45 protein-coding genes are annotated in these 47,503 nt (G+C 46.0%); 26 read left to right on the top strand and 19 right to left on the bottom strand.

The window, feature by feature from the left end; translation table 11 throughout:
* Window positions 1-439 precede the first annotated feature (439 nt).
* The 5 genes from QUA45_RS14420 to QUA45_RS14400 all read right to left on the bottom strand — a co-directional run bounded on the left by QUA45_RS14420 (window position 440) and on the right by QUA45_RS14400 (window position 6,040).
* Entirely contained in the window at window positions 440-1,849 is a 1,410-nt protein-coding gene (locus QUA45_RS14420; RefSeq protein WP_333098573.1) for a cation:proton antiporter, read from the bottom strand.
* A 126-nt stretch (window positions 1,850-1,975) separates the two neighbouring features.
* Window positions 1,976-2,749, bottom strand: a complete 774-nt coding sequence (hisA, locus tag QUA45_RS14415) for a 1-(5-phosphoribosyl)-5-[(5-phosphoribosylamino)methylideneamino]imidazole-4-carboxamide isomerase (RefSeq protein ID WP_333098575.1) — start codon at window positions 2,747-2,749, stop codon at window positions 1,976-1,978.
* 131 nt (window positions 2,750-2,880) lie between these two features.
* Window positions 2,881-3,558, bottom strand: a complete 678-nt coding sequence (locus tag QUA45_RS14410; RefSeq protein ID WP_333221221.1) for a TIGR02117 family protein — start codon at window positions 3,556-3,558, stop codon at window positions 2,881-2,883.
* Between the two features lie 14 nt (window positions 3,559-3,572).
* Window positions 3,573-4,775 (bottom strand): glycoside hydrolase family 10 protein, encoded by a 1,203-nt coding sequence (locus tag QUA45_RS14405; RefSeq protein WP_333221219.1) that lies wholly within the window; start codon window positions 4,773-4,775, stop codon window positions 3,573-3,575.
* A gap of 131 nt (window positions 4,776-4,906) precedes the next feature.
* Window positions 4,907-6,040 carry a serpin family protein gene (locus QUA45_RS14400; protein ID WP_333221217.1) on the bottom strand — a complete coding sequence of 378 codons (1,134 nt, stop codon included), beginning with the start codon at window positions 6,038-6,040 and terminating at the stop codon, window positions 4,907-4,909.
* 531 nt (window positions 6,041-6,571) lie between these two features.
* Here QUA45_RS14400 and QUA45_RS14395 point away from each other — a divergent pair.
* The 3 genes from QUA45_RS14395 (at window position 6,572) to QUA45_RS14385 (ending at window position 8,508) form a co-directional block, all read left to right on the top strand.
* Window positions 6,572-7,357 (top strand): cysteine hydrolase family protein, encoded by a 786-nt coding sequence (locus QUA45_RS14395; RefSeq protein ID WP_445305316.1) that lies wholly within the window; start codon window positions 6,572-6,574, stop codon window positions 7,355-7,357.
* Between the two features lie 261 nt (window positions 7,358-7,618).
* Complete coding sequence (locus QUA45_RS14390; RefSeq protein ID WP_333147193.1) at window positions 7,619-8,056, top strand: cupin domain-containing protein; 438 nt, start codon at window positions 7,619-7,621, stop codon at window positions 8,054-8,056.
* A gap of 104 nt (window positions 8,057-8,160) precedes the next feature.
* The gene (locus tag QUA45_RS14385; RefSeq protein WP_333098588.1) at window positions 8,161-8,508 is read left to right on the top strand and encodes a DUF952 domain-containing protein; all 348 of its coding nucleotides are present in this window, start codon (window positions 8,161-8,163) and stop codon (window positions 8,506-8,508) included.
* A gap of 131 nt (window positions 8,509-8,639) precedes the next feature.
* Here QUA45_RS14385 and QUA45_RS14380 read toward each other — a convergent pair whose 3' ends face one another.
* Entirely contained in the window at window positions 8,640-9,887 is a 1,248-nt protein-coding gene (locus QUA45_RS14380; RefSeq protein WP_333221215.1) for a CCA tRNA nucleotidyltransferase, read from the bottom strand.
* A gap of 108 nt (window positions 9,888-9,995) precedes the next feature.
* Here QUA45_RS14380 and QUA45_RS14375 point away from each other — a divergent pair, with 108 nt between their 5' ends.
* The 3 genes from QUA45_RS14375 to tsaB all read left to right on the top strand — a co-directional run bounded on the left by QUA45_RS14375 (window position 9,996) and on the right by tsaB (window position 12,831).
* On the top strand, window positions 9,996-10,244 hold the full coding sequence (locus QUA45_RS14375) for a Ycf34 family protein (protein ID WP_333098591.1): 249 nt from the start codon (window positions 9,996-9,998) through the stop codon (window positions 10,242-10,244).
* Window positions 10,245-10,456: 212 nt separating this feature from the next.
* Window positions 10,457-12,169 (top strand): serine/threonine-protein kinase, encoded by a 1,713-nt coding sequence (locus QUA45_RS14370; protein ID WP_333221213.1) that lies wholly within the window; start codon window positions 10,457-10,459, stop codon window positions 12,167-12,169.
* 2 nt (window positions 12,170-12,171) lie between these two features.
* Window positions 12,172-12,831 (top strand): tRNA (adenosine(37)-N6)-threonylcarbamoyltransferase complex dimerization subunit type 1 TsaB, encoded by a 660-nt coding sequence (gene tsaB / locus QUA45_RS14365; RefSeq protein ID WP_333221211.1) that lies wholly within the window; start codon window positions 12,172-12,174, stop codon window positions 12,829-12,831.
* 150 nt (window positions 12,832-12,981) lie between these two features.
* Here tsaB and QUA45_RS14360 read toward each other — a convergent pair whose 3' ends face one another.
* A complete protein-coding gene (locus QUA45_RS14360) occupies window positions 12,982-13,311 on the bottom strand; it encodes a hypothetical protein (protein WP_333221209.1) in 330 nt (109 codons plus the stop codon).
* A gap of 84 nt (window positions 13,312-13,395) precedes the next feature.
* On the opposite strand from QUA45_RS14360, the gene QUA45_RS14355 reads away from it, so the two are divergent.
* Entirely contained in the window at window positions 13,396-16,455 is a 3,060-nt protein-coding gene (locus QUA45_RS14355; protein WP_445305318.1) for a CHAT domain-containing protein, read from the top strand.
* A gap of 272 nt (window positions 16,456-16,727) precedes the next feature.
* Here the strand turns inward: QUA45_RS14355 and QUA45_RS14350 are convergent, their stop codons facing one another.
* Both QUA45_RS14350 and QUA45_RS14345 read right to left on the bottom strand, forming a co-directional pair.
* On the bottom strand, window positions 16,728-17,549 hold the full coding sequence (locus QUA45_RS14350) for an SDR family NAD(P)-dependent oxidoreductase (protein ID WP_333098608.1): 822 nt from the start codon (window positions 17,547-17,549) through the stop codon (window positions 16,728-16,730).
* A gap of 713 nt (window positions 17,550-18,262) precedes the next feature.
* Window positions 18,263-19,696 carry a carotenoid oxygenase family protein gene (locus QUA45_RS14345; protein ID WP_333098610.1) on the bottom strand — a complete coding sequence of 478 codons (1,434 nt, stop codon included), beginning with the start codon at window positions 19,694-19,696 and terminating at the stop codon, window positions 18,263-18,265.
* A 194-nt stretch (window positions 19,697-19,890) separates the two neighbouring features.
* Between QUA45_RS14345 and QUA45_RS14340 the strand changes: the two genes are divergently transcribed.
* The 7 genes from QUA45_RS14340 (at window position 19,891) to QUA45_RS14310 (ending at window position 27,561) form a co-directional block, all read left to right on the top strand.
* Complete coding sequence (locus tag QUA45_RS14340) at window positions 19,891-20,928, top strand: LD-carboxypeptidase (protein WP_333098612.1); 1,038 nt, start codon at window positions 19,891-19,893, stop codon at window positions 20,926-20,928.
* 103 nt (window positions 20,929-21,031) lie between these two features.
* A complete protein-coding gene (locus QUA45_RS14335; protein ID WP_333098613.1) occupies window positions 21,032-21,787 on the top strand; it encodes a class I SAM-dependent methyltransferase in 756 nt (251 codons plus the stop codon).
* 221 nt (window positions 21,788-22,008) lie between these two features.
* Complete coding sequence (locus QUA45_RS14330) at window positions 22,009-23,010, top strand: cytochrome c oxidase subunit II (RefSeq protein WP_333098616.1); 1,002 nt, start codon at window positions 22,009-22,011, stop codon at window positions 23,008-23,010.
* A gap of 78 nt (window positions 23,011-23,088) precedes the next feature.
* On the top strand, window positions 23,089-24,894 hold the full coding sequence (gene ctaD, locus QUA45_RS14325; RefSeq protein WP_333098617.1) for a cytochrome c oxidase subunit I: 1,806 nt from the start codon (window positions 23,089-23,091) through the stop codon (window positions 24,892-24,894).
* 194 nt (window positions 24,895-25,088) lie between these two features.
* The gene (locus QUA45_RS14320) at window positions 25,089-25,712 is read left to right on the top strand and encodes a heme-copper oxidase subunit III (RefSeq protein WP_333098619.1); all 624 of its coding nucleotides are present in this window, start codon (window positions 25,089-25,091) and stop codon (window positions 25,710-25,712) included.
* A 163-nt stretch (window positions 25,713-25,875) separates the two neighbouring features.
* Window positions 25,876-26,163 (top strand): hypothetical protein, encoded by a 288-nt coding sequence (locus tag QUA45_RS14315; RefSeq protein WP_333098620.1) that lies wholly within the window; start codon window positions 25,876-25,878, stop codon window positions 26,161-26,163.
* A 165-nt stretch (window positions 26,164-26,328) separates the two neighbouring features.
* On the top strand, window positions 26,329-27,561 hold the full coding sequence (locus QUA45_RS14310) for a hypothetical protein (protein ID WP_333098622.1): 1,233 nt from the start codon (window positions 26,329-26,331) through the stop codon (window positions 27,559-27,561).
* Between the two features lie 14 nt (window positions 27,562-27,575).
* On the opposite strand, the gene QUA45_RS14305 is transcribed toward QUA45_RS14310, so the two are convergent.
* The 4 genes from QUA45_RS14305 to QUA45_RS14290 all read right to left on the bottom strand — a co-directional run bounded on the left by QUA45_RS14305 (window position 27,576) and on the right by QUA45_RS14290 (window position 30,435).
* The gene (locus QUA45_RS14305) at window positions 27,576-27,869 is read right to left on the bottom strand and encodes a (2Fe-2S) ferredoxin domain-containing protein (protein WP_445305239.1); all 294 of its coding nucleotides are present in this window, start codon (window positions 27,867-27,869) and stop codon (window positions 27,576-27,578) included.
* 110 nt (window positions 27,870-27,979) lie between these two features.
* Window positions 27,980-28,954 (bottom strand): cysteine synthase A, encoded by a 975-nt coding sequence (locus tag QUA45_RS14300; RefSeq protein ID WP_333098626.1) that lies wholly within the window; start codon window positions 28,952-28,954, stop codon window positions 27,980-27,982.
* A gap of 65 nt (window positions 28,955-29,019) precedes the next feature.
* Window positions 29,020-29,601, bottom strand: coding sequence for a Uma2 family endonuclease (locus QUA45_RS14295; RefSeq protein ID WP_333221205.1), 582 nt, complete (start codon window positions 29,599-29,601; stop codon window positions 29,020-29,022).
* 195 nt (window positions 29,602-29,796) lie between these two features.
* Window positions 29,797-30,435, bottom strand: coding sequence for a peroxiredoxin (locus QUA45_RS14290; RefSeq protein WP_006632618.1), 639 nt, complete (start codon window positions 30,433-30,435; stop codon window positions 29,797-29,799).
* A 160-nt stretch (window positions 30,436-30,595) separates the two neighbouring features.
* Between QUA45_RS14290 and QUA45_RS14285 the strand changes: the two genes are divergently transcribed.
* From QUA45_RS14285 to QUA45_RS14270, 4 genes are all read left to right on the top strand, one after another.
* The gene (locus QUA45_RS14285) at window positions 30,596-30,871 is read left to right on the top strand and encodes a hypothetical protein (RefSeq protein WP_333215297.1); all 276 of its coding nucleotides are present in this window, start codon (window positions 30,596-30,598) and stop codon (window positions 30,869-30,871) included.
* Between the two features lie 95 nt (window positions 30,872-30,966).
* Complete coding sequence (locus QUA45_RS14280) at window positions 30,967-31,329, top strand: cupin domain-containing protein (protein WP_333098633.1); 363 nt, start codon at window positions 30,967-30,969, stop codon at window positions 31,327-31,329.
* 549 nt (window positions 31,330-31,878) lie between these two features.
* Window positions 31,879-32,760 carry a ChaN family lipoprotein gene (locus tag QUA45_RS14275; protein WP_333221203.1) on the top strand — a complete coding sequence of 294 codons (882 nt, stop codon included), beginning with the start codon at window positions 31,879-31,881 and terminating at the stop codon, window positions 32,758-32,760.
* 38 nt (window positions 32,761-32,798) lie between these two features.
* Window positions 32,799-33,380 (top strand): NAD(P)H-dependent oxidoreductase, encoded by a 582-nt coding sequence (locus tag QUA45_RS14270; RefSeq protein ID WP_333221202.1) that lies wholly within the window; start codon window positions 32,799-32,801, stop codon window positions 33,378-33,380.
* 462 nt (window positions 33,381-33,842) lie between these two features.
* Here QUA45_RS14270 and QUA45_RS14265 read toward each other — a convergent pair whose 3' ends face one another.
* The 3 genes from QUA45_RS14265 to QUA45_RS14255 all read right to left on the bottom strand — a co-directional run bounded on the left by QUA45_RS14265 (window position 33,843) and on the right by QUA45_RS14255 (window position 36,409).
* Window positions 33,843-34,007, bottom strand: a complete 165-nt coding sequence (locus tag QUA45_RS14265; protein WP_333098638.1) for a hypothetical protein — start codon at window positions 34,005-34,007, stop codon at window positions 33,843-33,845.
* Window positions 34,008-34,072: 65 nt separating this feature from the next.
* Window positions 34,073-34,903, bottom strand: a complete 831-nt coding sequence (locus tag QUA45_RS14260) for an inositol monophosphatase family protein (protein WP_333098641.1) — start codon at window positions 34,901-34,903, stop codon at window positions 34,073-34,075.
* Between the two features lie 72 nt (window positions 34,904-34,975).
* Window positions 34,976-36,409: a BCD family MFS transporter gene (locus tag QUA45_RS14255; RefSeq protein ID WP_333221200.1), complete on the bottom strand. Its 1,434-nt coding sequence runs from the start codon at window positions 36,407-36,409 to the stop codon at window positions 34,976-34,978.
* Window positions 36,410-36,551: 142 nt separating this feature from the next.
* Between QUA45_RS14255 and QUA45_RS14250 the strand changes: the two genes are divergently transcribed.
* From QUA45_RS14250 to QUA45_RS14220, 7 genes are all read left to right on the top strand, one after another.
* A complete protein-coding gene (locus tag QUA45_RS14250) occupies window positions 36,552-37,496 on the top strand; it encodes an aldo/keto reductase (protein WP_333221223.1) in 945 nt (314 codons plus the stop codon).
* Window positions 37,497-37,532: 36 nt separating this feature from the next.
* Window positions 37,533-37,955, top strand: coding sequence for a hypothetical protein (locus QUA45_RS14245; protein WP_333221198.1), 423 nt, complete (start codon window positions 37,533-37,535; stop codon window positions 37,953-37,955).
* A 139-nt stretch (window positions 37,956-38,094) separates the two neighbouring features.
* Window positions 38,095-38,613 (top strand): isoprenylcysteine carboxylmethyltransferase family protein, encoded by a 519-nt coding sequence (locus QUA45_RS14240; RefSeq protein WP_333221196.1) that lies wholly within the window; start codon window positions 38,095-38,097, stop codon window positions 38,611-38,613.
* Window positions 38,614-38,662: 49 nt separating this feature from the next.
* Window positions 38,663-40,099 (top strand): hypothetical protein, encoded by a 1,437-nt coding sequence (locus QUA45_RS14235; protein ID WP_333221194.1) that lies wholly within the window; start codon window positions 38,663-38,665, stop codon window positions 40,097-40,099.
* Window positions 40,100-40,495: 396 nt separating this feature from the next.
* Window positions 40,496-42,082, top strand: a complete 1,587-nt coding sequence (locus tag QUA45_RS14230) for a chloride channel protein (protein ID WP_333098648.1) — start codon at window positions 40,496-40,498, stop codon at window positions 42,080-42,082.
* Window positions 42,083-42,233: 151 nt separating this feature from the next.
* Window positions 42,234-42,713: a J domain-containing protein gene (locus QUA45_RS14225; RefSeq protein WP_333098650.1), complete on the top strand. Its 480-nt coding sequence runs from the start codon at window positions 42,234-42,236 to the stop codon at window positions 42,711-42,713.
* A 69-nt stretch (window positions 42,714-42,782) separates the two neighbouring features.
* Window positions 42,783-43,055, top strand: coding sequence for a DUF3143 domain-containing protein (locus tag QUA45_RS14220; protein ID WP_333039717.1), 273 nt, complete (start codon window positions 42,783-42,785; stop codon window positions 43,053-43,055).
* 112 nt (window positions 43,056-43,167) lie between these two features.
* Here QUA45_RS14220 and QUA45_RS14215 read toward each other — a convergent pair whose 3' ends face one another.
* The 3 genes from QUA45_RS14215 to lysA all read right to left on the bottom strand — a co-directional run bounded on the left by QUA45_RS14215 (window position 43,168) and on the right by lysA (window position 46,477).
* Window positions 43,168-43,914, bottom strand: a complete 747-nt coding sequence (locus QUA45_RS14215) for an isoprenyl transferase (RefSeq protein ID WP_333098652.1) — start codon at window positions 43,912-43,914, stop codon at window positions 43,168-43,170.
* Window positions 43,915-43,934: 20 nt separating this feature from the next.
* Window positions 43,935-44,828 (bottom strand): diadenylate cyclase CdaA, encoded by an 894-nt coding sequence (gene cdaA / locus QUA45_RS14210; protein WP_333098654.1) that lies wholly within the window; start codon window positions 44,826-44,828, stop codon window positions 43,935-43,937.
* Between the two features lie 230 nt (window positions 44,829-45,058).
* On the bottom strand, window positions 45,059-46,477 hold the full coding sequence (lysA, locus tag QUA45_RS14205) for a diaminopimelate decarboxylase (RefSeq protein ID WP_333221193.1): 1,419 nt from the start codon (window positions 46,475-46,477) through the stop codon (window positions 45,059-45,061).
* A gap of 185 nt (window positions 46,478-46,662) precedes the next feature.
* On the opposite strand from lysA, the gene rimI reads away from it, so the two are divergent.
* On the top strand, window positions 46,663-47,277 hold the full coding sequence (gene rimI / locus QUA45_RS14200) for a ribosomal protein S18-alanine N-acetyltransferase (protein WP_445305317.1): 615 nt from the start codon (window positions 46,663-46,665) through the stop codon (window positions 47,275-47,277).
* The last annotated feature ends 226 nt before the right edge of the window (window positions 47,278-47,503 follow it).

The raw sequence follows: 47,503 nt of genomic DNA, 5'->3' as shown, positions 1-47,503 counted from the left end.
GACCCCATCTTTTTTTACCATAAATCGGTCTAACCTGCTTCAGCTAGGGGTTTTGACGGGGTTGTCACCCCGTCAGGTAAATAACTGCTATCAAATTCCTTTATAAGCTGTTGGGCCTTTAAATTGTATCTCAAAAAAAATCAAAGTTTTGTGGGGTGGGCGTCCCGCCCGCCCTAAATATACAATTTAAATGCGCGACAGCTTAGCGTTTCTGATAAGAGACACCTATGAAGCTAGCTACAAATCACACTGGGATAGTTTCTCGAACAGCTTTCGAGAGGGTTTGATCGACGGCATTGTGGGTTTTGAGAGTGCTGTTAGATCGTTCCGGTGCAACGGGAATTGATATGAGTAGCAATGGAGACGATCGCCGGAAAATGTTTCAATACCAGCCGTTCGCCCCCAAGCACCTCAAAATAGACTTAATATTATCCGCTAATCAAACGATTTTCTCGCTAGAAAGTTCCCCGCTAGCAGGAGGCACTACCGTATCGCCAAAAGCAATCCGCAGAAAAGGCGGAGCCAAAAAAGTCGTCAGAATCACCATGATAATAATCGACACTTCTAACGGTTTATCCAAAACCCCACTCGCGGAACCGATGCCGGCAAACACTAACCCGACTTCGCCCCGAGGAATCATCCCCACTCCGATCGCCAATCGATTGATTCCAGGCTGACCAAACACCACCCAACCTGTTACGATCTTGCCCAAAATAGCAACCACAATCAAAAATACCGCAATCAAAAGTCCCGCCCGATTATCCGGCACTGTTGGGTTCAAAACCCCCAAATCCGCCCGTGCCCCCACGGTTACAAAAAAGATGGGCACAAATAAATCGGCGATGGGTTTCACCAATTCATCCAACTCCAGGCGGGCATCGCTTTCATCCAAAACCAAGCCCGCAGCAAAGGCACCCAAAATCGCTTCCAGATGAATTGCATTGCCCAGAAAAGCCATGAAGTAAGCAAAAATAAATGCCGGGATGATAATACTGCCGCGAGTTTTGAGTTGACCCACCACCGCCGAGAAGGTTTTGTCGAAGATGCCCCCCAACAAAATCGAACCTAGCAGAAAAACAGTTGCACTGACAATCAAATAGATGACATTAACAACATCAATCTCACCGGTTTTGGCTAAACTGGCGACAACAGCCAGGACAATAATTCCTAGCACATCATCAATCACCGCCGCACCGACAATAATTTGACCTTCTTTAGAGTTCAATTGTCCTAAATCAGACAACACTTTGGAGGTAATTCCAATGCTGGTTGCCGTCAAAGCTGCCCCCGCAAAAATTGCTGGAATTGCCGCCGTGTGGAAAATCATCATCAAGCCCGCAGTACCTGCGGCAAAGGGAACTGCCACACCTACGCAGGCGACAACGGTAGCTTGAATTCCGACTTGCTTGAGTTGTTTGAGATCCGACTCTAAGCCAATTTCAAACAGCAGAATAATCACGCCTAATTCAGCCAGCACTGAAATGACTTCACTCTGCGATTCAAAGACACTGGTGAGGGCGGCAGGAGACAGATGATTAATCGATTGCAGAACTGTCATAATCCCTGAGTCTGAGGCTGACAGCCCGCTTCCGGGAAAAACGATCAAGTGTAAAGCAGATATCCCAATAATCACCCCTGCTACAAGTTCACCCAAAACCGGCGGAAAATCAAACTTTAGAGCCACTTCGGCGCCGATTTTACTGGCGAGATAAATCACTACTAAACTGAGCAAAACTCCGCTGAGGACGATCGGCGAATTTTCTGCCTCGACTGTTGCTAACAAAGGTATGGGAGCAACTATGGATGCAATCCCAGAACTTAAAGCTGTAATTGTATGGTTCCAAAACATGGGTACGATGATGGTAAGAAAGACGATTCTACGCTGACTGTTAACTGTTAACTGTTGACTGTTGACTGTGAGCCGGAAAATTGATAAGTGTTACCTATTGGGTAGGCAGTTAACTCGACATGACTATCAAGCAAAGCTTGAAGAACCCAAATCAGGGGGTACATCCTGCCACCGCCCTTGTCCGACTGCTTGAATTGCTTCTTTTAGCAAGATATCGCCGGTATAAATTGCCCTACCGACGATCGCACTTTTGACACCAATGGGTTCCAAAGCCAGCAAACTTAACAAATCGGCGATCGAACTAACGCCACCGGAAGCAATCACGGGAATCGAAATAGCGTTAGCAATTTCGCGCAAAGATTCCAAATTCGGCCCTTCCATAGTACCGTCGCGGTGAATGTCGGTGTAAATAATTTCAGCAGCCCCTAACTCTGCCATTTGCTGCGCTAATTCTGTAGCTAAAACTTCCGAAGTTTCTAGCCAGCCTCTAGTCGCAACTTTACCATTTCTGGCATCTATTCCCACCAGAATTCTGCCGGGAAATTCGGCGCACAATTCGCCTACTAATTGCGGTTGTTCGACGGCGACAGTGCCGAGAATCACCCGCCGAACGCCTAAATTGAGGATAGCAGCAACAGAAGTGCGATCGCGCATTCCCCCGCCTACTTGACAGGGAACGTCTACGGATCGGACGATCGCTTCTATGGCTGCTTGGTTGACTGGATGACCTGCTTTAGCGCCGTCGAGGTCTACTAAATGCAGCATGGTTGCGCCTTCATTTACCCACTGTCTGGCGACTTCGACGGGGTTGTCATTAAAAGTCTGAGACTTCGCGTAGTCTCCCTGATACAATCTGACGCATTTTCCATCCAATAAGTCGATCGCGGGAATTACATTCATAATTTTTCCTCAAATTGGTAATTATACCAGTTAAAAAAAAGAATGCAACTTTATGCAATCTACCAACTCATACACAATCATTCATTCCGACTTCTCAAATCTAAAATCTCAAATGGTATTACCCATTACCTTTATTTTTTACATTCGCAACCGCTATTCAAATGAAATATAATCGCCGAAGACAGCGTTGACCATAAAGGAGTATTGACCTCGGCTTTTTGCAAACCTTCGGCCGTCCAGTCGTTGCAAGTTCTCAAAAGTGAGTAACTGCCTTTTGCTTCATAAAAACTGTCGCTGTTGTCGTAGCCGTAGCTAATTTTCATTTTCTTACCTGCTGCGTCTAATTGGAATGTATCTTTAAGAAAATTTATTATTTTAATATAATTCGCTCCACTAATTTTTACACATTTGGTTTCAATATTTTGTGGAGTAACCCGATAACCTTGAACGTGTACAGTAGACGGAGTAGGGAGAAATAGGGCTTTTAAAGCTGTAACTGGGTTGATACTTCCTGATGTGGGAGTTTCCAGCATAAAAGCTCTATCTCCCCAGCCAAAAGATAGATATTTATAATCAGAAGTGGCATCCCGCCCTATTTCTGTTAGCGGTAAAAATTGATTCCAGTCAAAATATTCATTTTTAACTGGAACAATGATTTCGGTGTGAATGCCTTGATTGGAAATGTATAGAGAGATTGTGCAATCTGCTTGCGAGTAATTGCCCCACTTTCTAGGAGTGAGATAGCCAATTGTTAGGAAAGCAGTAAAAGATAAAATGACAATTCCTAAGCGCTGTATGTTTTTTCTCATTTTAACCGTAGGTTTCAAATTCTGGCTTCGGATGGCGGGCGCTGCATCTTTGTGGGGAAGAATTCTTGCAAAGCAGAATTGCGCTGTTCGGGGGTTTCCCTAGCCCAATTCGACAAACTTTCGTAGAAAAAGAACGACACGCCAGCGAAATCTCTTTTTCGCACTTCTTGCACTTGTTCTTGAATTTGTTTTAGGGGAACAGAATTATTTTTAAGACCAGTCAAAATGCCGATCGCAGTTGGAATGTTAAATTTAGCCAATTTAACTTCTTCCCGTTCCAGTTCGGCACTAAAACGCTTGATATCGCTGCGATAAACCTGCAACACAATTTCTTGGATGTAGCCGCGTCTTTCCCAGGTAAACCAGTCCTGCAAGTGGGCGGGTAAAGAAAAGTGAAAAGGGTTCGGAGATAAGCTGACAATACATTTTTCTTTGCGGGATTTGATGGCGCGGGAAACTCGCCCCATGAAGTCGTTAATTTTGTCCGCGCGCCAGCGCACCCAGAAGGTTTCGCGGGGGTCGTCCGAGGGAGGGCTTTTGATTTGTTCTTGATACATTAACACTGTTCGTGGGTCGTAGCCAAATTCTACTGGCAAGCCGAAATGGTCGTCAAATTGAATGCCATCTATATTATAGTTATCGACAATTTCTATGATTAAATCTAAGATAAATTGCTGAACTTCTGGATGAAATGGATTCAGCCAAACTCGATCGTGTTTGCCTTCTTTCCAAATAGTTGAACCGTCGCGTCGCTGCGCCAGCCAATCGGGGTGAAGTGTGGCTAATTCCGATTCGGCGGGAGCCATGAAACCAAACTCAAACCAGGGGATTACTGCTATACCTTTTTGATGGGATTGTGCTATAATTTCTTTGAGGATGTCTCGGTCTTCCAATCCGGGCGATGGGTCGATCAACTGTCCGAATACTCGTTCGGCTGCCGCACTCGGATAAAGCGTATAGCCTCCTTGCCAAACTGTGGGGTAAATGGTATTGAAATTGAGTTGATCCAGTCGATTTACAGCGTCAATGATGTTGTTGCGGGAGAACATAACGTCGCTGTCAATGTTAGTCAGCCAGACGCCGCGCAATTCGGTTGTTGGAGCTTGGGGGCGGGTTTGAGCTAACAGACGCGGGGATAATATGGCGGAGGAGGTAAGGGCGATCGCAAAAACAACTATTAAAGCCAGTATCCGCTGCCATTTGTGCAATTTAATCATCAATTTGTCGCAAATATGATTATTTTTAGACTGATATTTTACCGTATAATTAGCTTGTTAGGGTGCGTCAGCGAGGGTTATTTTATTAAAAGTCACTCGAACATTTCGTGACGCACCTACTATTTTTGATATTATTGGGGGTCAAGGATGGTACCCATAAATAATATTGTTCGTGTAGTATCGTCTTGAATGGCACAAAAGAATGGACGGTTTACATTCATTTCAAAAGGCAAACTTCTGATTAACTCGACGGAAGTCACTGCGGCTGCTACTGTACCTTCTTCGTTCACTTCGACAAAGGTTTTGTGTTTTACTGAATCTACTGCTACGTTGACATCAGTCATCAGAGAAAACTCGTCTTTTGAGGGCTCAAAAATTCCTGCCATTCCCAAAGCTATGAGTGTGCTTTTGAGTTCAACTTTATACTCTATTGTGAAGCGGGGTATTTCAATTATACAATTTCTTTCTCTAAATTCTTGCATCCATTTATTCCAGTTTTCGGCTGTTAATTGCTGCGAGAAAGTTGCCAAATTGGTATTGGAGTTTGGCAAGAAAATATACATACTCAGAGCGCCTTTTTTGCCGTAAGGTAAACTGACTGCTTGAAAAGTGTCTGTTGCGTAGCACCGATAAAAGCCGCTCTGGGACATCATTAGATGCTGTTTGGAACTGCTGTCTGTTAAATAAAAAGTTTTGTTGGCAGTTTGAGATTTATCAAAAGGCGTTTGCCAGTTGCCTTTGAAATAGATGGCGTCAATCAAAAACAAGACTGGATCGAGGCTAATTTCCTCGACTATTTGATCAATTTTTCCTTGAGTTTTTTGGCTTACCCACTTGTTAATGATGCTAGGAGCTTGCGGACTCGTAAAATCTATTTCGGTAAGATTAGCGTTGTAGTATTCTTGATTTATTTGCAGAAATTCTGGTTTTAAGGAGAAGCCTTGTTTCGCCCAAAGCGAGTTGGCTATTAATACTTGGACATTGGGGTCATTTTTTTGCAAACTGTTTTGCAAATTTTGATTGGCTGCGTTGATTTCTTGGGGAGTCATTCCCGTAAATTCGAGAACTTTTGTCATTTCTTGTTTGGTTTCTCCGCTGACTCCGTTGTATGTCATTGACAGTGCGAGGGCGACAGAAGTAGGGGAAATAAAGATATTTTGATTCGGCTGTTGTTTGCTTAGGGTGTTGAACAAGTTAAAACCAAATTTGGTATTAGCTGCAACAAGTCTGGCGTCTACATTTATCTGGTTGTTAGGGGGTGTCATGGCTACAATTTATGAGTGATTGGGATTTGCGAGGTTGATTGCGTTAATTTTTAGTGGCGGCACTAATACTGCGAAAATTGCTAATGTAATGATGGCGGCAGTAGCCAGCCTGGTTTTCTAAGACATAACTGTTATCTCTAGTTGTGGAGTTATCTTACTTTACTATTATGACTTACCTGTGTTAATTAATTTACTTTGACTGCTTTTATTGTGACCTACATTTTTTGTTTGAGGCTGTAGGCGATAATTTAACTGACGTTTAAGGGTGGTGATTGTCCCCTAAAATAGGGTATATAATGGTACTTGAGATTGTAGCCAAGGAGGGCATCATCTTTTATGAAAAGAGCTTTGTAAATTTATATTGATTTTTTTGTATGATTCCCAGGCGCTAAGATTTGCGATCGCCCAACGAGAATAAAGTTAATAAATTCTAAATTTAATCAAAAAGTTACCCCGGATACTTAATCATAACAAAGATTTAAGATATGACAAGTTAGTAACAATCAAATAGTTATAAGATTGAAATTGTTTTTGAGTCACAATCATATGAATCCTGATTCTCTCCGCACTTTGGGCGTACCGCCGAATGCTTGGAAAGTTGATGCCAAAATTGCCGATATCACCCGCTCGCAACTTGACCCACAAATTGTTACTTTAGAAACAGAAACTAAAACCCTGCGTTTGGACTTAGCCAAAGCTGCAATGTTGGTGATAGATATGCAAAACGATTTCTGTCATCCCGACGGTTGGCTGGCGCATATTGGCGTAGATGTAACCCCCGCCCGAACTCCAATTAATCCTTTAATAAATTTGCTGCCCAAATTGCGATCGCACGCAATGCCAATTATTTGGATAAACTGGGGAAACCGCCCCGATTTGCTCAATATTAGTGCAGCTTCCCGTCACGTTTACAATCCCACAGGCGACGGCGTAGGTTTGGGAGATCCGCTGCCAAAAAACAACGCACCTGTACTGATGGCAGGGAGTTGGGCAGCGCAGGTTGTCGATGAATTAAAACCCAAACCGGAGGATATTTGCGTTGATAAATATCGGATGAGCGGCTTTTGGGATACTCCTTTAGATAGTATCTTGCGGAACCTCGGCAGAACTACACTTTTCTTCGGAGGAGTAAACGCCGATCAGTGCGTGATGGCTACCCTGCAAGATGCTAATTTCCTCGGTTACGACTGTATTTTAGTCAAAGATTGTACAGCTACGACATCGCCAGATTATTGCTGGCAAGCGACTCTTTATAACGTTAAGCAATGTTTTGGTTTTGTGTCTGATTCTCAGGCTATGTTAGAAACAATTAAATAGCAGTCCTTAGTTCTTAGTCAGCAGTCATTAGTCACTAAGAATAAATTTTTGAGGCTAAGCTCGCAACTACTGCACTTACGGCTCAGCAACAAAGAAACCGGGTTTTTGCGGTTTTTGTCGCCTGTAACACATCTTCTCAGTAAAAACCCGGTTTCTCGCCACCCATGCGTAAGTCCTAAACTAATGACTCTGGATCGCTCGCTAATCATATCAGAAACATAAAAACCGACAACTCACAATAAAAAAATGACAAACCAGTGTATGATTCCAGTGGTAAAGTCTCCGCAAGACTACCAAGCATTTCGCATCAGTCCGGGCGATACTAATAGATTAGCTATCGTCTTCGATCCGGTAACAGCTAATGTTTCATTAACTGTTTGTGTGGAGATTTTCGATGCGGGCGGCAAAACTCCTCCCAACCGCCATCAATTCGCAGTAGAAATGTTTTTTGTACTCAAAGGAAGAGGGCAAGCAACCTGCGACGGCAAAACAGTTAGTATTCAACCGGGAGATAGTTTGTTAGTGCCTCCAACGGGCACTCACGTAATTGAGAATACGGGCAGCGAACGTTTGTACGCTTTGTGCATCATGGTGCCGAATGAGGATTTTGTAGAACTAATTCGCAGCGGCACACCAGTCGAACTCGATGACGAAGATATGAGAGTTCTAGGGCGATCTGATGTACTCGTATCGTGCTAGTTTTGTAGTAGGGACTTTAGTCCTTTAATCTCGTTCATAGGTAGAGCGTTGGAACATATATGTAGATGCTCTACCTAGTTTCTCTTTTCCAGGTAAAATAATTTATGAGCGTTGTTTTTCACATTACTCAAAGCCAACAATGGGAAGAAGCAAAACAGCTTAAATCCTATCGCGGTGATACCCTAGACTCAGAAGGATTTATCCACTGTTCGACTCTGCCGCAAGTTGTTAAATCTGCCAATAAGTTCTTTGTTGGTAAAAAAGGATTGCTGCTGCTGTTGATTGACTCGGAAAAAGTAGAATCTGAAATTAAATATGAATTGGCTGCGGGTGAAAATTACCCGCACATTTACGGGCCGCTGAATGTTGATGCTGTGTTGAAAGTTGTTGAATTTGAACCGGGTGCCGATGGCAAGTTTGAATTGCCGGAAGAATTAAGAAATATTGTTTAATATTCTGATTTTTGGCCATTGTCAACTAACTTTTTAGGGCGTGGCTCAAAGCCCACCCCACGGGAAAGTTAAATTTTGTCGAACGGGCATCTTGCCCGTTCTAATTTCTGCAATATATCAATTTAAACTTACTAATTAACTAACTCTTTCGCCAATTTCAGCGCATCTTCGGGAGTCGCAATTCTCCCTTCTACCCGCGCTAATTGAATCTCCATCAACAATTGACCGATGCGCGGACTTCTGGGCAATTTCAAATATTCCATTAAATCATTGCCGCTAACTAACTGTGTGGGATGAGCAACAATATCATCAGCATCCAGATAGCGATTAATTAACAGTGAAATATTCTCAACCGCCACTCCCGCCGCCACGGCTAAAACCGCTAAAACTGGAAATACTATTCCCACATCCCGAAACAAAAAATACTGTTCTCGCAAAGACATTTCGGCAATAGGTTTGGCTTGCACTTGTGGCAAGTATTTCAAAAGCTCGATCGCACTTTTAATCTCCGCATTGCTGTACTTCAGCCGCTGCAACTGGGTTTCAGCAATTATCGGGTCGGAATCTGCCAAAATAGCCAGCTTCGCGACAGCCAACAAAGGCGTTTTAATTGTATCTCGAATCTGACGCCCGAATTCCTTGCCTAATTCCGGGTAAATTGCCGCTACTTTGTCAGCAGATGCGTCAATTTTTGTCAAAATATCAAAACGGTCGATCGCACTTTCAAACCAAATCGAAAATAAACCGTCTTCGCAACCGCGACAAATCCAAGGAACACCATCAGGATTGCTCAACAAATAACCCAATTCCGTCCGCACCCGTTCCACCGCTACCCGACTCAACAGCGGTGCTAATTCCCGAATAGCCGATTGAGTTTCAGGTTCGATCGCAAAACCCAACTGCGCCGCTTGGCGGTAAGCTCTTAATAACCTCAGCGGATCGTCCTCCAAATTTGACCGCGAAACCATCCGCAGCAAACCCAAGCGCAAATCAGTTTGACCGTCCAAAGGATCGATGATTTCTCCGGTAAAAGGATTGCAGGCGATCGCATTTATCCGAAAATCCCGGCGCAGCAAATCCCCCTCCAGACTCCCCCCTTCCGCCTGCGCCAAATCCACCGTACCGCCCGCAAACACCACCCGCGCAATTTGGCGTTCCGCATCCAACAAGACAAATCCACCTTTCGTGCGATCGGCAATTTTTCGAGCTGTTTTCACCGCCCGTGTTAGCATAACGAAATCCAAATCAAAATAGTGCGATCGCCTCCCCAGCAACGCATCCCGCACTGCACCGCCCACCAGATAAGCAGGCGGTGTCAGCAGTTTCAAATCAAACGGCCAAGTATCAGGAGATAATGAAGAGGGCAAATTAATCGGCATCGCAACAAAAATCTACTTTCCTTACAAACAATTAAACTCTTGCTACGCTAGATTAACAGAAAGCTCAAATTTCACCAATCTTTTTGAAATGCACAGAGGATATCAAGAATGTGTATTTGTATTAACTGCCACTATGTAGACCGCTGCTTCACCTACCACGCCGTAGAAGAACAGCACGAACAGCTTCACCTCACCGAAACACCCGATTTCGACCCCGTAGAACCGACAATCAACGTCAACATCCGCCCCCGCCAAGATGAAGTAGAAATGGAATGGGATGTAGTTGGCTGTCAGAGTTTCAAGCAAGAGACCGGCAAATGGGCAAAATTGCGACCAGGCGAACTCGTCCCGACTTAAGGCAGAAGTAAGAGGAAAGAAGGAAGAAGGAAGAAGGAAAAAATAAAACGCTCTCATTTTCTTGTTTCTTCTTTTTACCCAATTTTCCATTTTCAATATTCAATTTCCAATTTTCAATTACCGATGCCAGATTCCCTATGCCCTATGCCCAATTACCCATTCCCCATTCCCAATTAAAAATCTAAAATCTAAAATCTAAAATCTAAAATCCAATGTGCTATTGCTTAAACCCAACTTGTCAGAATCCGCACAACCCAGGGGATGCAGAATTGTGCCAAAGTTGCGGCTCAAAATTGTTGTTAACTATTGACGCAGAAACGCCATCAGCATCTCGCTACCGAACCATAAAGCCGATCGGGCAAGGAGGCTTCGGCCGAACATTTCTAGCAGTTGATGAAACCAAACCCCTGATTTTTTCGCAGTGCGTAATCAAGCAATTTTTGCAGCAAAATACCGCCGCCGAAAAAGCCGCTCAACTATTTCACCAAGAAGCAGCCCAGCTACAAACCTTGGGAAAACATCCCCAGATTCCCGAATTAATCGCGCATTTTGAACAAGACGGGAGACAGTATTTAGTACAAGAATTTATCGACGGTAAAAACCTAGCCAGAGAATTAGAACAAAAAGGAGCATTCACCGAAACTCAAATTCGGCAAATCCTCAACGATTTATTGCCCGTGCTCCACTTCGTCCACAAATCCAAAGTTATTCACCGCGATATCAAACCAGAAAATATCATTCGCCGCCGACTATCTCCAACTCCTTTACCCGCCTTAGAAAATTCCTATCAACCCTCTCCTTTCCAAAAAGATATTGTTTTAGTAGACTTTGGTGCAGCTAAGAAAGTAACAGCAAACGGCTTGCAGCCAACTGGTACAATCATCGGCAGTGCTGCTTATACAGCCCCAGAACAATTGATGGGGAAAGCAGTTTTTGCCAGCGATATCTACAGTTTGGGCGTTACTTGCATTCACTTGCTGACTGAAATTCCTCCCTTCGATTTGTTTGACAGTACAGAGGATTCTTGGGCTTGGCGGAATTATTTGAAAACCGCTGTTAGCGATGATTTCGGCCGCATTCTCGACACCATGCTTCAAAGTGCCACCAATCGGCGCTACAGTTCAGCATCAGCAGTCATCCGGCACTTGAACCCCAAACCGGTGTATTTAGACGCACAGCCGGTGCTAGACGCGCCGGAAGCGCCCGCAGAACGGGTGCTTACACCCGCGCCCGGTGTGTCGCTTTTTACTCGCCAAGAGCAAGCCGAAATTCAGCAAGCTTTGCAAGAGGATCTCGCCCCGTACAATGTTACAATCCAAGTCAGTCAAGCCAAGCAACAGCTCAATATCGTCATCAACAGAACCGAAGACAACCCCGTTTACTATCCGCACTTATCTCAAATAATTGCCACCAGACTCACCGATTTGGAGTTAAATAAAGTCGCAGCCGTGAAGCTGTTGGGAAGAGTCAACAATTCTCGCCGCCCGGAGTGGAAGCAAATATTGCAAATCGATCCCAAGATTCAATTGAGAAACAAACTCGTGCGGCTGCAACACAATCAATTAGTCAAGAAAATCGCCCCTGTTGCTACCCAAGAATTTTGGCTGCCGAAGTTGAAAACTCAGGATTTTTGGATAGATGCGCTAATGTTTGCTTTAGTTTGGTTTATCTTTGGCTCTCAAATAGTCATTTTTAATTCTTGGTTTGCGCTAATAGTTTCTTCTGGTTTTATGGCGGTGAAGCATCAAGTTTCCCAACACAAAGAATTTGCAAATAAAAATTTATTTGCAAGTTTAGTAGTGCTGTTTCTGATGACAGGGGGCATGGGGAATTCCAGGATTTTAAACACGGGAATATTTGGCATTCTTTTGGGTTGCTTAGTTGTGGCTTTGCCTCTGTTTTTTGTTAAGGAAAATTATCAGTAATCGTGAATAGCAATCCCCAAGACGGAACATCTGTTAAGAAATACGGCTTAGCCCTGAACACAGCTAGTCGCGAACTCGGTTTAGCCATCAGCAATTTTGCCGGGGATTCTCGCTGCCAAACTTGGAATTTGGATCGCGATTTAGCCACTCATTTGCATCAGTATTTAGTCGAGTTTATTGGGCCGCAAACTTGGGCGGATTTGGCTTTTATTGCGGTGGCGAAGGGGCCCGGAGGTTTCACGGGGACTCGGATGGGTATGGTGACGGCGCGGACTTTGGCTCAACAGTTGGATATTCCGGTTTTTGCGATTTCAACTTTGGCGGCTGTCGCTTGCAGCAGCAGTAAAAAATCTATCTCAAATCAGGATATGGCGCTGCAAATGCCTGCACAGCGGGGTCAATTGTTTGGGGCGGTTTATTCAGTTAACAAAGATTCTGGTTTAACTGAGTTGTTTCCTGATACGGTGATGACTCCTGAAGCTTGGCAGGAAAAGTTGGATAATTGGGGAAATTCTTATCAGTTAATTGAAGTTGGTAGCGAGTTTGGTTGGTCGGTTTCTAGTGTGTTGGAATTGGCTTATTTGGAGTGGAAACAAGGAAGTCGCCCTGATTGGTCGGATGCTTTGCCTTATTACGGGCAACATCCGGTTAAGGGAAACTGAATATTGGGAATAGGGTATTGGGAATAGGGCATTGGGCATTATTTCGTTTCTGTTAAATCAACTTGTAGAGTGCGTTTTTTTTCTGACCATGCCCTATTCCCAATGCCCGTAAATGATTTATAAGCAATTAAGCAGACTTGATATTGTTGTTTATTTAAGGGCGATACAAACTTCGAGGCAAAAAGTTAATGTTAGCGGGTCTGGGCTTTCGGTTCGCAATCGATCGATCTCAGCTCGATCGCAGCCGCGAGATTCCATGAAATCGAGCATCCAGTTCGTTATTGTAGCGAGATCGATGTATTTTGCTCCGAGACAAACAGGGCAAATTTCTGGGCTGAGGGTACCGGTGCCGCCGCATTCGGGGCAATCCCAGTGGCTGGTTAGGGGATCGGGGGTAGTTGGGATGTTGTTCATGCTGGGAAAAAGTACGCGCGGCGTAGCGATCCTGCAGGGAATCGCACTACTCGTTAACTCTAGCAAAAATGCCGATCGCCCTTACTTCTTCCTGTGTTTACACTAAGCGAGCTAGTGAGTAAAATTGACAAAAATACAAAAAGGGTGGCTATGTTCGATCGCACTCAATTGTTTGTGGCTGGTATGTCGATCGCACTTTCGGTTCAGCTAAGTCAGCCAGTTGCAGCAGCCGTGCCCGTTGGTAAAGTCGTACAAACAGCACAAACTAACAGTAACGAAGCTGCTGAAAAAGCTTTCAAAGAGGGACTGCAACTGTACCAGCAAGGAACGGCCCAAGCAAAAAGAAGTGCGATCGTCAAGTTGGAAGAAGCCTTAAAGCTGTATCGAGAAGTGGGCGACAATGGAAAGCAAGCGTTTAGCCTCACTGCTCTTGCCAAAATCTACTCAGACTTGGGAGAAAAACAGAAAGCTCTAGAATATTACAGCCAGTCGCTTCCCCTCTTTCGGGCAACCGGCGATCGCCGTGGAGGAGCTCACACCCTCACCAACATCGGCGGTGTCTACTCAGATTTGGGAGAACAACAGAAAGCGCTAGAGTATTACAGCCAGTCGCTTCCCCTCTTTCGGGCAATCGGCGATCGCCGTAGGGAAGCTGGCACCCTCCACAACATCGGCGGTGTCTACTCAGATTTGGGAGAAAAACAAAAAGCGCTAGAGTATTACAGCCAGTCGCTTCCCCTGAGACGGGCAACAGGCGATCGCCGTGGAGAAGCTCTTACCCTCAACAACATCGGCGGTGTCTACTCAGATTTGGGAGAACAACAGAAAGCGCTAGAGTATTACAGCCAGTCGCTTCCTCTGAGTCAGGCAACAGGCAATCGCGATGGGGAAGCTCTCACCCTCAACAACATCGGCAATGTCTACTCAGAATTGGGAGAACAACAGAAAGCGCTAGAGTATTACAGCCAGTCGCTTCCTCTGAGTCAGGCAACAGGCGATCGCCGTGGGGAAGCTGTCACCCTCCACAACATCGGCGGTGTCTACTCAGAATTGGGAGAACAACAGAAAGCGCTAGAGTATTACAGCCAGTCGCTTCCCCTGAGACGGGCAACAGGCGATCGCCGTGGGGAAGCTGGCACCCTCCACAACATCGGCTTAGTCTACGATGAATTGGGAGAAAAACAGAAAGCCCTAGAGTATTACAGCCAGTCGCTTCCCCTGAGACGGGCAACAGGCGATCGCAGCGGGGAAGCTACCACCCTTAACAACATCGGCAATGTCTACTCAGATTTAGGAGAAAAACAGAAAGCGTTAGAGTATTTGGGCCAGTCGCTTCCCCTGAGTCGGGCAACAGGCGATCGCAGCGGGGAAGCTACCACCCTCAGCAGCATCGGCTTAGTCTACTCAGATTTGGGAGAAACACAGAAAGCGCTAGAGTATTACAGCCAGTCGCTTCCCCTGAGTCGGGCAACAGGCGATCGCCGTGGGGAAGCTACCACCCTCTATGGTCTTGCCTATGTCAAACGGGATCTCGGCAATCTTACCGAAGCCCTCAAAAATATTGAATCTTCTCTCAAAATAATCGAAAACCTCCGCACTAAAATAGCCAGTCCTGAACTCCGCACCTCATATTTTGCCACAGTACAAAACTACTACGAATTCTACATCGATTTGTTAATGCAACTGCACAAAACTAATCCTAAATCCGGCTATGATACAAAAGCCTTAGAAGCCAGCGAACGTTCGAGGGCTCGCAGCCTCCTAGAACTTCTCCAAGAAAGTAACGCCAACATTCGTGAAGGTATTTCCCCCGATTTACTGCAACAAGAAAAGAGCCTGCAACAGCAACTTGATGCCGTTGAAAAGCAGAGCATCGAAGCCCTCAGTCACCCCAATCCCAACGCCACTAAAATCGATGAAATCGACAAACAGCGACTCTCACTTTTGCAAGAATATCAGCAAATTCAAACCCAAATTCGTAGCGCCAGCCCCCGCTACGCTGCCCTCACCCAACCCCAACCTTTAACGCTGCCAGAAATTCAGAAACAGATTCTCGATGAAAACACTATTTTATTGCAGTATTCCCTCGGCCTAAACCGCAGTTATTTGTGGGTTGTGACATCAACCGCACTAACTAGCTATGAATTACCAAAACGCGCTGACATTGAAACGGCAGCAGTGGCTTTCCGCACCGCTGTCACTAGCCCAACCCAGAGAAATATTCCCCAAAAAGTTGCCCAAGCAAGTGCAAATCTCGGTCAAATAATTTTACAGCCCGCCGCATCCCAATTAGGCAATAAACGCTTATTAATTGTTCCCGACGGCGTGCTGCACTATACCCCTTTCCCGGCGTTAACTATTTCCCAAACCCGGGGACAAAATACCAATGTTTCCTTAATTGCCGAACATGAAATTATTACCCTGCCTTCCGCCTCAACTCTCGCCATTCTCAGGCAAAATTATGGAGATAGAAAACCGCCGGGCCAAACTTTAGCAATTTTAGCCGATCCTGTTTTCAGTCCAGATGATGAAAGAATTAAAGGAAAAATCACCCAAGAAACGACTGAAAAGTTAGAAGCAAATAACCTCGGTTTAAATCGCTCGCTTCGTTCTTCCGAGATAGAATGGCCGCCAAAACGCCTACCATTTACCCGCCAAGAAGCCCAAACAATATCCAGCTTATTCCCCTCAGCTTTTAGCCGTCAAATATTTGATTTTGATGCCAGTCGCACTACTGCTACCGATGGAAATTTAGTCAATTATCAAATCATTCACTTAGCCACCCACGGCCTTGCCAATAGCAAAAATCCCGAACTGTCAGGAATTGTGATGTCGATGGTAGATGACAAAGGCAATCTGGTCAATGGTTTCTTGCGCCTCACGGATATTTTCAACTTGAAACTGGCGGCAAATTTAGTGGTTTTAAGTGCTTGTAAGACGGGAATGGGACAGAATGTTAAAGGCGAAGGAATGGTGGGATTAACGAGGGGTTTTATGTATGCAGGGGCGCAGCGGGTGGCAGTGAGTTTGTGGAGTGTAGATGATGAAGGAACTGCTGTGTTAATGCAAAAGTTTTATCAAAAAATGCAGCAACAAAAGTTAGCGCCGGCGGCAGCTTTGAGGGCGGCGCAGATTGAAATGATGCAGCAGGAAAAATGGAAATCTCCCTATTATTGGGCTGCTTTTACTCTTCAGGGCGAGTGGAAATGATATACACCACTTTTGCTGGTAAGTAAGTACATAACCCTTCTAGGGACAGGGCAATGCCCATTGGTGTCAAGTTAACGTTCAATTGGTAGTCCGATAGTCCGATAGTCCGACAGTCCGACAAGGAATGAATTCCCTGGCGGACTAACGGGTGGGCGGGCTAACAACTTAAGTTGACACCAATGGACCGAAGAGCCCGGAACGGGCATCTTGCCCGTTCCACAAAGAATGAGTTTTCTTGTGGGGTGGGCCGGAAAGCCCGCCCAGAGAAGGGTTTATCGCCCGCTAGCTAAAGCCTCCCGCAATTTGCGGCCCCGCGATTTATCCCGAAGTTCTGGAGTCGCCATCCGCAACACAAAATCCAGCAACCAAGGCGCAATTCGGTGACACCAAACTGCTAGATGACTTTGCCATCCTACCAAGATTTCCGGCGCATCTTTGTGCAATCCCGCGACAAGTGCTAGGGCAACTTTTTCGGGAGTTGTGGGCACTACCCAGCGAAATTGTTCCAAGTCTCGCACCATGTCGGTATCTGTTAGAGATGGCAGCAAAGCTGTGACTCGAACATTGTACTGAGTTAACTCGCTCCGCAAAGCTTGGGTGAATCCCAAAATCGCAAATTTGGTAGCAGAATAAGTCGCCATTGTCGGAGCGGCAATTTTGCCCATTAAGCTGGAAACATTGACGATGGTTCCCTCTTTTTGAGTCGCCATTCGCCGAGCTATCAAGCGGGTAATTGTGTAGGTTCCGAGCAAATTTAAGGCGATTTCTTCCTCGATTAACGGCAGCGGGGAACGCAAGAATGATGCTTGGTGCGCGACGCCTGCACAGTTGACTAGCAGGTGAATCGGGCCGCAATCTCGCCAAGCTTGGGCGATCGCAATATTCACCGCTACTGACTGAGTTAAATCCAAAGCTAACGGCACTACTTCTGTGCCCAAAACATCGATTTCCTCTGCCAGTTCAATTAATTGCTTGCGGTTGCGCGCCACAATCAACAAACGTTTGACTCCTTGTCTCGCTAATTCCAGGGCGATCGATCGCCCAATTCCGCGCGAAGCTCCTGTAACAAGAGCTGTTTTTCCTTGAAGTTGCATAAATTAAACCTTTTGGTTGATGCTCACCGCGGCACGGAGTTATGAGTTGTGAGTTGTGAATTATCAGTTATGAGTTGAATGTTTTGGCGGTAACAACTCATAATTCATAATTGTTGAAAAGGCTATCTTGTTTCGATAGACCTCATTTATTCGTGGGGTTAACTCAAAACTGAAAACTTTTGAATCGCTAACGTGCGCGTGAGTTGAACTAAACTTTTTTGGCTTGCCAGGAATCAGTCAAATATCTGGTCATTTAACCTCATGCAAGCAGACAAACCTGAGATGGGCAAGCCTAGTCGGGAAGCATGGACAAGCGGGCTTGATTACCGCTTTTTCTTCAGTCCGCAGAGGCGGAATTTGCCTGTGTAGCCGTGAATTTATTCGCCGGGAATTTGTTTTCTTCAGTCCGCAGAGGCGGACTTTGCCTGTGTAGCCGCGAATTTATTCGCCGGGAATATTCGCCGGGATTAGTTATTCGCCAGGGCTTAATTACCCCTTTTTTTTGTCCGCAGAGGCAGACGATATCCTGTGCAATCGCGACTTAAAATCGCCGGGGATTCGTGCGAATTGGCACAGGATAATTGAGCAATGCAGATTATCAATTCCACACCTCCTAGATATGAGAATTTCCTATCTACACACACCTTAACAACTAGAAGTTAAAGCGGCAACAATTTTTAATAAATCTTCCGCAACACTTCTTTACACAATTCTCATACGGCAGATTTCCAAGTGCCGTGAAAGCCCAAAGGTACGACACCGGGCAATTCTAGCTTGCAAACAGGTTCGCGGGAAAGTCCGTCGCTGTCAAATATCCAGACTTCGCTGCTGTCAGAATTGCCGTCATAAATAACTGTTACTATCCAACCTTTCTCCGACGAAATATCTGGAACGTAGATGGGCTCTGCGGGATAGCGATTTTCGCCCAAGTCGGCAATTGTGAGATTGCGGGTTTGCGTGTCCAAACGGGCGATCGCGCCGTAACGTTCCGGTACAATATCAACATCAGGGCGATACATTGCCAGATAAATATATCGCGAGTCTTGCCCTATTTCTGAAGCAGGTACCGTGGGAAACTCGCACGGTTGATCCAGCAATTCTTCGGCTGCTGTCACTTGGCCAGTTTGAGGATTTAGACACACCCGCCACAGAGTCCCCTCCGCATCGGTGCGAGTTTCGCCCGTCGCTACTTCTTTCAGCCGCTGATTAGTTTGAAAGTCAGCGAAGCGCACAAAATCTACAGCCACCGAACCATCTTCCTTCACAAAACCGTTAGCAAAATGCCACTGGAACCAAGGTTCTGTTTCGCCGCGACTAACTAAAGAGAGAGTTTCTGAGTCAAAAACTAATATCTGAGTACCTAACTCCGGTTTCCACTTAAAGGACTCGCTATAACTGCTAATTCCCGTTAACAATGGCAAAAAATTGACTTGCACCGGCGGGATAAAAAATATCAGATACTTTTCCGCAAAAACAAAATCGTGGAGCGCGTAAATTCCATCTAAAGCAACTGTTGATTGTTGCACGATTTTCCCAGTAAAATCGCTTTTATACAGATTCAACTTTGTAGTCGCACCGTTGGTAATTCCAAAGTTGAAAATATTGCCGGTAATCGGGTCGCGCTTGCAGTGAGCAGAATAAACAAATTTACTATCTAAAGTGCCTAAATCGTCCGTTCCCTGAGTTTCCAGGGTTTGCAAATCGAGGCGGTGAGGCGGGCCACCTTCCCACAATGCCAAAAGGCGATCGGGCAAAGCTAAAACAGAAGTATTGGCCGAATTTTTAACAGTTTTAGTCCACCGCAACCAAACAGGGCCCGGTGCTGTCATGCCATAATTACTGTAGAGAAATTTATCAGCTTTTTCTTCAGCTAGATATCCCGCTGTTTGCACGTAGCGATAAACAGCCGTAGCACCGACATCGGTAAAATGTACTGCCAAAATTGCACCGTCGCCATCAAACCAGTGTCCCGCAGCAACACCGCCACGTTCCAAACGTCCGGGCCCGTTGCGGTAGAGACTGCCGCGCAATCCTGCGGGAATTTTACCGCTTTTAACGGATAACTGAGTCAGCGGAAATTCCGCAGCCGGACGGGCTAAAGCTTGAGCCCAGGATTTTTTAGGTGAGATTTTAGTGTCTGTTTTCATTTGAAACTGGCAATTTTCAACTGATATTGCAGAAATTTTCCTTTACAATTATAGCAAAAATCATCTATAACAGTGCTCGCGTGATCCATTCATCAAGGAATGAACAATTCTTCAATCCCCCAATCTAAAATCTAAAATCTAAAATCTAAAATCTCAACCTGTACCTCACTTAATCGAACAAGGGTATAACACCTATGACTCTCCGCCGCCGTGCTCTGCTGACAACTTTTGGGCTGACTGCTATTGGTACTCAGCTTGTGCCGTTAGCAAAGCCCTCGAAGAGGATCGCCCAAATCAACCTATCTCCCAAAAGTGCGATCGTGAAGCCGCGCCGCCTGCAAGTTGGCGATACTATAGCTTTAATCAATCCTGCCGCTTTCAACTATAAAAAAGAAATAGAGGATTTTTTTAAAGTTATCGAAAAGCTGGGATTAAAAGTTAAACTTGGAGAGCATTTTTACGATCGCTACGGCTATTTAGCGGGCAAGGATGCCGATCGCGCCGCCGATGTCAACGCAGCCTTTGCCGATGACTCAGTGCGAGCTATTTTTACCGGGATGGGCGGCTGGGGCTGCGGTCGGATCTTGTCGCTCCTGGATTACAATATGATCGGCAACAACCCCAAAATTATCATGGGATTTAGCGATATTACTGCGCTGTTGTTGGCGATTTATGCTAAAACTAATATAGTTACTTTTCACGGCCCTTTAGGTGCATCAAGTTGGAGTCCCTTTACAGTGGATTACGTCAAAAAAGTTTTGTTTGACGGAGGTTCTGTGACGATGCAAAACTCCCAAAGCGTGCAAGTTCAAACAATCGGGCGGGGCACAGCTAGGGGCACACTAATCGGCGGCAATTTATCAGTAATAGCAGCAATGGTGGGTTCTGCATATTTACCGCAGTGGGAAAACAGTATTTTGTTTGTTGAGGAAGTTGGCGAAGAAGTTTATCGCATCGATAGAATGTTGACGCAGCTTAAATTAGCGGGCATTCTCGATAAAATATCAGGTTTTATTTTCGGACAGTGTACCAAGTGCGAAGCTGAAAAACCCCAAGAGTCCCTAACCTTACCTCAAGTATTGTCCGACCACATTCGCCCTTTGAAGATTCCGGCGTGGTACGGTTCAATGGTGGGACACATCCGGGAACAGTTCACTTTGCCGATCGGTCAAGAAGTCGAAATCGACGCTGACTCTGGTACAATTAAATTGTTAGAATCCGCTGTCAGCTAAATCTTAAACTATTCTGGATATTACCGAGGCAGAGCCTCCGGATCTGGGTTCCCAGGCAGAGCCAGGGAACGAGAAATAAATTTAACACAAAATCTGAAATATCGTGAAAAAAACCGCACAATTAATTAAACCCTTAACAGTAATAATTTTGACAATTTTTTGCCTGTTGCCGCTCAATGCCTGTGCAGCAAGTAAAACCGCAGATGGCGACGCCATTTACCAGCAGCGAACAGTGCACAATCCCGACGGAATCGGCAAATTTTACATGGGTAGAGAAATTGCCCAAGTCATGGGATATCAAGGCGCTGGTTGGCTGGAAAGACCGTCTCGCGGCATGGAAGAAAAATCAGCTCGATTAGTGAACAATCTCGATTTAAAACCAACCGATATTGTCGCCGACATTGGAGCGGGAACGGGATATTTTAGCTTTCGCATCGCTCCCTTAGTTCCAGAAGGAAAGGTTTTGGCAGTTGACGTGCAGCCGGAAATGATTAATTTTATTAAATTGAATAAACAAGAAAAAAATATTGCTAACGTTGAGCCAGTTTTGGGAAGTATAGACAATCCTAATTTGCCGGAAAACAGCGTTGATTTAGTTGTGATGGTCGATGCTTATCACGAATTTGCATATCCCAGAGAAATGATGCAAGGAATTGTGAAAGCACTCAAACCGGGAGGCCGCACGGTATCGATCGAGTATCGAGGCGAAAACCCGATGATTCCCATTAAAGGTTTGCACAAAATGACGCAGAAGCAGGTGAAAAAAGAAATGGCAGCCGTCGGTTTAGTATGGAAAGAGACAAAAGATATGTTGCCCCAGCAGCATTTGATGGTGTTTGAGAAACCATCTCAAATTTAGCAGCCAAACAGAGCGATTGTGTACCATTTTTACTCATTTTTGTCAAGGTACAAAAGACGTATTTTTGAGGCTCGCGATCGCTCGGTCAAACATACTAAGCCTTAAGTAACCCTTAAGATAGACATTTTACTAAAAATACCATTTACAATTAAAAATTGATAACCCAGAGGCGCTTCTTTCATTTTTCAAGCGAAGAAGTGTCGCTATTAAGAAGTACCAGCGTGAACATTCCAAGTTCCATCCTCACCATGCTCGCCGGCATCGTAGTGACTCTGATCAGTCTCTGGTACGGGCAGAATCACGGTTTGATGCCGATCGCCGCCTCTGACGAAGCATCCGACATAGACGCACTTTTCAATACAATGATGACCATTTCCACTGGATTATTTATCATGGTCCAGGGAGTGCTAATCTTTGCTGCAATTAAATATCGCCGCCGTCAAGGAGACAACACAGACGGGCCGCCTTGGCATGACAACTTTCCCTTAGAAATTCTTTGGACAGCCGTGCCGGCGGTGATTATTTTAGGAATCGGAGTCTACAGTTTTGAGATTTACAACTCAATGGGAGGCCTCGATCCGATGGGTAATCACGACCACGGCACCATGCAAGCGCACTCTAAAATGCGGGGAAGTGCGATCGCAGCCACACTCTCAGATACACCCCAAAACGCCCCTCAAATTCCGTCTCAAAAACTTGTTGCTTTAGGCGTAGGCGCTTCCCCAGAAAATGAAGACAAACCAGCAGACTTAGTTGTAAATGTCACAGGTTTGCAGTACGCCTGGATTTTTAGCTATCCAGAAAGCGGCGTTAGTTCTGGCGAACTGCATATGCCACTCAACCGCGACGTACAGCTAAATATCTCAGCTCAAGACGTGCTGCACGCATTTTGGCTGCCAGAATTTCGCCTCAAACAAGATGCAATTCCCGGGCGGCCGAGCGAACTGAGATTTACACCAACTAAAACCGGCGAATACCGGGTTGTTTGTGCTGAATTGTGCGGCAGTTATCACGGAGCGATGAAAGCTGTAGCAGTCGTTCACACGCCAGAAGAATTCGACACTTGGCTGCAAAGCCAGCAAGTTGCTAGCAGTCAAAACTTAGAGCAAGCAGTTGCAGTCAATCCTGGGGAATTGTCAGACGGTGAATTTTTGGCTCCCTACGTCAGGGAAATAAAAATTAATTCCGAAACCCTAGAACAACTTCACCCAACTCATCACTAAAAATAGTCATTAGTTCCTGGCACTGAATCTTTGATCCTGAGCTAATAACTAATGACTAATAACTAATGACTAATAACTATGACACAAGCACAGTTCCAAGAAAGTGCCAACACTGAGGCTCGCGGAACAGCGCCCGCCGATAGACATTGGCGCGACTACTTCACTTTTAATACCGACCACAAAGTCATCGGTATTCAATACCTGGTAACAACATTTATTTTCTATCTAATCGGCGGCGTGATGGCAACTTTGGTGCGAACAGAACTCGCTACCCCCGACGCCGATTTTGTCACCCCCGAACTCTACAACAGTTTATTTACTGTTCACGCCACGGTGATGATATTCCTGTGGATTGTACCCGCCGGAGCCGGATTTGCTAACTTTTTAATCCCCTTAATGATAGGGGCACAAGACATGGCATTTCCCAGGCTGAATGCCGTTGCCTTTTGGCTGATTCCCGTAGGCGGCGTGTTGCTGTTGAGCAGTTTTTTGGTGGGAGCTCCGCAGGCGGGTTGGACTTCCTATCCGCCTTTGAGCTTAGTTACTGCTCAAGCGGGGGAAGAAATTTGGATTCTCAGCGTTTTGATTCTGGGAACTTCTTCGATTTTGGGGGCGGTTAATTTTGCCGTTACCATCTTTACCATGCGCGTTCCGAGCATGAGTCTCAATGAAATGCCTTTGTTTTGCTGGGCGATGATTGCGACTTCAGCTCTGACTTTGATTGCTACTCCAGTGTTAGCCGCAGCTTTGATTTTGCTGTCGTTTGACTTGTTAGCAGGAACGGCATTTTTTAACCCCACAGGCAACGGCGATCCCATCGTCTACCAGCATTTATTCTGGTTTTATTCGCACCCGGCAGTTTACATTATGATTATGCCCTTTTTCGGGGTGATTTCAGAAGTTTTGCCGGTGCATTCCCGCAAGCCAATTTTTGGTTATTTGGCGATCGCATATTCCAGTCTCGCGATCAGCTTTTTGGGCTTGATCGTGTGGGCGCACCATATGTTTACCAGCGGCACTCCCGGCTGGCTGCGGATGTTTTTTATGATCACGACTATGATCATCGCCGTACCAACTGGGATTAAAATATTTAGCTGGTTGGCAACTATTTGGGGAGGAAAACTCCGGCTTGTCAGCGCCATGCTATTTGGGATGGGTTTTATCTCAACATTTGTGCTCGGCGGCATCACCGGGATCATGGTGGCTTCCGTACCTTTCGACATTCACGTTCACGACACTTATTTTGTCGTCGCTCACCTGCACTACGTGCTATTTGGCGGCTCAGTGTTTGGAATTTACGCTGCTTTTTACCACTGGTTCCCCAAAATGACGGGGCGGATGATTAATGAATTTTGGGGTAGAGTTCACTTTGTTTTAACCTATGTTGGCTTTACTGTAACTTTCTTGCCGATGCACGCTTTGGGGATGCAAGGAATGCCTCGGCGGGTGGCAATGTACGACCCAAAATTTACCACAATTAATGTCATTTGTACTGTAGGTGCTTATATGCTGGCAGTGTCTACAATCCCGTTTATCATTAATGTGATTTGGAGCTGGAGGTACGGCCCGAAAGCAGGTGACAATCCTTGGCAAGCTTTGAGTTTGGAATGGATGACGACTTCGCCGCCCCCCATCGAAAATTTTGAAGGAGTGCCGGTATTGGCAACGGGGCCCTACGATTACGGCATGGAAAAAATTCAGCATACTGGGGAACGTCTCAGGCTCAAGCTGAGGGAAAATGCCACCCGCAACGCCCAGAAAACAGGTATTCCTATTGCGGAGGCTCAAGCTTCAACTTTCTTGGGCCGTACTGCAACTTTGGTCGCTCCTGAATCAGAGGTAAATGCTGATTCTCCTGCTGATGAAAGTCAAGATGGCGAATAGTTATTAGTCATCAGTCATCATTTATTAGTCAAAAGTCATTAGTCATTAGTTATTAGTTATTGTGCGTTGCAATATCAGAACTTGGGACAAATGACTTTTGATAGTAACAGCACACCAGCGATGTAGGGATAAAAAATTTCCCCTCTTGCTTCTTCCCTCTTCCTTCAACATCCATTACCAACTAGCAATTTATTATGCAAATTCCAGCGATCGATCCGACAAAAACAGCCCTAAATTACCATCACGAGGGCGAAGTAGAAGCACACGGTGTCGAGCATCCCGACCACCGAATGTTAGGTGTAATTGTGTTCCTGTGCGCTGAAGGCATGATATTTTTCGGTATGTTTGCCGCGTATTTGATTTATCGGGCGATGGCGCCCGTGTGGCCTCCTGAAGGTACCCCGGAGCGAGAGTTATTGCTGCCGGGAATCAATACGATAATTCTGATTGCTAGCAGTTTTGTGATTCACAATGCGGATACTGCAATCAAAAAGAATGATGCCGCCGGAATGCGGAATTGGTTGCTCGTAACTATTGCTATGGGCGCAGTTTTCTTGTTCGGTCAAGTTTACGAATACACTCATTTAGAGTTTGGCTTGACGACGAATTTGTATGCCAGTTGCTTTTACGTTTTGACTGCTTTTCACGGCTTGCACGTTACCTTGGGAGTGCTGTTGATGGTGGCGGTGGTGTGGCGATCGCGCGCGCAAGGCCATTATTCTAGCGAGCACCACTTTGGAATCGAAGCGACTGAGATTTACTGGCACTTTGTGGATGTGATTTGGATTGTTTTGTTTCTGTTACTGTATATTTTGTGATCCCAGAGGCTTTTCGACCTCTGCCACAAGAGATTTGTAAGACCCCCAATTGGGGGTTTTTTTATTGTTTGGAGAGTGCGATCGAGCTTCATTCACATGAATCAAAGCCGATCGCGCTAAACTAAAAGTAGCAATTCTCTTATCCAGCAGCATTGAGAAAATTATGCAGTGCGAATTGTGCGATCGACAAATGGAAGCATTAACCGCCCATCACCTCACCCCCAAACAAAACACCAAGCGGAAAAACGAAGCTCCCAGCCCGACAATCGACATTTGCTCAGCCTGTCACCGCCAGATTCACTCTCTATTTGACAACAAACACCTCGCCCAAGAGCTCAATACCCTGGAAAAGCTCAAAAATAACCCAGAACTCCAGAAATTTGTCTCTTGGATTAAGAAACAAAAAACCGACAAACGCATTCAAGTACGCGGCAAAAAAGCTCGATCGTAGGGCGAGAAATTAGGTATATAGTCCTGGACGCAGTTACTATCTGAAGCCCAGTTTCTTGATTAATTTTTCCTTCCCTAAGCCAAAATTTTCCATAGAAACCCGGTTTGTTTGCGTAAATCCTAGTATAGTGATTTACTTATTGGTAACAAGCTGCCAACAATTATTATGAACCTCACCTCCCTCGAACTCGCAAAAGACCGAGCGCGCATCTTCAAAAACTACCTCCAAATGGAAATAGATGCCCAAGCTAACATAAACAAACTAGCTTTTTTAGACAGGGGCATTGAAAAATCCCCTTACCAACAAGAAATTAAAAACTATCCCGATTATCTCAAACAGAAACCAGACGGCTTAAAAGTAATTAGCTCTATTCCCGGCCCCAATAATCCCCTCAAACCTACCCCGTTTCCCAGCCTGGGAGAACTACCTCAAATTAACTCTCAAGCTTTAAATTTTTTGCACGCAGATATTAAGGAAGCCTGCGTTTGTATTGGTACTTTTGTAGACGGCAAAATTCAGGCACAGTGGCTGGGAAAAAACGCGCTTACCAATGCTGAGCAGTGGAGTGCCACTAAAATTATCGCACTCCTTAATATCGTCAGTCAAATAAATAGCAAATATCCCGACTGCGACATTGACAACTGCGTTGTTAGAGATGGCAACGGGCTAAGACACGATTTTTACTTTTATGATGTAGCAAAAGACATGATTAGCTATGCCTCAAATATAGCAAGTTCAAACTCCTTAGCCGCGATGTTCAAACGCTTCGATACTCGCATAGGACTAGAGCAATGGCTGAAGAGCGCTACTGGCAATAACGACCTAATTTTTCGCGGCGATTACGGAGAAAATCCTTATGTCAACAACCCAAAAATCTTCGATCTCACCAAAAAACAAGTGCTGCTAAGTGCCGCAGTAAACAGCACCAAACAAAAAAATTCCGTATCTGCTTATGACTTGACCAGGCTGATTTCTATGTTAGGATGGCACTTCCACATCGAACAGCGATCGCGCCTGAAAGGATCTCAGTGGAACAGCCTAGAAAGCATTGTCAGAGCAATGGGACATGACAGCGCTCGATATGTGGACGTAGCAATTAAAACTTTGGGGATGGATAGCCTGATCACTTCTCCAGTAATTATCTCAAAATTGGGTTACGGACTGAGCTCGATCAGGGGAACCCTAGAAACAGTTTATGTGGCTTTAGTGCGGTTTGTTGACGAACGGCCGAAGGCGGCGGGAAAGCCGGCAAAACTCAGAACTTTAGCCATGACTTTGCGGGCAGAAAAACCTGTAGGCGGTTCCAGCAGTGTCGATCGCTTGGCGATCGAACTCGACGCCAGATTTTGCGCCGAAGTCACGGAAATTCTCCGCCGATTGTTTGCGGAAGAATTTTAAAGGCGGGCGATCGACTAATGAGAGAGTCGGTGAAACTTGCGGTAAAGCATCCTGTTCACCGGCTTTCCCTCCCGCAAATGTTGCTCAGTTATTGCCGCAACTTCCTCCTGACAAACACCGCTGTACCAAACCTCTTCTGGCAGCACCAACACCATCGGCCCGTTGCCACACTGTCCCAAACAACTGCTAGCAACAACTTCAACTTCTGAGGGCGACAATTTCTGAAATGCTGCCAGTATCTTTGCTGAATTTTGCTTGCGACAAGTGCGGTTTTGGCAAACAAGAACTCGCCTAGAAGATTCAATCATTTTCATATTTTTTACTTGACATTCTGGTACATATATGCTATTTTTTATCATGGGAATAAGTGTGGCCATATATGCCCAAATTTTAAGGTGCGCCGCAACGCACCCTACGATTAATCTGGTGACAACCCTTTAGAAGCCAACCATTGTCGATCGAACAAACGCGACTGATACCGAGCCCCACCGTCGCAGAGTACCGTAACAATCGTATGTCCTGGCCCCATTTGCTTCGCCAAAGCCAAAGCCGCCCCTACATTAATCCCTACAGAACCGCCCATAAACAGCCCTTCTTTCCTCAGCAGTTGGTAAATCACCCGAACAGCTTCAGTATCGTCAATTTGAATGGCATCGTCTACCGGGGCATTCTCCATATTTCCAGTCACGCGAGTGGTGCCAATTCCCTCAGTAATCGAACTGCCTTCAGTCTTAATTTCCCCAGTTTTGAAATAACTGTAAAGCCCGCTGCCCATCGGGTCTGCCAAGACAATTCTCACAGCAGGATTTTTTTCTTTCAAAAACATTCCTACGCCAGCAAAAGTTCCCCCAGTACCCGTTGCGGCTACCCAAGCATCAATTTTCCCGTTTGTTTGTTCCCAAATTTCCGGGCCCGTTGTCTCGTAATGAGCTCGGCGATTGGCTAAATTGTCAAACTGATTTGCCCAGACAGCATTCTCCATTTCCGCAGCCAATCTTCCCGACAATTTGACATAATTATTCGGGTCTTTGTAAGGAACAGCGGGGACAGTCCGAACTTCAGCGCCCAAGGTTTTCAAAGCATCGATTTTTTCTTGAGATTGGTTATCGGGAATCACAATCAAACATTTGTAACCTTTAGCGTTGCAAATGTGCGCCAAACCGATGCCAGTATTGCCGGCAGTGCCTTCAACAACGGTGCCGCCCGGTTTCAGCAAGCCTTTTTCTTCTGCGTCTTTGATGATGTATAAAGCAGCCCTATCTTTAACGGAACCGCCGGGATTTAGAAACTCTGCTTTGCCGAGAATTTCGCAGCCAGTTTCATCGCTGAAGCTGTTTAAACGAATTAGTGGTGTGTTGCCGATTGTGCCTACAAAGCCATTTTTAATATCCATATTTTTTGCGTGTGTGTATCCTATGATTAATTTTTACAATAAGTTGATATTTATTGCTACCACTTTTACCAAATCTTGCTCATATTAAGTATGAATCCGGGCAAAACGGGGTCGCCGCTGACTGTCGCGGGATTCTCCAAACATTCCTCTGGCAAAGCAGGACGGTAAATATAAACTCTGCGATTTTTGCGGTCAATTAACCAGCCTAACTGCACTCCGGGTTCTCTCATATATTCTTGCATTTTGTCTTGCAATGGCTTGAGATTGTCAGAAGCAGACCTCAGTTCTACTACAAAATCCGGGCAAATCGGGGCAAACTTTTGCTTTTGTTCTGGTGACAAAGCATTCCACCGTTCCAGTTTAATCCACGAGGCATCTGGAGACTTGTCACCCATTGAAAGCTTAAATCCCGTACTGGAGTCAAAACAGATACCAGTTCCATCTTGCCCGGCCCAAATATACAACTCTCCAAACACGCTACCGCTGCGATTTCCCGTCTCCGAACCAGTAGGGGGCATAATTAGCAATTCTCCCGATTTGTTGCGTTCAATGCGTAATTCACTATTGATTTGACAGAACTCGAAAAACTCGTCGTCTGTCATTTGCAATTTGGGCGGTACTCGCAACACAATTGTTGATGAGAGCATTTTGCCTTTCCTCAAATCTAAAGTATTTACAAAAGATTGCACAATCTCTTTATTTGTAGTGAAGACTTTAGTCCTCAAAAATCCGGATTAAGGACTCAAGTCCTAACTACAAGCTGGTTTGACGCGCGAATTATAGAGGTAAGGTGTGCACTGCACACCTTACATAATTAGGTTCTGCCTCCAGGAATGTTAAACCTATTTATTCGGCTGAGGAGTCATCCGCAAATAAGGCTTAATCGGCGTATAACCTTTAGGAAATTTCTCTTCCAACTCTTTCGGGTCGGTAATCGAAGGTACGATTACGCAATCGTCGCCGTCTTTCCAATCAACTGGAGTCGCAACGCTGTATTTGTCCGTAAGTTGCAAGGAATCAATTACTCGCAAAATTTCATTAAAATTCCGACCAGTGCTAGCAGGATAAGTAATGCTCAAACGCAATTTCTTTTCCGGGTCAATAACAAAAACTGTGCGGATTGTTAAGTTGTTTAGCGAGTTAGGATGGATCATGTCGTAAATGTCGGAGACTTTACGATCGCCATCTGCTAAAATCGGATAATTGAGGGTGACATTCTGAGTTTCCTCAATATCTTTAATCCAGCCCATGTGAGAATCCACATCATCGACGCTGAGGGCAATGGTTTTGACGCCCCGCTTTTCAAATTCAGACTTGAGACGGGCCACTGCACCGAGTTCTGTGGTGCAAACTGGAGTATAGTCTTTCGGGTGAGAAAACAACACGACCCAGCTATCCCCAGCCCAGTCGTAGAAATTGATTTCCCCTTCAGACGAAGCTTGGGTAAAGTTGGGAACTGTATCGCCTAATCGCAGAGTCATAACTGATTTCCTCTAATTTTATTTAAGGACTGTTCCTTATCATGCCATAATTGCCCGGTTTCTCGATCGAGCTGTAAAGGATTCTAAACTTTTTGGTCGATCGATCGGCAATTCCACTACTCTAATGTATGTGTGGCTTCTAACGCTAAATTTTCTTGCTATGCTTTACTTTTTGCTTAAGGCAATACAGCCTATTTTAGTCCCGCTGTGTTTTGTGTCCGCCTGGGGCTTAGTTTTTTTGCTATGTTTGAGTGTCGGGCGTACAGTCACCGACTCCCTGCGTCGAGCTCAGCGGATGCACCAAATCCCTTGTGCTAACTGCGTATTTTTCACCGGCGACTACCACCTCAAGTGTCCCGTTCAGCCTACTATAGCTTTATCTGAAGATGCGATCGACTGTCCTGATTATCGATCGCATTCGGGAATTTACGGTTAAAAAATCCGGCCGCCGCTTTACATATTTCTTAACATCTCTTGCTCTTTCAATTAAAATTAAGTTGTGGTAAAGAGATTTTTAGGAGTGTGGAAAGAATGCTCATTCAAAAGCTAAATGCCTGCGACGAGTTTATTGCTGGCGACGGTACTCAACTGCGAGAATTGCTGCATCCAGACAAACAATCTGTAGATTTGCGTTACAGTTTAGCCCACGCCACTTTGCCACCGGGACAAACTTCTGCGCTGCACTCCCTGACGACTTCTGAAGTTTACTACATCCTCAGCGGCGTTGGAGAAATGCACATCGACGACGAAAATCAATTCGTGGAAGCCGGAGATGCAGTTTATATTCCCCCAAACGCCAAGCAGTTTATTTACAACTGCGGCACAGAGCCGCTAATATTTATTTGTATCGTCGATCCGGCGTGGCGAAAGGAAGACGAGACAATTTTCCAGTAATTTTCTAGTGTTTATCCTTTTAGGCTCGTTACCCGGCTCTGCCCGGTAACGCCTATCTAAAAGCTCTGCCTCTACTGAAAAAAACATCACAAACGGAAAATCTCTTTTAACAACAACAGCACCCAGCCATATGTACCGAGTGATTTCCTCTTTTTTCAACTTCGATGTGGAGTTGCAATAATCCTCTGATTCAGTTGCATTGCTCCCCTCTAATTAGTTGAGGAAGTGTCAGCTTTGTTGGTGGGTGCTGCTATTGGTTGTTAATGAGACAGATGTGAGATTAAACAGCGTTTTTACTCCTTAGATTCTATTGTGAACTTCGCTGTGGTATCTAGAGGTTGTATCTGTCAGAGAAGCTTTTTGTTCGCTTCATATTATTAATTTAGCACCTTCTTCTAGAACCGCAAGTACCTGCAACTAAACTTTACATTTTTAGAAGTAAGGGCGGATAATTATGAAGTTAAATTAAGCATTGAGCTTTCTAACTGCTCAGCTAAAATAGTAGAGTTGGGCTGTGCTTGCTGCTGCGAGAAACGGCATAATATTTGTATGAAAACAACCAAACTCATCAAACTGTGCGCCTTATCGGTCGGTATCTTCCTGCTGTGCAGCAGTGTAGTGACAGCGCAAACGACGGCGAACCCTCAACCTGGGCAAACTTACACTAACCAGGAGATTCTGCAACAGTTGGTGAAGGCGAAAGTCGTGTATCTGGGAGAAACCCACGATAGCGCAGAAGACCACCAAGCTCAACTAAAGATTATCCGAGAAATGCAGCGGCAAAATCGGAAAATTGCGATCGCGATGGAAATGTTTCAGCGTCCATTTCAAAGTGCGATCGACAACTACTTAGCAGGTAAACTGACCCAAGAGCAATTAGTCGAGCAAACAGAGTACGATCGCAGATGGCGCTTTCCCTGGGAATCTTACGCCCCCATTTTGCGGTTTGCCAAAGAAAATCAACTACCCGTCCTCGCCTTAAATACACCCTCCGAAGTAACGAGAAAAGTTGCCAGTCAAGGTTTAGAAAGCCTCACAGCAGAGGAAAAAAAGCACATTCCGCCAATATCCGAAATTCGCACCGACAACACCGAATATCGGCAACTGCTGCTAGAAGTTTACCAGCAACACCAAAAGGCAGAACAGGGAAATAGTACGGCTTTTGAAAGATTTTTGCAAGCCCAAGTTTTGTGGGACGAAACTATGGCGGAAAAAATAGCTGAATTTGTCAAAGCAAACCCTGACTATCAAGTTGTGGTGTTGGCGGGTAAAGGACACATTATTTACGGTTACGGCATTCCCAGTCGCGTCGAGAGGCGTTTGGGGGTCGGGAATGTAAAAATGCGATCGGTTTTATTAAATTCCAGTGACAATCCTGCTTTATCGGCAGATAAACCCATTGCTGACTTTGTTTGGAATCACTCGAAATAGTACAATTATACGCGCAAGCAATAATCAGGAAAAAATCAATGACAAACAGACCAAAAATTCTCGCATTTGCCGGAAGTACCCGCGAAGCATCCTATAACAAACTGCTGGTAAAAGTTGCGGCGGCTGGGGCTACGGCGGCGGGTGCAGAAGTTACTTATGTAGATTTGCGCGATTTGCCGATGCCGCTATTTGACGAAGATTTGGAAGCAAAAGAGGGAATGCCAGAAAATGCCCGCAAATTGAAGGAATTGATGGTAGGGCATGACGGGTTTTTGATAGCTTCCCCTGAATATAACAGTTCAATTACGCCTGTGTTGAAAAATGCGATCGATTGGGTATCGCGCCCAGCACCGGGTGAACCGGGATTGGTGGCATTTACTGGCAAAGTAGCGGTAATTATGAGTGCTTCCCCAGGCGGAATTGGAGGTTTGCGGGGATTAGTGCATTTGCGAGCGATCCTGGGGAATATTAACGTATTGGTGCTCCCGGATCAGAAAGCAATTCCCCAAGCTTTTGAAGCATTTAATGCTGACGGTACGATGAAAGATCCCAAACAGCAGGACGCTGTTGAAAATCTCGGTGCTAAGTTGTCTAATGTGCTGTCGAAATTAATCGCCTGAAGCAATAAATTCATTTTGTAGTAGGGACACAGAAATATTGTGTCCCTAATCCTAGTATCTGTTATTCCGCTGGCTGCATCAAGTGCGATCGCGTCGCAAAATTGCTACGCTCATAGTTAATTGGCTGTTATTCTCACCCCCAAATTAACATGACATTCACCACATACCCAAAATCAGCACCTCCTAAAACCAGCAGCCCGGCTTGAGAATTGCACTTAGAAAATCATCACTCTCGTGAATCCCTGAAATTGTAATATCGAGATTAGTTCGATCGCAAACCGCATAATTTTCTGAGTTTCTTCCCAGGTTTATTCTTGTATATTCCCACAGGTTAACTCTTCGGCATAGCCAATATGCCACTCATCTACTTTTTCCAACACCGCAGAAAATCTCTTTACCCTTGTGCCTCTACTTGAAAACGGGTATAATTTTATTTCCTAGAGATAATACGTAGTGGAAAACTTACCACAAATTGTACCATAACCGCATCACCCGATCGACGTAAAACAAAACCACCCGATCGCAGATTGGCAGAAATAGACAAGAGTAGGCATACTTGAACCATCGGTCATCGGTCGGTATATTTCTTCCAAACAGCACGGCAGGCGTGGGAGACTCCTCCGTCACGCCTGCCCTGCAGTTTTATTTAATAATTGTTCGATTTCCTACGGCATAGCTTCACTTCACCTAAATTACCCCATTTTTTTCTTCTTCCAAGCCTCCACAAACGGCACAAACACCGACACCAACTCCTGCCTGTTCACCACCAAAGTCGGATAAGAAACTCTCCCGTAATTCTTCCCCACTTCCAGCGGAAAAATCCCCTGGGATTCCAGCGGTAGCCAAACGGCACCCGCCGCCTTCACAATTACCCAACTCCCCGCAATATCCCAAATTTTCGGAGTCGCTTCCACCCCTCCCAACACCGCACCCGAAGCCACAGTCAAAAAATTGTAACTAGCCATACCCAACATCCGAACTTTACTCGGAAGATGAGGCCCCATTCCCACACTCCGCGAACACAAATTAAAAAAATGATTCCCGCTCATTTTATCCGCACTCGGCCGAATTTGCTGCCCGTTTAAAAAAGCACCTTGAGTCATATTGTCAAACACGCCGCCCGCCAAATCAGGTGCATAAAAACCGTGAAAAGACTGATTAATTGGCGGCAAATGCACGCAGCCAAAAACCGGAGTTCCGCGATACAACAAACCCAAAGAAATACCCCAAATCGGAATTCCCCTAGCAAAATTAGTTGTACCATCCAAAGGATCGACAACCCAACACCATTCTGTATCGGGAAAAACTTGTTCTCCTTCCTCGCTCAAAATGCCGTGACTGGGGAAAGCAGATGCGATCGCACTTCTAATTTCTGCATCAGCCCACTTATCGGATTTCGTCACCAAACTCCCGTCATCCTTTTCATCCGCTTGCGCGGAACCGAAATCTTGCAGCAACTGCTGTCCGACTCTCTCGACAGTAACCCGTGCAAAACTTAAAATAGAATCCCAAAAATTAGTCATTAGTTATTCGTTATTCGTTATTGATTATTGGAACTAACAACTGTCACAAGCCACCGACTAACTGACAAAGCCTTAGTCTAATTCATTTTCAAGAATAGTAGCGATCGCACTTTTAGCATTATCCTGAAACTCCTCAACATCCACCCTACCCAACAACCAAACAGCCAGAATCATACCCACTGCAGGCACAGCAAACACCAACCCATAAGCCAACATCGGCACCCCAAACAAACTCCTGCCCAAATCCAAAATAGCACCGCCGCTAACGGTTGCCATACCCCGCGCCATCGCCTGCGACAAACCCCAAGCGCCAATAAAAGTGCCAGCAGTTTCTGCAGCAGTCAAATCCAACATCAAACTCAGCGCCCCCGTCGTCGTAATACCCGAAGCTAAACCAAACAACATTAAAGCCGACTTAAACACAATTGGATTTCCTGTAAATCCAGATAAAATAATTAAACCAAAACAAGCAGCCACCGACAAACAGCCCAACCTAATCGTATTTTGCTTGCCGAGGCGCGGTACAATAAAAAAACCAGTTGTACTCAAACCGATCAGAGTACCAGTACCGTAAATAGCATTCAAGCGAGTAGTTTCCCAAATCGGCATCTTAAAAATTTCCCCGCCGTAAGGTTCCAATACTGCATCCTGCATAAACAAGCAAATTGTCATAATCAGCAGGAAAGTAAAAAACAAACCGGTTTGGCGACTAGCAGTCAAAATCCGCAGCGCACTTCCCAAAGTAATTTTATCTTCTCGATTCACTGCGGACGATCGCACCCCGTACCGCGAATACTTTTTCTCAACTCCAAAAGTCGCAATTCCCACCAACAGCAAAACAACCGCCGGCACTTTCACAAACAAACCATTAATCGAAGCCTGCAACACTTCCCGCGACACATCCCCATCAATTTGCTTCAGCAAACCGCTGCTAACAATCGCCCCGATAATAATACCAACCATCAGCATCGACCACACCACACCCACCAACTTCGATCGATCTTCCTCATCCGAAACATCCACCAACAAAGCAGCAAAAGGAGTCGAACTCGAACAAATAGCAATACCGTAAAGCGCAAAAATCAAACCCAACAAACCCACCCAACCGTAAGTAGCAGTCGTCCACCCCACAGTCTCCAAACTGCCGCCCAGACCCCACATCACCTGCACCGCCAAAAAAGCGGAAATCACAAACAAAACGCTTCCTACCCACACATAACCCGTGCGGTGATGGCCAAACAAAGGCTTAGCATCAGACATTTGCCCGAACCATACCCTAGCCGGCGCCACAAACTGGTGCATCGCTAGCGTACCCGCCACCACAGTAGCCGGAATCGCCAACTCCTTAATCATCACGCGATTGAGTACCCCCAGCGTCAAAATCGACATCATACCCAATCCCATCTGAAACAAACCCAACCGGAACATAGTCAGCAGGTTAACTCTCTTGATGGCACGAGTCGCGGAATCTGTTAATCTTGAATCTGGCAAACGGTCGATCGACATAGCTATTCAAATAAACACAGCATTTGCATTTATAGTAACTGACATACTCGCCACCAGCCGCGTTTCCTCCCCCGGCTAGAAGCTCGATCGCGACTATTTATAGAAAAATAATAGACAATAAAGAATTGTGGATTTACCAACCGTGACAACCATTACCCTAGGACAAAATGGCCCAGCCGTCATTCCCCTGTGCGTCGGAACTTGGGCTTGGGGCGACAAACTATTTTGGAACTACGGCAGCAACTACGGCGCCGCCGAAGTCGAAGCAGCATTCAAAACATCCCTAGACAGCGGAGTCAACTTTTTCGACACAGCCGAAGTCTACGGTAACGGCTTGTCAGAAGAATTGCTGGGGCAGTTTCTCAAAAAAACCACCCAACCCGTGCAAATAGCCACCAAATTCGGCCCCGTACCTTGGCGGATTACAGGAAAATCAGTTTCCGACGCTTTGAGTGCCAGCTTAAAACGCTTGCAAGTAGAACAAATAGCCCTCTACCAAGTGCACTGGCCCTTCACTTTTTTACTGAGTCAAGAAACCCTGATGAACGCCTTAGCGGATGAAGTAAAACAAGGCAGAATTCAAGCAGTAGGAGTCAGCAACTATTCAGTAGAACAGATGCGGCAAGCCCACAAAATACTAGCAGCAAGAGGCGTTCCCCTAGCAACAAATCAAGTCCGCTACTCCTTGCTGTCGCGGCAAGTAGAAAAACAAGGAATTGTGAGTGCAGCCCGCGAATTGGGAGTCACAATTTTAGCGTACAGCCCCTTAGCCCAAGGATTGCTTACCGGCAAATACACAGCCCAAGAACAACCTACAGGAGCCCGCAAAATGGACTCCCGCTTCAGTAAAAGCGGCATCGAAAAAATTGAATTAGTCATGTCCACGCTGCGGAAAATGGGCAAAAAGCGCGATCGCACCCCCGCCCAAGTAGCCCTCAACTGGTTAATAGCTCAAAACGGAGTTATCCCAATTCCCGGCGCCAAAACAGCAAAACAAGCCGCAGAAAATGCAGGCGCATTAGGTTGGAATTTGAGCCAAGATGAAGTTAATCAACTAGAACTAATGACTCGTCCCTGGCGAGAATAAAGCAGCCAACCGAGTTTTTTGGGGAAATATTGTTCAATGTTTGAAACCTCAAAAAACTCGGTTGCTTTTGGCGCGCGCTCGTTTACTTGGAATCAACCTGTAAAATATGGAGCATTGATGATGTTAGATATGAAGTTAATTCAATCTTGTCTTGATCAGTTAGATATTGCTTGTATTCAATATGAAAAGAGAAAAATAAAATGCTATCAGGAAAACTGCGAGCCATATGAAGATGACAGAGACTGGCCACCGATTACTGCAAATGTTATTATTTGGCTTGATGGGCAAAAGCCGGGTTCACCCGGTCGTTATGCTGATTTTACTGCTTCTAACTATTATATTATGCATTGGCAATTGTATCTACTAAATGAGGAGGGTATAAGAGAGTTGCGAGATTCCACTGATTATGATATCCAAGAGATACATGGGTCAGATTGGGAAAATCGCTACGACGATTGATGTTACTTGCTTGAATTGAATCAAAAATTATTACAGAACTTCACACCTACATCGATCGAACAGCTTCAGATTCTTTTTACCATATGTGCAATAACTTAATGATAACTATCAACTGTCAACTTTCAACTATTTCTTCGTTATGAAAATATTAACTGACTGGGGTTTCACGCGCGAAGGCTGGCGCAACAACAGCCGCGGCGAATATTTAGTTTTGCTGCAAGGAGCATTGCTCGCAGGATTTGCAATTTTACCAGTTTATCAACTGCCAGGATTCAAAATTCAATCAACTCAACTACTTTTTTATCTTAGCTGGACTCTAGCAAGTATTCTCAGCTTAAGCGGATTAATTTTCATAATCAAAGCACTAATAGACTTAGGAAAAAACCTCACACCATTGCCCTATCCCAGAGAAGACGGAAAATTAGTCCAAACAGGCGTTTACGGAATAGTGCGACATCCATTATACAGCGGCTTAATTTTAGCCGCACTAGGCTGGACAATTTTTCAACTCAGTATATCCCACTTAATAGCCAGCTCCATATTAATCATATTTTTCGACATCAAAGCCAACCGAGAAGAAACCTGGTTAACCGAAAAATATCCAGCCTATTCAGAATACAGCCAGCAAGTCAAAAAACTAATTCCCGGAATCTATTAACAGATTCCCTCTGCATCTGCGTTAATCTGCTTCTATCTGCGGTTAAAAAATGAAATATAACAAAAAAATACAAATTATACTGCTAGCATTAACACTATTTTTATGCTTGTCACAGCAATTAACAGCGTGCAGCTTTCTCAAAAAACCCTTTCAACTTCCCGCCTCAGCCAAACAAGAACCCTGGCCCATTCAAACAGGCCTCCGAACAGCCATCCTCCGCGACAATATACCAACAGTCAACCGCGTAGTTTTAGTACCCGACGAAGCCACCTTCTTAGCAGCAATCCAAAAATGGAATCTCAAAGGAAACTGGCCTATTCTCATCGAAGACAAAAAATATACGCCCATGTTTGTGCAGCGCTTTCAACCCGAAGAAATAGTGCGTTTGCCCAGCATCAAACAGCAACTGCCAAAAAATCAAAAACTCCAACAATTAATGCTGAACGCCTCAGCAGCAGCTTGGAATGCCACCGATACTCAAACCTTAAAGGCACAATGGACTCAACTCGGCTGGGAACCCCCAGGAGTAGTAATCACATCAGAAAACGACCCGGCACGCTCAGCAGCAGTTGCCTTAGCAGCCGCTCACGGTCAACCTTTAGTATTTCTAGAAGGCAACTTCGGAAAACCCAACGATACCCTCAACAACACACAGTGGAAAAATCTGCAACTAGCAGTTACAAAAGCTGTCGAATCAACCGGATATTTTTACTCTCAACTCGCAGACCCGATCGACACAATAACCATTGTACGCCAACTAGCAGTCAAATATCAATCTCCTGAAAAACCCGACGAACAACTAGCCGTTACCGACGGTTTGGGACGGCACCCCAACGGCGAACGCTGGGCGGCTGTCGGCTGGATTTACGGCTCCGAGGTACGATCGATCTATCAAGCGATGTGTGCCATATTTCTCGATACCGAAACCGCCATGCTTTATGACAGTTATCCCAAGGAAGGAAATTGGGGGAAATATGAAATGGAGGCAGCAGCTAGCGGACTAAAAACTATAGGTTTGAATGTCGAAGTAGTGCAGAAACCAGAATCTAGCCTGGAAAAGTGGCGGAGTTTAGCCTCAAAACCGTGGACATTTGACTTAATATTAATGAATTCCAAAGGCTACCCAAAATCATTCCAAGTCGGCAACGGCGACGCTTCAGTTGAGGACATACCAAAACTCCAATTTCCCGCAGCAATCCACATGATCCACAGTTGGTCAGCAGCCGCCCCAGATGACAACAACACGGTTGCCGGAAGGTGGTTAGAAAATGGTGCTTACGTATATATTGGCAGCGTCAATGAACCTTTTTTATCTGCATTTATTCCACCTAAATTAATGGTCGATCGCCTGAAGCGAGGCTCACCCCTTTTAATCGCAGCACGCCAGCTAGAATCCCAACCTTGGAAAGTGGCCACCATAGGCGATCCGCTAATGTCGATCGCCAAACCCAGACCAAGAATCCCGCCCACTAAACAACCGATGTGATATTATGCGCGATCGAGGAATTTAAAATTGGAGATTTGAGATTTGTGATTGTAAGGTAAAACCTCAAATCGCCAATTCTTTAATTTGAAAGTTGTTTTGCAGGGAGTTATATGATATGACCCGTTCACTGATGCGATCGCCCTAAACGCCAACACGCTAAATATAGTTAATGAGCATTATCGCCAGAGTATATCTAAGTTTGAATGTAACTTAGCATACAATCACGCCAAATCCGCCGCTCCTCAGAATCAGTCATTCCATCCAAGCGGCCCGCCCAAAAAATTTACCCTAAAATACGCCTTAATTAAGTTGTCAATTCCCCTAAAATCACTCAAAATGAAAATAAGAAATAAATTGTAATATTATATAACTTCTCACCGAAGAATTAACCGCTAAATGAGAGCCATCCCTCCTGTGGATCTGCCGCCACCCGGGCCAACTGCAGCAACTCCCCAAGCCTCCCGACTAAGCCCGCTATTTACCCGCCTGCACCCCAGCCCAGAAACCCTCCTGCTCATCCTCTCCCTAGTCATTGGGGGAGTTACGGGCGCAGGCGTCGTGACATTTCACTACCTCATCCACTTCATCCACAGCCTGATGCTGGAAGACTTCATGGGTGCGATCGCGTCGAAAGGCTCTTGGACGCTAGCCTGCATTCCCACCCTCGGCGGAGTCATCATCGGGCTGATGCGGTGGCGGTTTCGGGATTTTGGCCCGAATATGTCTTCCTTAATTGCAGCCACCCGCGGGCTGCAAGAACTCTCCCCCCTCAAACCCATCACCAAAATGGTGGCAGCCTCAGTTTCCCTCGGCACCGGCGCCTCCCTGGGCCCGGAAGCCCCCAGTGTCGAAATCGGCGCTAATTTTGGAATGCTGCTGGCTCAAGTCTTGCAGCTTTCCCCGGAACGGCAGCGCTTGCTCCTGGGCGCCGGAGCTGCTGCAGGCTTATCCGCCGGGTTTAACTCTCCCATCGCCGGAGTCTTTTTTGCTTTAGAAGTCGTGCTCGGCAGCACCTTCGCCACTTCGTCAGTCAGCGTAGTCTTGCTCTCCGCCGTAGTTTCCGCGCTGATCGCTCAAATCTGCTTGGGATCTCAGCCGGCCTTTGCTTTGCCGGTTTACGATGTCCGCAGCCCCTTAGAACTACCTCTGTACATGGGATTGGGACTTTTGGCGAGCGGAGTCTCCTTAGCCTACACAGAAGCAATTCAATTTGCCGATCGCTGTTTTCAAGGCAAAATCCGAGGATTTGCTTGGCTCGGACGAGTGCCCCGGCCGCTTCAGCCGATCATCGGCGGCGCCTGCGTCGGCTTAGTCGCCCTGCAATTTCCTCAAATTTTGGGTGTCGGCTACGAAACAGTCCAAGCAATGCTCCAAGATGTTAAATTTTCCTTGCCTTTGCTGCTGCTGCTGCTGTTTGTCAAACTGGCGATGACAGCAATCAGCCTCGGCAGCGGTTTAGTTGGCGGTATCTTCGCTCCGGCGATGTTTTTGGGAGCTTCCCTGGGTTCGGCTTACGGACTCTTTTTGGAAATGCTGCCGGCAATGAGCGATCGAGTCGCCGGCCCTCCTGCCTACGCAATGGTGGGAATGGCCGCCGTGCTCGCCGGCAGTGCCAGAGCACCGCTGACCGCCATCCTATTGATGTTTGAATTAACCCGCGATTATCGGATTGTCTTGCCTTTGATGGCAGCAGTGGGATTGAGCGTTTGGCTGGTGGAGTGTGTCAACCGCCGATCGACAGCCCACAGCCTCAACCTTCAGCAAATGGGCGTAGACGTGGCTCTCAATACCCCCATCAAAGCCAGAGAACAGTTGCAGGATTGGGAAGATGTTCTGGGGGATCGCATCGTCACAGAACTGATTTCTTGCCCACTTCCCACCGACGGCGAACACAGTATCGATCGACGAGAACCCACCGACGCTCCAGTGCTAGCCCTAGCAAATCGACATTCCTCGGAAAAAGTCAACCCCAATAAAGAATAAAAAACAACGTGACAGCAGCAACAGCCAAAGAACGGGAGAATTGAGAATTCTTCCATCTGCGTTCTCCGCGCCCTCTGGGGTTAATTCCTCTTCCTTCAGATTTCAGCTAAAATAACCAAATATTATTAACAATAGGCAGAGAGGGGCTTCGGTGGCAGGAAACGAGGCAACTGCAAAAAACAAAAGTCAAAAAATACCCGGAAAAACCCCCTTGGGTTCCACTCATTACAGCTTGTTAGGGCTGCATCCTTCAGCCTCAGTAATTGAAATTCGGCGATCGTACCGGGAACTGAGCAAACTCTACCATCCCGATACCACCGACCTGCCATCCGCAGTCGCCACCGCCAAATTTCAGCAGCTCAACAACGCCTACGCCACCCTCAGCAACCCAGAACGTCGCCTCGCCTACGACCTCAAAATAGGCTATTCTCGCCTGAACGTGATTGGGCCGCCCCCCGGCTTCGATGCTCCGGTTTCGGGCTCCGGCAAAAAAACTTCCAACTCCGCTTACCTAGATCCTACGGATCGACCTCTTTCTCCTGGAGAAATGTTTGCCCTGTTGATCATGGGAGCTAGCTTAATCGGATGTTTGGTACTGGCGATAGCGATCGGTTTAACTCGCGGCAATTAAAGCCTCAAATCCCCAATCTCCAATCCTCAATCGGAAATCCCCAATCCCCAATTTAAAATCTAAAATCCCATGACTCTTCCTTCCGCTGACACTCCTTTGTACAACCACCCACTCCCTGAAATCGAGCAGTGGCTAAAAAGCCGCGGCTGCCAGCAAGATCGGCGAGAACTCCACTGCTGGCAGATCGAGCAACTTACATGGAAAGCAGAACTCTCCCTCGATATTGACCAACTTACCGTCCGCTACATCGATGCTGGAGCCGACGGCCAAGACATTCAGCGAGCATTCAAATACTCCCTCTCGCGTCAGGACATTGAAGCGGCAGTTTTCTCCGGCCCCTAATTTGATTTTAGATTGGCGAATTTAGATTTTAGATTGAGGAATACATTTCAGAATCTACTTAATTGGAAAGTGAAAAATTAATCTAAAATCCAAAATCTAAAATCCAAAATAGTTAGACTTTGCCAAATCGGCGGTTGCGTTGCTGATAAGTAGACAAAGCGCGGTGAAACTCCGATCGATCAAAATCCGGCCACAGCGTCTCAGTAATGTAAATTTCCGAATAAGCCATTTGCCATAGTAAAAAATTGCTCAACCGCATTTCCCCACTCGTTCGGATCAGCAAATCCGGGTCACAAACATCAGCAGTATACAAATAGCGTTTAAATAAAACCTCATCAATCTCCTCCGGCTGCAACTTGCCCTCTTTCACCTGAGTGGCGATCGCCCGACAAGCTTGTACAATCTCCTGACGCCCCCCGTAATTCGTCGCCACCGTAAACAAAATCCCCTGATTGTGCTGAGTGGCTGTCACAGAACGCTCGATTTCCGCTTGCAAAGACTTCGGCAAAGCCTGCAAATTCCCCATAAATTGAATTTGCACGTCCTCGTCCACCATCTCCCGCAATTCTTGCCGCAACTTTCCCTCAAACAAACTCATTAAAAAATCCACCTCTCCGGCCGGCCGCCCCCAATTCTCCGTCGAAAAAGCATAGGCCGTTAAAGCTGGAATCCCCCAATCTTTGCAGCAGCGCAGCAGTTCCTTGAGAGTGCTAGCTCCTCGGCGGTGTCCCGCAATCCGCGGCAACCCCCTCTTCTTAGCCCAGCGCCCGTTCCCGTCCATAATCACTGCTATGTGCTTAGGCAGTAGTTCTTGTTGCAGATCCTCCGGCAACTTTTCCAAGCAAATTCCTTGACTCATGGTTTCTCCCGATTACCCGACTAACGGCGCAGTATCCGTTTTAACAGCGTCACTCCCTTCAATCCTATCTGGCGTCCGAGATTGCCGATCGGAATTGGAGCCACAACTCTTTCTCCCTCCGACGGAAACAGCTTTGCTTCCAGCAATTCCTTAAGTTTGCTGCTCGTCAAAGGTCGATTTAACATTCCCATCTGCGCTAAAGAAATAGAACCTGTTTCCTCGGACACCACCACGCACACGCAAGCTTGCACCCGTTCTGTAATCCCCATCGCCGCCCGGTGGCGGGTTCCCAACTGCCGCGACGCGCTGCGATCGGACAAAGGCAAAATTACCCCCGCCGACACGATCCGCGAACCTCGAATCAAAACAGCTCCGTCGTGCAGCAAAGTTTGCGGCTGAAAGATTGTCTGCAACAATTCTTTAGAAACTTCAGCATTTAACTTTAGTCCCGGCACTGAAAAATCTCGATCGTCGATCGGGGAATCTGTTTCTATAATTAGTAAAGCGCCCGTGCGGTTTTGGGAAAGTTCTTTTACTGCGTCCACAATTTCATCTATTACGCTGTCCGGTTCGGGATTTGGTCGGCGATCGCGTCCAAACAATTGCCGAAATTCCCCCCGACCCAATTGTTCCAGAAATCGGCGAAACTCCGACTGCAATATTACCGCCATTGCCACAGCCGAACCAGTCACCAAGCTATTGAGCGCAACGTGCAACAGCCTTAATCCAGCCCAGTTGCTCACCGCCGCCGCCAGCATCAAAATGATAAATCCCCTTACCATCCACAGCGTTCTGCGCTCGCCAACAATGACGAGCACCAAATACGCAAGGGCAAAAACCAGTCCAATATCTATCCCTTGAATCAATAAGGACTGAACCAGGGCCAAGTCAAAGCCAGATTGTTGATTGTTCATGGTTCATCGAACGCTACCGCCTGTGAACCGCGAACCGTGATGCACTCGAACCCATGAACCATGAACAGTTGTTATAAGGAATATGCTGAAAATCCCCGTATTTTTAGACCGGGAAATGTCAATCCAATCGCGTGACTGAACAAGGCAAAAGTTAAAAGTGAAAAGGCAATCATCACTAAGTAAACATGGATTGTCTTTCTTTTAACTTTTAACTTTTAACTTCTAAGTTTTTACTTTTGAGTTCCGAGTCGTTCAGGAAGGCGGTCAAGCCTCAGCAAATCCTGGTAAGTTTCCCGCTGTATAATCGTGTTAACTTCCCCATTTCTCACTAAAACCGCGGCCGGTCGGGGTACTCGGTTGTAGTTAGAAGCCATACTGTAATTGTATGCCCCTGTGGCCGTAACCGCGAGGACATCTCCGGCATGACACTCTGGCAATTTGGCATCTTTAATCAGAACATCGCCTGACTCGCAGTGTTTTCCAGCAATTGTGACTGTTTCCGTTAAGGGAGCAGACATTTTACCGGCTGCGAGGACTCGATAAACTGATTGATAGGTAATAGGACGCGGATTGTCGGACATCCCTCCATCTACAGCTAGATACGTCCGCATTCCCGGAATGACTTTTTGAGAGCCAACGGTATAAGCAGTGACGCAGGCTGTACCGACGAGCGATCGACCCGGTTCGCAAAGCAATTTCGGTAATGGCAATTGCTGCCGCTCGCAAGCTGCTACCACTGCGGAGCAAATTGTACGAGCCCAATCTTCAATGCTAGGAGGATCGTCCGCTTCAGTATAGCGAATGCCCAACCCGCCGCCAATATTAATTTCTGTTGCTGGCAAACCATAACTCTGTGCTTTTGTCAATGCCTGAACTATGACTTCGGCTAAATCGTCATGGGGTTGCAGTTCAAAAATCTGAGAGCCGATGTGAGCGTGCACTCCGACGCAAAATAACGACGGCTGTTGGCTGATGAAAGTAAATACTCGCTCGAGCGAGTTGGGATCGAAGCCAAATTTACTGTCGATTTGACCCGTCTGAATGTACTCGTGGGTGTGACACTCAATTCCAGGAGTAAACCGCACCATAACTCGTGTCGGCCCACCTGTGAGGCTGCTGACACCCAATTCTCCCAACTCTGCTAAAGTCTCTAAATCCCGCCAATTGTCGGCTACGGTAATGCAGCCGTTTTCGACAGCTAGCTGTAGTTCCTCGCGAGACTTATTGTTACCGTGGAAGTAGATTTTGTCGGGGCCCACGCCGGCTTGCAGTGCAGTGTGGATTTCTCCGGCGGATACGACATCTATGCCTAAGCCTTCGGAAGCTGCGATCGCACAAATTGCCAAACAACTCCAAGCTTTAGAAGCATAAAGCACTTGGGATTCGCCCGGATAGTAACGCTCGAAAGCATCCCGGTACTGGGTGCAAGCCGCCCGCAGCGTTTCTTCGTCTAAAATATACAACGGCGAGCCAAATTGCTCCACCAAGGCTGTTACCTCGCAGCCTCCGATTTCCAACCGATCGCTGCTGTTAACACTGGCTGTCAGCGGTAACAGTTCTTGATTTGGCGATCGATTTTGCAGGGCAGGCTTCGACTCAGACAGATACTTAAGTCCCGATTCGACCCCGAAAGATTGAGTTGATACCATCGCGCAATAACTATCCTAGGTTATTAGTCAGCAGTCATTAATCAGCAGTCAGCAGTCGGCAGTCATTAATCAGCAGTCATTCGTCGTTGGCAGTAGACTAATGTCTGGAGACTTGTGAGTCATGACTCAGGACTAGCAACAAACAGCTAATCGCTACTGTGTTTTCCAGTGTACAATTTACAGCCGTGCGTTTTCTAGAAATTAAACATCTCGCCGCCGAAGATCTCAACAGTGCAGTCGAACTCGATCGGCTCTGTTTTGGTGGACTGTGGACGATCGAAGGCTATGGGCGCGAGTTAGGCAGTCCTAACAGCGATTTACTGGGTTTGTGGGCATCGGAAACCGAGGACTGTGAATCAGCTCAAAACCTGGCGGACACGGGGGCACCGCCCCTACAGATTCCCCCAACTCTCATCGGTTTGGGTTGCCTGTGGGCAATTTTAGAAGAAGCTCATATTACAATTTTGGCAATTCATCCTCGCTTTCAAGGTCAGGGTTTAGGACAAGCTCTGCTTTGGGATTTACTAAAAAAGGCTCACTATAGACAATTAGAACGGGCAACCTTAGAAGTGCGGGAATCAAATTTAGCCGCAGTTTCTCTTTACCAAAAATTTGGGTTTAAAGAGGCCGGACGGCGAAAACGCTACTACGAAGACACCGGAGAAGATGCTCTGGTAATGTGGCGCAGTGGCATAGAGAAACCCGAGTTTCAGCAATATTTAGCGGTTGAGAAAGTGCAAATTTGCGATCGGCTGCATCAGAAAAAATGGCATTTGGCGATCGATAGTTTTGAGTTTTGAATTTAATTTGTTGCGAATTTAATAAGACTTAGCATGATAGTCCATAAACCGTTTTTTTTACCAAAAGACGCTTTACAGCCCGCAGATTCAGTAAAAAAACCGGTTTCGAGCAGTCAAAGTGCGATCGCGAACTGTTTAATAAAAAAACCTAAGTAGGTGGACAGGAAAAAAATAAACTATGTAACGCTAAGTCTTGAGCTAGCTAGACTTAAACTTGAAACGCTTT

The sequence above is a fragment of the Microcoleus sp. Pol12A5 genome, from assembly GCF_036701435.1.
Classification (GTDB): domain Bacteria; phylum Cyanobacteriota; class Cyanobacteriia; order Cyanobacteriales; family Microcoleaceae; genus Microcoleus.
This window is presented reverse-complemented; position numbering and strand designations above follow the sequence as displayed.

Excerpts from the sequence above, each read along its gene's own strand:
- QUA45_RS14235 (WP_333221194.1), top strand. The coding sequence starts at position 38,663 with ATGAAATATAACAAAAAAATACAAATTATACTGCTAGCATTAACACTA.
- QUA45_RS14315 (WP_333098620.1), top strand. The coding sequence starts at position 25,876 with ATGCAGTGCGAATTGTGCGATCGACAAATGGAAGCATTAACCGCCCAT.
- cdaA (WP_333098654.1), bottom strand. The coding sequence starts at position 44,828 with ATGAACAATCAACAATCTGGCTTTGACTTGGCCCTGGTTCAGTCCTTA.
- QUA45_RS14375 (WP_333098591.1), top strand. The coding sequence starts at position 9,996 with ATGTGTATTTGTATTAACTGCCACTATGTAGACCGCTGCTTCACCTAC.
- QUA45_RS14275 (WP_333221203.1), top strand. The coding sequence starts at position 31,879 with ATGAAAACAACCAAACTCATCAAACTGTGCGCCTTATCGGTCGGTATC.
- QUA45_RS14380 (WP_333221215.1), bottom strand. The coding sequence starts at position 9,887 with ATGCCGATTAATTTGCCCTCTTCATTATCTCCTGATACTTGGCCGTTT.
- QUA45_RS14230 (WP_333098648.1), top strand. The coding sequence starts at position 40,496 with ATGAGAGCCATCCCTCCTGTGGATCTGCCGCCACCCGGGCCAACTGCA.
- QUA45_RS14255 (WP_333221200.1), bottom strand. The coding sequence starts at position 36,409 with ATGTCGATCGACCGTTTGCCAGATTCAAGATTAACAGATTCCGCGACT.
- QUA45_RS14385 (WP_333098588.1), top strand. The coding sequence starts at position 8,161 with ATGAGCGTTGTTTTTCACATTACTCAAAGCCAACAATGGGAAGAAGCA.
- QUA45_RS14300 (WP_333098626.1), bottom strand. The coding sequence starts at position 28,954 with ATGGATATTAAAAATGGCTTTGTAGGCACAATCGGCAACACACCACTA.
- QUA45_RS14215 (WP_333098652.1), bottom strand. The coding sequence starts at position 43,914 with ATGAGTCAAGGAATTTGCTTGGAAAAGTTGCCGGAGGATCTGCAACAA.
- QUA45_RS14270 (WP_333221202.1), top strand. The coding sequence starts at position 32,799 with ATGACAAACAGACCAAAAATTCTCGCATTTGCCGGAAGTACCCGCGAA.
- lysA (WP_333221193.1), bottom strand. The coding sequence starts at position 46,477 with ATGGTATCAACTCAATCTTTCGGGGTCGAATCGGGACTTAAGTATCTG.
- ctaD (WP_333098617.1), top strand. The coding sequence starts at position 23,089 with ATGACACAAGCACAGTTCCAAGAAAGTGCCAACACTGAGGCTCGCGGA.
- QUA45_RS14295 (WP_333221205.1), bottom strand. The coding sequence starts at position 29,601 with ATGCTCTCATCAACAATTGTGTTGCGAGTACCGCCCAAATTGCAAATG.
- QUA45_RS14285 (WP_333215297.1), top strand. The coding sequence starts at position 30,596 with ATGCTTTACTTTTTGCTTAAGGCAATACAGCCTATTTTAGTCCCGCTG.
- QUA45_RS14370 (WP_333221213.1), top strand. The coding sequence starts at position 10,457 with ATGTGCTATTGCTTAAACCCAACTTGTCAGAATCCGCACAACCCAGGG.
- QUA45_RS14290 (WP_006632618.1), bottom strand. The coding sequence starts at position 30,435 with ATGACTCTGCGATTAGGCGATACAGTTCCCAACTTTACCCAAGCTTCG.
- QUA45_RS14310 (WP_333098622.1), top strand. The coding sequence starts at position 26,329 with ATGAACCTCACCTCCCTCGAACTCGCAAAAGACCGAGCGCGCATCTTC.
- QUA45_RS14420 (WP_333098573.1), bottom strand. The coding sequence starts at position 1,849 with ATGTTTTGGAACCATACAATTACAGCTTTAAGTTCTGGGATTGCATCC.
- QUA45_RS14340 (WP_333098612.1), top strand. The coding sequence starts at position 19,891 with ATGACTCTCCGCCGCCGTGCTCTGCTGACAACTTTTGGGCTGACTGCT.
- QUA45_RS14405 (WP_333221219.1), bottom strand. The coding sequence starts at position 4,775 with ATGATTAAATTGCACAAATGGCAGCGGATACTGGCTTTAATAGTTGTT.
- hisA (WP_333098575.1), bottom strand. The coding sequence starts at position 2,749 with ATGAATGTAATTCCCGCGATCGACTTATTGGATGGAAAATGCGTCAGA.
- QUA45_RS14305 (WP_445305239.1), bottom strand. The coding sequence starts at position 27,869 with ATGATTGAATCTTCTAGGCGAGTTCTTGTTTGCCAAAACCGCACTTGT.
- QUA45_RS14410 (WP_333221221.1), bottom strand. The coding sequence starts at position 3,558 with ATGAGAAAAAACATACAGCGCTTAGGAATTGTCATTTTATCTTTTACT.
- QUA45_RS14245 (WP_333221198.1), top strand. The coding sequence starts at position 37,533 with ATGTTTGAAACCTCAAAAAACTCGGTTGCTTTTGGCGCGCGCTCGTTT.
- QUA45_RS14400 (WP_333221217.1), bottom strand. The coding sequence starts at position 6,040 with ATGACACCCCCTAACAACCAGATAAATGTAGACGCCAGACTTGTTGCA.
- QUA45_RS14390 (WP_333147193.1), top strand. The coding sequence starts at position 7,619 with ATGATTCCAGTGGTAAAGTCTCCGCAAGACTACCAAGCATTTCGCATC.
- QUA45_RS14350 (WP_333098608.1), bottom strand. The coding sequence starts at position 17,549 with ATGCAACTTCAAGGAAAAACAGCTCTTGTTACAGGAGCTTCGCGCGGA.
- QUA45_RS14345 (WP_333098610.1), bottom strand. The coding sequence starts at position 19,696 with ATGAAAACAGACACTAAAATCTCACCTAAAAAATCCTGGGCTCAAGCT.
- QUA45_RS14280 (WP_333098633.1), top strand. The coding sequence starts at position 30,967 with ATGCTCATTCAAAAGCTAAATGCCTGCGACGAGTTTATTGCTGGCGAC.
- QUA45_RS14320 (WP_333098619.1), top strand. The coding sequence starts at position 25,089 with ATGCAAATTCCAGCGATCGATCCGACAAAAACAGCCCTAAATTACCAT.
- QUA45_RS14240 (WP_333221196.1), top strand. The coding sequence starts at position 38,095 with ATGAAAATATTAACTGACTGGGGTTTCACGCGCGAAGGCTGGCGCAAC.
- QUA45_RS14220 (WP_333039717.1), top strand. The coding sequence starts at position 42,783 with ATGACTCTTCCTTCCGCTGACACTCCTTTGTACAACCACCCACTCCCT.
- QUA45_RS14260 (WP_333098641.1), bottom strand. The coding sequence starts at position 34,903 with ATGACTAATTTTTGGGATTCTATTTTAAGTTTTGCACGGGTTACTGTC.
- QUA45_RS14355 (WP_445305318.1), top strand. The coding sequence starts at position 13,396 with ATGTTCGATCGCACTCAATTGTTTGTGGCTGGTATGTCGATCGCACTT.